Below are 57,671 nucleotides of genomic sequence, written 5' to 3'. Positions count from 1 at the left end.
GACGCGCTCAAAGCAATTACCATCAACGCCGCCTATCAGTATCAGGAAGAAAAAGATAAAGGGTCTCTTAAAAAAGGAAAACTAGCTGATTTGGTTATTTTGGATCAAAATCCATTAACAATTAATCCCCAAAAATTACGGGACATCAAAGTAATTGAAACAATCAAAGAAGGGAATACCGTCTTTAAGCGAAATTGATCAATCTGTCAATCCCATAATAAAACAGCATTGTAAACTCATTTTGATTCGCGATTGTTTGGAAAAACCCACTATCGTACTGTTAGTTGCCACTCTGCTGGACTAGTGACGATGAGTCGAAGTCATCGTTTTCAAGAGGATCAAATGTTGGGATAAAACAGGAGAGTTGTATAGTAATACAACAGCGTCAAGTCTTCATCCTTTAAAGAAATAGCGAATAATAAATCGCCACATGCAAATATTAAATGGTCTTAAACTTTTGCGGCTTGTGGCCTATCTTTACACGATGATCGATTCATGATGTCACTTTTGAACAAACAATAGATCTATTTCATCATGCAACGCAGGGAGGGTTATCTTAGATGGAATCCTGTTTTTACTAAAATCCAGAAATAATTATGAAATCGCTATTGATATTTCTTTTTTCGATAAACCTTGTTTACGGTCAATCTACACCAAATTTGACAGTAGGTTATGGAGATCGCTATGATAGCCTTCCCAAATTAGTAATCAAAGCAGCTACACCAGAAGACTATCATAAAGCATTTAGCTCCAACATTATCAATAAAACTCCTGCTGTTGAACGGAAAAGCTTTGTGATTCCTACAGGCAAAGGCAAGCTAAAGTTCAGGAAATATAGTTTTTCAGCCGGTTATGGTGATGGATTTAAGGGTTGGGCGTATAAAGGCTATCTTCCCAAACTGAAAATGCATATTCTCGTAAGCAATCATGTTGCTGAATCATTAGGTTTTAGCGATTTAGTTTTACTCGATAGCATCAACGGTAGTCAACATACAATTGCTTCAGTCGGCGACGGTGCAGTTGAAATACCAATTCCATCTCCAAACGGAGATTTTCTTGCTTATTATTATAATGAGGTCTATGCTGCGAATAGTTGCTTTATAGGGGTACTTGCTGTCCGCAAAGAAAAGGCTCCTTTCCGGATCAAACTTTCCGAATACAACAGTTTTGAAACGGACAATTGGGCGGTGGAAAACATCAGATGGATCGATAGCATGACGATTATCATAAAAGCTTATACGCTTAAAAAAGTTGCCAATGAAAATATGAAGCAGTTTGCGTACTACACTGCCCGGTTAAGCAAAGAAAATACAAACTAAGGTATAGAGATGAACATACAACAAAATATCATCATGCTAACTGTTGCTGCAATTTGCTCTTGTAACAATCCTAGCGTACCCCTACAAAAACGGGATGTTAAGCAATCAGAACATCCTATTGACGGAGAAGTAGTGATATCCAGGCAGCAGATAGATACGGTCCCCGCCTCGCATACCACGAATGAGGTTAAGACAACAACATCCATAAAGTTCAATGAATTTGTCGTTTCGATTCAAGGTATGGCCATTTTTGATCCAGAAAGGATGGATCGACTACAACGTGATACCGTAGAAATCGAAGCAGAAGTCGGGGAAAGCATCGAGGGAACTTATATTTCTATTTTAAGTGATCAGGTCCGTGACTTGAAGGTGGAACAACGCTATGAAACCAGCGTAACTATTATGAATGAAGGTCCCCATTGTGATCTTACCGAATGGAAACATTTTAACTCAGACTGGAAGCCTTTAAAACAAAATGGGAATGGCCTTTTTCTAAGTGAAGAATATACTGATCAGGATCATCGGACCTTTCCCAGCGTATCTATGGACGAGTTGAAACAAAAAGCAAAAGAGCAGTGTGGTGAAGAATGGTTTAAACTTTTGGCTAAAGTAAAATCGCCATCTGAATATCCATCAGCAGTCGGTATAAGCCGTTATTTCTTACGGATCGCATGTCGTCTTAAAGATAACGGTAAAAAAGTTACCAAATTAATCATTATCAAAACTCCAATGGGATGTTAACAGCTTAATTGCTGAATCACAACACCAGGATTTTCCAAGTTATAAATCTATACAAAGAGATTACGAAAAAAGTAATGCTTTCAAAAGATTCAGTATTTTAACACCGGTTTTATTATTTTTGCTATGGTTGGACCAATGAAATACCACTTCAAGAACACAACAATGAAATTAAGCCTATTGACTAAAGCAATTTTTACTATAGTATTCTTATTTTTAACAAAGAATAATATTTTCGCCCAAACCAAATACCAAAAGGATTTTTATGAGTTTTGGTCTGATATCAATAAACATTATGCTTATTTAGAAAGGCAAAATATCGACTGGAATAAAGTCAAAGAAATTTATTCTTCACAAGTAGAAAAAGTTACAAATGACAACGAGTTTATTCAGTTGCTTGAAAATACGTTGAATGAGCTGTACAATGGACATTCGTCGTTAAGCACAAATCTTAATACATCAAACAGGATAATTCCATCATGGTCCGACCTACGTGTCGAAAAAAATGGAAACAAATATTTAATAAAAGACTTAAGAAAAGGTTTTGGTGCAGATTTAGCTGGGTTAAAAATTGGTATGCAAGTAACTCTTTTCAACGGAAAAGCAATCGATGAACAGTTAAAAAGTTTCTTACCTCGATTTACAGATCATTACAGTCCAAAGATGTATCAGTATGCTTTAGATATGCTTTTTGCGGGAACTCATGATAAGAAACGCGTGATTACTGTCGTTGAAAACGGCGAACGTAAAACATTTGAACCGGTAAGCTATGGCAATCGGAATGAATTGTTGTATTATAAAATTATAAATGGAAACACAGCCTATATCAAAATCAATAATTCACTGGGAAATAATAACTTGATCGCTGAATTTGATAAGACGCTTGACAGTTTGATTTCTAATAAAAACCTTATTTTGGATTTGACTGAAACTCCTAGCGGTGGAAATTCAACGGTTGCGAGGGCCATTATGGGGCGGTTTGTCAATAAAGTTCTACCTTATCAAATTCACGAATTTGATGAGAAGGATTATGACACAAAACGACATTGGGTAGAGTATGTAAGTCCACGTAAGGAAATCTTCAAGGGTAATGTGTATATCCTCGTGGGGCACTGGACAGGAAGTATGGGCGAAGGGATAGCTATAGGTTTTGACGCGCTTGATAGAGCGACAGTTATTGGCACACCTATGGCCGGGCTATTAGGCGCAATTTCAAACTTCCGTCTCACAGAAACAAAAATTGGATTCCAATTCCCAACGGAAAGATTGTATCATATCAACGGAATGCCAAGAGAGGATTTTATTCCCAAGATTTTGTGTGAAAATATCGAAGAAACATTAAAAAAAGCGAAGGAGATAGCTTTTCAGGTTAGATAGGAGATGATGACTCAGTTTGCCTGAAAACTCATGGAGCAATGTTAAGATCAATGTGAACAACTAAAGAGTATATGTTTAGTAAAATTAATAAAACCTTTATCCTTCTTGTGCTTGTACTTGTTTCCAACTACAGCAAAGCACAAACCGGATATAAGAATTTAAATATACCTGCATCAGTTGAAGGATCTAACTTTTTTAATACGGATAAAAGGAATTGTATAACGCTTCCATTTGGGTATTCAAATATTTCAAAACAACTACCTGTCGATTCCGTATTGTCGGCTATGCAAGATCACCGTGGTTTAGGAAATCGCTATGCATTAAAATTTGATCAATCAATCAAAAACAATCTCGTAACGATACCCGAAGCATATGATGTTTCTTTTCCATTTGAGCAAGATATCGGCAAAGAATATAATCAGATTAAACTTGCCTCCAATTTCCTCCGTTATGGGGATTATTCGCTTCATTTTCTGGCCATTTATAACGCTGTCCGCTATAGTGAACCATTCATAGAAAAAATATATTTAATTTCAGTAAAGAATGGGAAGCCGGTTGATATAAGAAGAATTTATCTTCATCATGAGGGAGAAATGGGATTCACAGACTATACACTATTCTATATCGATAAAAATTTTATAATCTCATTGCGGGATTATGAATTTAATGAGAATCCCTTTAGGCAAAAACCTGTTTATCAATTTCAGCTCTTAAGCAACGGAACATTTGTCAGATACTATGATCAGAATGGATTATATAAAACAGATGAAGAACAGGGCTCAATTAAAAATCACCATAAAGAAGGAAAATGGATCGAATTTAAAACAAATCGGTTTGTGGACTTACAAGAATATCCATCATTTACAGATTCGTATACGTACTTGGAAGCAAGGTATAAAGGAGGGCTTCCTGATGGCAAATGGAAGTATTATAAATTATTGCAGGAATATAATGAAGAAACGGGGGAACCAATAATCAACACAAGAAAAAGAGGACCGTTGATTTATACTGAACTATACAAAAATGGATTATTGGAAAAACGAGAGTTCCATATTCTTGATAAGTAGCCCCTCCGTTATAAGTGATAAATATGTAACTTGTAGAAAAGGTGAAAAAGGCTCCGAAGTTCCTTCTAATTAGAACTTAAAATATGAAAATAATACTACAGTTGCTATGCGATTTGTAGTTTGCCAGCAGTGGATATAGCCCGAAAAAGGCGGAATAATAGACGCAGAATATTAATTATGGAAATAATCATCAGACAAGCAAAAGAAAGCGAAATCAATGTGTTAATTGAGTTTGAACAAGGGATCGTTGAAGCGGAACGACCTTTTGATAACACATTAAAGCCAGGCGAAATTCATTATTATGATCTCCTCGAATTGATTAAGTCTAGGGAGGCTGAAGTCCTTGTCGCAGTTGTTGACGATCAACTTGTCGGATCAGGATATGCGAAATTATTGGATGCAAAACCTTATCAAAAGTATGAAAAGTATGCTTATCTTGGTTTTATGTACGTTAGGCCAGAATATCGAGGTCAGGGTATCAACAAGATGATTTTACACCGATTGATCGATTGGGCAAAAGAAAGAAATATCTCGGAAGTAAGACTTCAGGTTTATGAAGAAAATACCAGTGCAATAAAAGCCTATGCAAAGGCAGGATTTAAACCAAATCTTCTGGAAATGCGTATGGAAATCGATGACAGATAATAGTGAAAATCCAATGAGATAATATCTATAACAAGTAAAAAAGACTTCTTTTAAAACTTTAAAAGAAGTCTTTTTTTTATTGGTAAGGCATTACACACTCATTTTAAACCGATTTATTCGTTGTTATGCTCAATTTCGGCAATGATTTCTTTGGCAGATTTAATCACCTGATCATTCAGCTGAATAATCATATTTGCTTGAGATGCTGCATTGATAAGAATCCCTTTTACTTTTGGCGATGCGTTAATTGCTTTGTACATTAAATCAGGATTGATATTTGCATTGGGAACGGATACCAGCTCATCTGCGAGATTAAAAACCAATGAGTTATAGTAGGTTTGCCAATCGTCTTTTGATGGTACTACGGTTTGATAATATTCCAAAATTCCTGTTTTTAATTTTCGATCCTTAATGAGACCGATTTTTCCACTAGATCGAAATCCTTCATAATTTCCAGTATTTCTGATCTTAAAGATCGGATTAAGGTTCATCTTAATACGGTCATTTGGGTTGACTTTCACCAAGCTATCAATTTTTTGTTGGTTTAATTCCCCGTAAAATTTACATCCTTCCGCTGTGTTCGTTAGGTAGGAATTTTGCTTTTCTAAGTCGTGGACATCTTTTTCGAGATCGACTTTTAGGTCCTCCAAAAATTCTTTTACTTCTTGTTGTTCATGCCTATGCTCACTCCAACCGTGAAGCCATATCGAAAGTGATACTGCAAAAACGATAATGAAGATCTCAATGGATATTTCTTTCAATTTTTCGGTGAGACTATGCTTTGGCTCCTTTGCGGTTTTATAAATTTTCTTCGTGTGCTTAATGATCTCGTCTTGCATTTTACAGCTTTAAGTTAATATAAAGGTGATTTGTTAAATATTGGTGCTAATACGCAAAGATGCAAAAGTTTGGTAAAACACACAAATTAATAACTTATCTATTACCTCTTTTATGGCAGAAAACACCTGTCAAATTGTTTTATCGGGTATATACCATGGATTATACTAAATAGTGACTGGTTTAGAACAGAAAAATTCCGTATATTTAGGTTCGTAAATTAACTGAAAATAGACTTTATATTATGAGAATTCGGGCAGGATTGCTAGTAGTGGCTCTTACGCTTCCTTTCCTCGTTTGTGGGCAAAATCGCTATCAAATTAATGGCACAATACCCCCACTGCAGGATGGTGCTAAAGTATTTTTGATCTACGAAATAGAAGGTAAGTCTGTCGTGGATTCCACTTTTTCCAGAGGAGGAAATTTTTCATTTTCGGGAACCGTATACTATCCTGTTTCATCATCGTTATATCTCAATAAAAATCCATATGTAAATAGACCAGCTCGCAACGAGCAAATGGATTTTTTTCGTTTTTACCTTGAGCCTGTGACTATGGAAATGCGAGCAAGCGACTCCTTGAAGAACATTGTAATTAGCGGGTCTCAAATTAATCTCGACCAAGATGCTTTAAAAAAAATGCGAAGCGTTGTAGATGATAAATTTACAGCACTTAATAAAGAATTTTATGCACTTTCAGCTAATCAACAGAGCGATCCTAAAGTACGGGAAGCTTTTATTGATCGGGAAAAGGGATTAATGGATGACCTGTATAGCGTTCATTTAGCATTTGCTCGCCAACATCCATCGTCTTACCTTAGTTTAATCAGTTTATCCTTTGTTGCTGGACAGGAGAAATTTATAGAAGAGGTTAAAGGGATATACAGCGGTTTAGCGGAGGAGCTCAGAAGCTACCCTTTGGCCAAAGAGATACCCATGCAATTAGAATCGTCGATCAGGACGAAAGTTGGACAGATTGCCCCCGATCTTGAACTACAAACGCAAATGGGTACGACTGTAAAACTGGCTGAATTCCGAGGAAAGTATCTATTAGTAGACTTTTGGGCTAGTTGGTGTGGACCATGCCGTGAGGAAAATCCAAATCTTGTAGCGCTTTACAATAAATACAAAGATTCGGGATTCGAGATCTTAGGAGTATCCCTGGACAAGGCGGCTCAACGCGAACAATGGATGAAAGCAATTGCAGATGATAAGCTCAGTTGGCCACAAGTATCTGATTTAAAAGGTTGGGATAGCCAAGCAGCAAAACGTTATGGCATAAATTCCATACCAGCAAGCTTCTTATTGGATCCCACAGGAAAAATTATATACCGAGACCTCAGGGGAAAAGATTTAGAAGAAAAGTTAAAGGCGATCTTTTCCGATAAAGACGATCATAAATAGTGCGTTTAGTAGTGTGTCCGATAAGCCGTATTAAGACTGGAGTATTCTTGTTAGGCCCGGAACGTAAATGCAAAATGTACTAAGAAGAAAGCTGGTAATAAATAGGCTGATCAAATCACTGATTCATCTAATCTATAAATAAATTCCTCGATTTCGATTTGGCGTGCATTAGCAAAACCTCGGTCTGTACCAACCTTAACAAAACCACAATTTTCCAGTACTTTTTGAGAACCGATATTATCGAAAGCGACACGCCCATAAATCGGACGGCTTGTTTCAAATGAAAGAAGTTCTTTAAGCGCCTTTGTTGCAATTCCACGTCCCCAGAATTTCCGGTCAATCCAATAAGTGATCTCAGCATCACCATCAATAACAAACTTCGCAATACTTCCTACAATTGTCCCATCAACCAGAATCGTTTGATTGTTTATACTTGGCTCATTGAGAAATTTAGCATATTTCTCAAGGTAAGCTTCTTTGTCTGAAGAAGTACTTGAGGTAAATGCGGCGAGATAATTTGCTTCTTCATCAAGCTGAAACTGATAATGTGTTTCTAAATCCGTGCATACTGTCGGCCTAAGTGTAAGTTGAAAGTTGAGGGCATCCATGCTTTTTTATGTTCGGTTTATTCTCAAATATAGTAATAAATACACTATTGTCTTCTCTTAAGATTCAATCCATCTGATAAAAATTTTAGAGAGAATATTTGTTTCAATGATTTTTCTCAAAATAATAAAATATTGATTAATTTCAGGTAAGACCAATTAGACTATTTCAAATGGATACGATTAAACTATACCTGATTTTATTGTCTTCTTTTATAGGAATTGTACAAGTTTTCAGCCAAGAGAAAAGCGTACAGATTCCTCTAACAGAATCGAGATATTTCAATGAAAACAAAGGAAATACTGTTGATATTCTTTCTTCTACCGATGTTTGGTCGAAAGATGGAGCAACGGATTCAATTCTATGGCCTATAGATATTACGATCCTTGATGAAAAGTCAAAATCTCATAACATTAGAAAAAAATTGTACGTTGTTACGCGCAAAATTCATAGTGATAGCGTTAGTGTCGAGATTTCCAGAAGACGTAATCCATTTATTAACAAAGATGTACAATTGAGGTTCCATGCGGATTCTCTCAAAAAATGGAGACTAAAAACTGTTCCATCAAATATCTTAGAAAAGGTGAAATTTGCTTTTAATTTTATAGATGAAAAAACTGGAAGTCACTATAGCCTGCCTTGGGAAGCCTATTTTATCCCTTTCTCGGTAGGAATGACCTACAATGATGCCCGTTTAAATGAAATGCCATTAGCTGTAAAAATTGGATTTAATAGAATGGGAAAATTCGGCGAAGATATTATATATGTATCAAAAAGGATGACATTCAATAAACCTGAATTTAGAATTTATCGGGATGGAAAAAATCCACATGAAGATAAGTTTGTTAATAACATTAGATACAAGGAGAAATATAATATTCGTGACACTGTTGCCATTAATGCTAAGATTATGCGTATCGATAGTCTTGACGAAAGCTTTTCGGTGATTTATTTAACTCCTGTTGGAAACTATATATCTGATCAATACATATCACCAAGCCTTAAGAAGGAATTGAGTCAGTATTTTAAGCCATCCTCAAAATATTTGGTATTAGATTTTTGGGGGACATGGTGTGTTCCATGCATATCAGCTATGCCTAAGACAAAATTAATCGTTGAAGAACTAAAGTCTACAGCTTCATTTGTTGGAGTTTGTTTCGATATGCAAGATAAATTTGATTTGGCGAAGACAATATTAAATGAAAAAGGAGTGAACTGGCCTCAGCTATACGTGGATATGAATCAAAAAACAAATTCTATCGTCTTCGAATTGGGCGTTTCTATCTTTCCAACCTATATTGTCATTGACCGAGATGGCAAGATCATCTTTAGAGATTCATCCGAGGGTCTTGCCCGCATAAAAGATATTGTACTAAAATAATGATTACAATAGGCCAAAGTTATTATAATCGTTGTGGTAGTAATAATATCTATCGCTTAAAAAGATCAACCATTTAGAACTGCAGTAAGTATGAATATGAAAGTTTTCATCAAAGCCAACTTAAAGTCCAGCTGAGGAAAAGCCGAACAAAGGTAGAAGTTGGTCAGGTCAAGAGCCTTTAAATTTAGACTTCTCCTTTTATCGAAATTTAAGTCGGTATGATGTTCCTTCACTGAGCCCATACGGGGAGAGATCTAGCCTCCTCGATTCCTAAAACATTATCTTGGTATTTAAACACAGTTTCAGGTACTATGTGGTTTTCGCTTATATCGATCCCCTTAACGGAGGAAAAGAGATTTAGATGCCTTTTCACAAGCGGCATGGTATGAATATATGAACGGGTTATTTTGTCAGGGTCGGAGTCGCAACTACTATTTTTCTTAGCCTTAGACCTCGCTTGGCATATGTACATATTATCGGTGTAAAAAAAGATCATTTCAATCTTATTTTCAGGATACAAGGCTTTAATGTCTTGTAGCATTTGAAGATGCGCCTTATTAACGATATTGACCTCAACAGCAAAATCTTCGTCATGACTCAGCAGCCCCAACAGCTGTTCCTCAAATCTCCGATATCCATCTTTTAAACCTAGTTCAGCATAGCTTTGAACAAAGAGATTTGGGTCAAGTATCTTAATCCCTTCTGGGATGAAATACTGACCACAAGTACTTTTCCCAATGTAAGGGGGACCGGTTATCACATATATTGTCGCCATGATCAAATACTTTGAATCGTGCCATCGCGATGCTCTTCAACCATTTGCCCATCCTTGTTATAAACCAATGGCTGTTCGCGAGAAAATAAATAGGAACGAATGCTCTTTTGCAATTCTTGCCTCCATTGTATCTTTTCATCCGCAGACATAGTGAGCGGATCTTTTTTCATCTTTCCAGTTTTGACAAGTTCTTCTTCTTGAATTATCCTTTTCATTTAAAACTTAATTAACATTAGCTTGTACGATTAATTAAATATAAACATATATTAATATATTATAAAAAAATATTAATATAAAAAACGCCAATAATTTGATGAATTGACTTTTGATTGGCAACAAGATCCATTAATAAAAATTGACTGATGTTGTTAATTCTCTTGATCAAGAAAGCCTACGAAAGAATTATACAGTTCATAGGTAAAGTTATGTGCCTACTTGAATATCTTAAGGTAAAATTTAGACAACTAACAAAATGTAGAGCGATAGTGTAAAACTTTCGAACTCATTAATCTAGCTCAGAATCTCGTATTCATAACGACTCTCCAGTCACCGGATTTGGCTCTTATTATACGTGGGATTTGGAAGAAGACAGTCCCATTAAACATGAACTTCTTTGCTTTTATCTAAGTGCTGTTTTTGGTGCCGGTATAATACTTAAAACAGAAAAACCGTTTTTAACAGTGTTAAAAACGGTTCGTTTTGCGGAAAGGGAGGGATTCGAACCCTCGATACAGTCATCCCGTATACAGTCTTTCCAGGACTGCTCATTCGACCACTCTGACACCTTTCCGTGTTTCAGTGCACAAATGTAGTAATTTTTTAATTTATTGCAACCTTATTCGAATTATTTACCATCCAATTTATTATATTCTATTGAGCCTAAGCCTATTGTTTTTATTTTTTAATGAATAAAACTTATTCCTTATTTTTCGGAATGACAAATAATTATTTCGACATAAAAGGGGAGGTCCTTGACATAGCGCTAAAACGCACCAGGGAACGTATTACAATGATAGAATCTGCTTTGGAAACCGCACGGGATTCAAGTAATGACGATACAAAAAGTAGTGCTGGAGACAAATATGAGACGTCACGTGAAATGATCCAACAGGACATTAATCGCTACCAGAAACAACTCGTGGAAGCCAATAAAGATCTGCAGCAACTGATCAGTATAGAATCATTATCAAATGATGTAATTGATGTCGTCAGATTAGGAACACTTGTTCAAACCAATGTTGGACTATATTTGATCGCCACAAGTATCGGAGCTGTAAAAATAGGGACCAATAATATCTTCGTTATCTCGCCTGCATCTCCAATTGGACAACTACTTATCGGGAAAAAAATAGGTGATAGTTTTGTTTTTAATAACGTTAATCAAAAAGTTATTGCAATTTACTAGGTGATGAAAATACCGAAAAATTAAACAATATGCCGACGCATCTGTTCTTATTTAGTACAGAAACAAAGAATGACATGAAATTCAATAGTTTAATTTTAATCTTCTTGCTTGGTGCTGCACTATTTATTCACTCTTGTAGATCGCCCGAGTCGGACGAAAAACTAAGATCAAAAATCGAGACAGCGTTGGAAACTACTGCGGGCATCGGAGTCGATGTCGAAGAGGGTAATGTAACCTTGAATGGACAAATAGGTTCAGACTCTCTCAAGCAGGACATAGAAAACAAAACAAAGCTAGCCGGAGGAGAGGATATCAAATCCATTCACAACAATATTGTCGTAAATCTTCCTGAACCAGAAGATGCCCGTGAAAAATATCACGAAATTTTGGGCGGCGCGATAGATTCTACCTTAACACGAGATGTTAACCTTGTTCTGGAAGATTTTCCGACCATTACAGCACAGGTTAAAGAAGGGATTATAATTGCAACGGGTAATCTTGAAAAATCAAAAATAGATACACTCAAGAAACGATTGGAACATATCAAGCCCAAAGGTATTGATATAAAAGGGGTCACAAGCCGATAGCCTAAGAAAAAAAGAAGCTACCGTCAATTGGCAGGCAGCTTCTTTCATTTCTTCATATGTTTATTTAATACCTAAGTTAAGCATTTTCTATTAAATCTCGTATAGCAACAGAAGCTATCGCCCCACCAAAAGCCGCAGGTAAATAGGACATGGTGCCATAAGCGGACTTTTTAAAATTACTCCCATCGGTATACAATAATGAATCCTTGTTTGGAAGTTCGGTTGAAAATGCCACTTTCACTCCATCACGTATACCATGTTTGCGCAATTTCTTACGGATATGTTGGGCCAACTTACAATTATAAGATTTACCGATATCAGCAATTTTTATTTTTGTTGGATCCACTTTGCCACCGGCACCCATTGAACTCACAAATGGTATATTGGCTTCTAACGCCCTCCGAATGAAAAATAGTTTCGGTGTAATACTATCAATGGCTTCCACACAATAATCTGGCGCCAATTCTAATAAAGCGGGTATCTTTTCTGGAATGATAAAATCTTGTATTACGGTTAAATCCAACTCAGGATTAATGGCCAACAATCTTTCCCGCATAATTTCAGCTTTTGCTTCACCATGATTAGTTGCCAAGGCAGGCAATTGTCTATTACGGTTAGACGGATCCACTGTGTCTCCATCGATAATGGTCATTTTCCCAACTCCCGCTCGGCATATAAATTCTGCAGCAAAGGATCCAACACCACCTAATCCCAAAACCATCACATGTGAATTTGCCAATTTTTCAACCGCTGATCGACCTATCAATGCTTCGGTACGTGACAGCCAACTTAAATCTTTCATCTATCTAAATTTGTTTTTTTATATTTTCATGAAACCTTATAGCTATCCGACAACGTGAATAAACAGACTATGATGGCCTCACTTATTAAATACTTTCTTATAATTCTGGTATAAAGCCCGCTTTAGCTCCTCCAACTCGATCGATCTGATCCGAGCTACGTATTGATAAAGCGTAGTAATTTCTACGGTCGTATCTGTATCCGTTTCTAGAAACAATTGACTGAGTGAAATATTTTCCAAAAGCTCGTCTTGGCTTCCATTTAAACAATGTCCACCTATTGAAAGATAGTACCCCTGATCAATTAATTGCCGAGCTAGTGTCCAATTTTTCCGATAGCCATGGAAAACAACAGCTTCGTTAAAATTCACTTTTTTTAAACAACCGACAATCTCCTGAAAAGCTCGAACACAATGAATAATCAACGGTTTTCGATAAACTTGAGCCAGTTGAACCTGTCGATCAAAGACCTGCTGCTGCTGGATGAGGGGAATGGCAATATCTTTATCCAAACCGCATTCGCCTATCGCCAAAACTTGATCCTGCTTTAATCCTCCTTTCATTAAGGCTAAAGCAAGTTCAGAATTCCCGTCTATATACCATGGATGTAACCCTATGGAGCAATCTGTTTCAGTGATTTCTTCGGCATGATTCAATGCGATATTCTTCACCGAGAGAATCGCGCGCTCTTTGATCGGATAATTCCGATGAGTATGTAGATCGATATAAGGAACTTGTGGTACCAATGGGACAAAGGTCGAAAAAATACTTGAAGCAAAAAATATTCTCTACAAAATTAGTATAGTTTTATTCTTCCAATCTTGCATCTAGGGCTTCAAGGATGGCTGAAGCTTTCAAAAGGCATTCTTGATACTCCTGATCTGCAGCTGCCTGATTGGTGACCGCCCCTCCAGTATGAAAGGAAAGGTACCGTTTTTGTTTATTATACAGCAGTGAGCGGATGACAACATTAAAATCGAACTCATCATGTACAGTGTCAAAGTATCCGATAGACCCTGCATAGATACCTCTCTTTCGAGCTTCAAGCTGATCGCAAATTTGCATAGCTGCAATTTTGGGAGCACCTGTCATCGAACCTGCAGGAAAGGTATTTCTAAATACATCCACATTGGCGACTTTTGGGTCTTGCATGCAGGTAATGGTAGAAATCATTTGATGCACTTGTTCGAAGGATTGAATCTCAAAAAGGCGAGTAGCCTCAACTGTTCCAGGAAGAGCACTTCGTGTCAAGTCATTACGCACCAAATCAACGATCATCACATTTTCCGCAATCTCCTTTTTTGACCTCAACATATCAGCTATAATCTGTCGGTCCTCTTCCGGGCTTGTTCCTCTTCTAGCTGTCCCTTTAATCGGTTGAGAAATCAGCTTTCCCTGCCTTTTCGCTAAAAATCGCTCCGGAGAAGCACACATGATAAAATGATGTCCTACTCTGAAGAATGAACTAAATGGGGTAGGTGATAGGCTATTTAATTGATGATAAACTTCGAGCGGCGAGATGTCGGCGTTCTCCGCATAAAATTCCTGACAAAGGTTAACTTCATAAATGTCTCCACGTTGAATATGCGCTTGCACATCTTCAAATGCTTTAACGTATTCACTTTTTGTCCAACGCGATTGTACTTGCACTACGATTGGAGCTGCTAAAGGAATCTTCGTATCGGAAATAGCTTGATAGATTTTAACTGGATCTTCAGCCTCTATATGCACTTGATTTGCCGTCCATCGGAGCGTAATCGCTGGCACGAAGAAATAAGTTTCCGGAAATTCGAGCTGATCCTTTCCCGTTGTCTGTAATTCCTCTATCTCATTCTTGAGGTCGTAGGATAGAAATCCAGGGATAAACTGAGATTGATGTAAATTCAAAAATGTATCGAGCTGATCAAATACATTTTCATTTGCACGGAAGGAGAATAATGCCTTGACAGCCAAAACTTGCTCATATCTTCCCCATTGATCGGACATCCCATTACTATTAAAGAAAGAAATTTCATCAAATTGCCCCGACCAATGCAGGGCTTTTTGATGAAATTTATCTTTAGAATCGAGAAGATCAAAACTTTCGATCCGCATAGTTTATTTTGATAAAGCTAATGTTTGTTTACGATCAGGACCTACCGATAGGATTGTGATAGGTACTTCAAGAGCTTTCTCTAAATAAGAAATGTAATTTTTTAATGCTTCAGGTATCTCCTGTTCAGACGTTATACCAGTCAAATCTTGTTTCCACCCATCAATTTCTTCCAAGATAGGTTCGGCTTGATGTGTGATGATTTCATAAGGCATATAATCAATCACTTCACCATTATATTTATAATGTGTACATGCATAGATTTTGTCGAAGGTATCCAAAACGTCGGCCTTCATCATAATCAAGTCTGTTACGCCATTAAGCATAATAGCATATTTCAAGGCAGGAATATCAATCCAACCTGTACGGCGAGCACGACCAGTAGTTGCTCCAAATTCATGACCTAATTGACGTAATTTTTCGCCAGTTTCATCGTGAAGTTCAGTAGGGAAGGGACCACCACCTACACGAGTCGCATAAGCTTTAAAGATACCATATACCTTGCCGATCTTATTTGGCGCAATACCTAGGCCTGTACAAGCTCCGGCTGTTGTGGTATTCGATGAAGTTACAAATGGATAAGAACCAAAATCAACATCCAACAGCGTACCTTGCGCACCCTCAGCCAACACACGTTTGCCTTCTTTCAGATATTGATTCACCAAATGCTCTGAATCCACATGTGGGATAGATTTAATGAATTCGATAGCATCTAAAAATGCCTTCTCTTTTTCACTGAAATCAGGTATCTCACCATAGTGCGAAAGAATGCTTAGGTGTTTTTCTTTCAACTTTTGGTAACGCTCTTGAAAATCCGGAAGTGTCGTATCACCTACACGTAAACCATTTCTACCGGTTTTATCCATGTAAGTTGGACCGATACCTTTCAAAGTGGATCCAATTTTTCCTGCACCCATTTTTGATTCTGAGGCAGCATCCAATAATTGGTGTGTAGGCAGGATAAGGTGTGCTTTTCGCGCTAAAACTAAATTGCCTTTACCCACCGGATCAAAACCAGCTGTCTTCAGGTTGTCTAACTCTCTTTTTAAGATAATCGGATCGATAACGACACCATTACCAATAAGATTTAGTGTACCTTCATTGAAGATACCAGATGGAATTGTGTTGAGTACGAATTTCTTGTTATCGAATTCCAACGTGTGTCCGGCGTTAGGGCCGCCTTGGAAACGAGCGATTAAATCGTATTTTGGACAAAATACGTCTACGATTTTACCTTTACCCTCGTCACCCCATTGTAAGCCCAAAAGCACATCAACTTGCATAGCTTTTAAAGTATAGTAATTAAAATGTTATTAATAAAAATAGACTCTATTTAAAAATAAAATGTTCAGGAATTTTCCCCTGAACATTCCTGAACAAATGTACTATTATATTTAAGAAAATATAAGATTAATTTGAAATAGCTTCGTGAGCGACGGTCTCTTCTTTTTTGTTCTTAAGTTGACAGTCTTGACATACACCATACAAATTGAGTGAGTGGTGCTTAATATCAAATTTTAAAAGATCTCCCATGAGACTCTGAATTTGGTTGATACGTGGATCACAGAATTCAACAACCTTATTACATTCAATACAGATCACGTGATCGTGTTGTTTGAACCCATATGACTTCTCAAATTGTGCCATGTTCCTTCCAAACTGGTGTTTTGTAACCAAGTCACAAGAGACCAAAAGTTCTAGAGTATTATAAACTGTAGCACGACTGACACGATATTTCTTGTTCTTCATATGGATATACAAAGACTCTACATCAAAGTGATCAGTACGTGAATAAATCTCTTCCAAAATCGCATAGCGCTCTGGTGTTTTTCTTAGATTTTTATTTTCTAAGTAGGCTTCAAAGATTTTTTTTACAGTTGCAAAATTTTCAGCTTGATTCATAGTAAAAATATTCTTGTACAAATTTACCAATTAAGATTGATATTTCCTCTATTAAAAATAGTGCTTAATAGTAGTCGCCTTAGCGTAATTTTCAATCCAACGGTTGGCTACTAATTTTCCGATTCATATCGATTGACACCTGTTATCCCCCTAACTTGCTTTAAATTTCTCATCAAACTTTCAAGCTGAGCAGTATCATTTACATACACCATAATATTACCATCAAAAATACCTTCGTTACTTGAAATTGATAAGGATCGAATATTAACAGCAAATTCTTGAGAAATAACAGTTGTAAGTTTATTTACTAATCCTACATCATCTATGCCAACGATATGTAAACCTGTCAAAAATGCAGAATCCTTTGTAGAAGCCCAGCGTGCTTTTAAAATTCTATAGCCATAATTTGCCATCAGCTTGGAGGCATTTGGACAGCTCGTACGGTGAATTTTTATACCATCATTAACTGTCAAAAAACCGAAGACATCATCACCAGGAATAGGATTACAACAGGGTGCTAAAGTATAATCAACCTTCTGCATATCATCACCGATCAAGATCGTGTCGAATTCCTTCTTATTTATCTTTTCAACTAGCCCACCTATATGGGTATTAAATTGATTTCCTGATGAAGAACTTACATTAATTTCAACCGCTTTCTCATGCGCAACATATTCTCTCAGTTGCCTGATATCAACAATGCCCTTGGCAACATTATAGAAAAGGTCCTGCGAACTGGGATATTTTAAAAAGTTGGCAATTTTGTTAATATTATCCGTATTGTAAGTAACTTTTAGCGATTTCAACTTACGTTCCAAAATTTCTTTCCCATCTTCCGCTACTCTTCTCTTTTCTTCTTTTAGGGAAGATCTGATTTTGGATTTGGCTTTCGCAGTCACAACAAAATTCAACCAATCCTCTTTAGGTGACTGCTTGCTTGATGTAATAATCTCTACCTGATCCCCATTTTGCAAAATATGGCTTAAAGGAACAAGTTTGTGATTTACTTTGGCGCCAATACAACTTGCACCGATATCAGAGTGAATCTCAAAGGCAAAATCTAAAGCAGTGGCATTGTTGGGGAGTTGAATCAGTGTTCCTTTGGGGGTGAATATAAAAATCTCATCGGAGAAGAGATTCATCTTAAAATCATCCACAAAATCCATCGCATTCTGATCTGGACTGCTTAAGACGTCACGTACTTTTTTGATCCATTGATCCAAGCCAGAATCTGAATTTGATTCTTTGTACTTCCAATGTGCTGCAAATCCTTTTTCGGCAATTTCATTCATCCGTTTGGTTCGAATCTGAACTTCTACCCATTGCCCTTTAGGCCCCATCACCGTAGTGTGTAAGGACTCATAACCATTTCCTTTCGGAGAGGAGATCCAATCCCGAAGACGGTCGGGGTTAGGACGGTACAAATCCGTGACAATAGAATAAACTTTCCAACATTCTGTCTTTTCTTTCTCATCCACAGCATCTATTACAATACGTATAGCAAACAAATCATAAACCTCCTCAAAAGGAATCGATTTTTTTCGCATCTTATTCCAAATAGAATGGATTGATTTAGGTCGCCCAAATACGGACGCCTTAATACCCTGTTCCTCCAATATCTCTTTGATTGGACCAATAAAATCGCCTATAAATTTTTCACGCTCAGCTTTTTTCTCATTCAGTTTTCTAGCGATAAATTTATAGGTATCCGGATCAGTAAATTTCATCGAGAGATCTTCCAATTCGGATTTTATCGCATACAGCCCAAGACGATGTGCCAATGGCGCATAAAGGTAGCTTGTCTCCGACGCAATTTTCAGCTGCTTATCCCTGGCCATAAATTCCATGGTGCGCATATTGTGGAGCCTATCTGCCAATTTAATGAGAATTACACGAACATCGTCTGCCAATGTGAGCAACATTTTTCTAAAGTTCTCCGCTTGCATAGAGCTGTTTGGATCGAAAATTCCTGAAATTTTGGTAAGCCCATCGATAATTCGGCGAACTTTCTTACCAAACATTTCTTCAATTTCATCCAGAGTAACATTGGTATCTTCAACTACATCATGGAGCAACGCGCATACAATAGATGTCGTCCCTAAGCCAATCTCTTCAGCAGCAATTTGGGCAACAGCAATTGGGTGATAGATGTAAGGCTCCCCTGATTTACGTCGCATCTCTTTATGACTATCCAACGCCAAATCAAATGCCTTGCGGATCTCTTGCTTGTCCCCGCGTTGTAAAGTTGGTTTACAGGCGCGTAACAATGCACGGTAACGTTTCCTTATCTCTTTGTTTTCTGCTTCAATATCAATCACATAATCTTTCATAAACGTTGCAGGTAAATGATGTTTTTTGAGTAAATTTGTGTAATTTAGTTATTGTATTCTTGAATACTAATTTTCAAGCTAACTATTTTGTAATAAATCTACCAAAATATTATAGCATTGACAAATTAAAAAGCGTTATATAATTGCCCAAATGAAGACAATATTATTTTGTTTGCTATTCCTCACAGCGACTCTGTCCGGATGGGCGCAGTCTCAATCACTCACTCTTCCTTTGTATGGAGAGGGGGCACAGGAGACCGTAAACAGTTATATGACAACAACCTTGGCAAACGGAGAGGTATTACCCTGGTTTCCGATTCCACAGGTCACTGTTGTGGCCAAAAGGACCTGGTCAAGTGAAGAAGCACGAAGAGAATATCTCCGCTTTAGAAGAAATGTCCTCAAGGTTCTTCCTTATGCTATCTATGCGCAAAAAAGATATGATCAACTTGACAGAGACCTAGCGCTGACTTCGGACAAGAAGGAACATAAAGCATTGGTTGAAAAATGTGAAAGTGACGTAAAACAGATGTTTGACCGAGAAATCAAAAATATGACTATTTCACAAGGCAAAATACTCATTAAATTGATCGATCGTTATACGGGACATACCGGCTATGAAATGGTAAAGGAAATGAAGGGTGGGATTTCCGCTTTTTTTTATCAGGGAGTCGCGAAAATATTCGGTCACAACCTAAAGTCAACTTATGACCCAAAAGAAGACTTTGCCATTGAAAATATCATTAGGGAATTTGAGAAATCGAGACCCCAACCTGTCATGTGACCAATCAAACTAAAACCAGATGAAAACAGTATACGACTTTGACGCACTTCAGTTTAATGGTAAAAAAAAATCTCTCGCTGATTTTGAAGGTAAAGTTTTACTCATCGTCAATACTGCTAGTCAATGCCTCTTTACCAGACAATTTAAATCCCTCGAAAAACTCTACCAAAGATATAAAGACCAAGGTTTCGAAATCCTGGCATTTCCGGCAAATAATTTTCGTAACCAGGAACCATTAACCGGTGGTACACTAGAGACATTCTGCCGGATCAATCAACAGGTGAGTTTCCCTATTTTTAAGCGTAGCCATGTTATCGGCGAATACACAACACCCTTATACAGTTTTCTTTCAAGCAAAGATCAGAATGGACATATTAACAGTAAACCTTCCTGGAATTTTCACAAATACCTGATAAACAAAAAAGGAGAGGTCATTGATTTCTATTATCCGACTACTTCGCCATTATCAAGTAAAATTTGCCGCAATATCGAGCGTCTTTTACAAGAGTAACCCATAAACTGCTTACCTTTGCCGCGGCTTTCACAACGTCAATCTAATCGTATATCGACTCAGGAACAATAGTATATTGAAGCTGTCTATAGCATCTCAGTAAAATTGTTCGTTGATTAAATGGAATGATTTGTCATTGAAGAGCCAAATAAAAAGAGAGATATCATATGTTAAAATTAGATCTACTTATCATTGCTGTACATCCTGATGATGCTGAATTAGGCGCAGGTGGAGTAATGGCAAAATATGTTGCTGAAGGAAAAAAGGTTGGAATTGTTGATTTGACTCAAGGCGAGCTTGGCACACGCGGCACAGCAGAAACCAGGGCTCAGGAAGCAAAAGATGCTGCCGAAATCCTAGGACTGGCAGCTAGAGAGAACCTGGGCTTAAGAGATGGTTTTTTTGAAAATGCCGAAAGAGAGAAAATGGCAGTAATAAGAGCTATCCGCAAATATCAACCCGAAATTATTATTACAAATGCCATCACAGACCGCCACCCGGACCATGGAAGAGCGGGGCAGATGGTCAGTGAAGCTTGCTTTCTTGCTGGCTTGAGAAGAGTGGAAACTTTTGATCAGGACAATGTTCCTCAGGAGGCCCACCGCCCCCGATTGGTACTGCAATTTGTACAGGATTATTATATAAAACCAGATGTTGTTATCGATATAACAGATTATTACCATGTTAAAGAAAAATCCGTTTTAGCCTATAAAACTCAATTTTACACAGGAGAAAACGTAAATCCTGATGAACCACAAACCTACATTTCCAATCCGGATTTCATGGAATCAACTGCTGCCAGAGCCCGAGAATTTGGACGATATATCCAAGCGAAATATGCTGAAGGATTTACTTCCAAGAAGATACTTGGCGTTGATGATTTATTCCACCTGAAGTAGGAAATAGAGTCTATCTGATACCATGATAAAATAAATGCGGGAGTATTCCTATTTTAAACCTGAATGCTCCCGCATAATTTCTTAAACGAAGTTACGGACTGATTTGATGGAAACAATATCGGTCATATGCTGATTTTGCTAATGTTTATCCCAACAAAGCAATCGTCTTCACAATTATAGGGAAGATATCCCACAGTAGAAATTAAGCCTTTGGCTTATTCTTTTTATCAGCCAATCCTTATTGCTTTCTCATAAACTTCATCCAGCGTAGATACTTCTTAACCTTCTAGGAAATAAATCCCTTTACATACTGTTTTGTGATTTCATTCTGCGGATTCAATAAAACCTGTTCCGTCGGTCCAAACTCAAGAATTTCTCCGCCATAGACAAACAGAATATAGTCAGACACCCGTCTTGCCTGCCGTAAAATATGCGTTACCAATACGATGGTATAATCTTTCTTCAATTCAATTAGTAATTCCTCAATTTTAGCAGTTGAAAGCGGATCTAACGCTGATGTCGATTCATCTCCAAGTATAATCTCAGGTTCTACAGCCAAACCTCTTGCAAGACAAAGCCTTTGCTGCTGACCGATGGACAATCCGCTAGCCGAATGTCCGAGACGGTCCTTGACTTCGTCCCATAACGCCACATTTCGCAATTGCGTTTCCACAATTCTGTCCAACTCCTTTTTGCTTCGAGTACCATGTATGCGAGGACCGTAAGCCACATTATCATAGATCGACATTGGTAAAGGATAAGGTTTTTGGGATAAAAGTCCCATTTTCTTACGGATATGTGTTACTTCAGCATTTCTACCATAAATATCCTCACCATTAACAAGTACAGATCCCGTTATTTCAACCCCCTTGGTATCATCTACTAATCTATTGAGTGTCTTTAAAAGCGTCGTCTTTCCGCAACCTGAAGGACCAATAATCGAAGTTACACTATTGTTAGGAAGGGCGAGATTAATATTTTTAAGTATATGTCGGCCGTCAATATAGACATTAAGATCCTTGATTTCAATGTGGGGATTGCTCAAAGGACTTATTATCGACGATTTTTTTGTTTCGATTGAAGGATATGAGTGCATACTACAATAATTAAAATAATGATTGTTAAAACTAAAGCTGAAGCATAAGCGCGCCCCTGAACTTCAGGAATAGGACTACTTAGCTGAAAAAAAATGGACAATGGCAACGTTGCCGCTGGTTCATCAATATATTTTGGAAGATTGTCACTAAAACCTGTTGTCAATAAAACGCCCGCAACATCACCAATAGCACGCCCAAAAGCAAGCAAAATCGCGGTAAGAAGCCCTGATCGGATGCTTCTTAGCATGACCTTAGCCAATTCCCAGCGTGTGGTCCCAAGGGAAAGAGTGACATTCTTTAAATCGTCAGGAATTGTTTTTATCAATTCATCAACCGTGCGAACCACAATTGGAATGGTTAACAGTGTCACTGTAATAATTCCCCCCAATAACGATGCTCGAATACCTAAATAAACCATAATACCAAAACCAACCGCTCCATAAACAATAGAAGGAACACCATACAAGACATCAAACAACAATTTAGCAAGCTGTGTCACTTTTGATTTCGCCCCCAAATAAACGTTGAGGTACAACGAAATCGGAATACCTATAATTGCGGACAAGGCTGTCGCTACACCTGCTAGATAGAGGGAGCCCAAGATTGCGTTCAAAATCCCACCTTCCTTTCCAATATAAAATCCACCTTTTGGCAACTGGCTAACCATCTCCCAACTGAGATAAGGAAGCCCTTTATACAAGATGGTTCCTACGATAAAAAACAAGGAAGCAGTCACGGTTATCCCAGAGAGATGCATAAAACCTTTCGCTACTTTTTCACTCAATAACCGTCTTTTCGTATTATCCATGCTGAGCTCCTTCCAGTCGTCTCAATATAAGACGAGATATTAAATTAAAAACAAATATGATCACAAACAGCAACAACGCAGAGAACATTAACGCAGATTCATAAAGTGGAATTGACATCATTTCCCCGAAATTATTGGCTATTAATGCTGGAATTGGGTATCCGGCATCAAATACCGAAGTAGGGACTTTTGCAACGTTGCCACAGACCATCAACACCGCAATTGTTTCACCAAATGCCCTCGATGTTGACAAAACAATTGCAGCAACAATGCCAGGTCTAGCCTTCTTCAGAATAACATGCTTAATGGTATCCCATTTTGTTGCACCTAAAGATAGCGAAGCCGCTTTTAGCTCATAAGGTATCGTTTGCAGCACCTCCACCATAATGGAAATCATAATGGGAAAGATCATCACTGCCAATACAATTCCACCGGCAAGCACTGAATAACCCGATGTAACAACCCCAAAGATGGGAGCGATATACAGCTGAATTAAAGGTACAATAAACAATACCCCCCAAACACCATAGAGAACCGGCGGTATCGCTGCTAAAATATTGACCAACGGAAACATCATATTTTTTAAAGCATCCGAAGCATATTCAGTCAAATAAACCGCAGTCAGTATACAAAGCGGAATCGCAATAACAAGAGAAATCAAGGTAACAGCAAGCGTACCTGCAATAAAAGGCAAAAAGCCAAACGATCCTTTCATTGGTGACCAAACCTTGTCGGTCAACAGTTGAAAGATATTACTGTATTCAAATAACGGAATCGATTTTATAGTTAAACCAATCGCAATAATCACAACAACTGAAAGTGAAATCAGTAGCAGGAGAAAGGTGGATCGCTTGACCAGAGAATCTTTAATGAGACGAGTATTTAGCATGCTATAACTTATTAAGTTCTTCTTTTATCAATGTTTCATTTAGTGGGACATAACCATTCTCAAGGAGTTGCGATTGCGCCTGTTTTTGAAGCACAAAAGAAATAAATTCTTTCAAGAGAAGGGATTCGGTCTTATTGCGCGTTACAAAAGTTAGCTCTCTTGAGGGTGGAGCTGGGTATTTTCCTGTAGCGACGGCCTCTGTCAAATTAGATAGAGTGCCATAAAACTGCTCATCATCCTCAATGTGCCCATTTTTATTGAGATCCAAAGGAACAACCGCAATACGATCAAACACGTTATTGGTTTTCAGATTATAGACGTAGTTAATGTTATTGAATCCAATCCCGTGAGTATCATCTTTAATGGCCTGAGCAATCCCAGGGTCACCAAAAATGCCAATACCTTGCAGATCCTCCTGCTTATGACCAAAAAATTTAGCCCATGTTTCAGCTGCTCCGGCAGCATCCGAACGTACATAAACGTTGATAGGATCCGCCGTAAACTGAGGATCAATTTCTTTCCAGGTCTTAAACTTTCTATTTACAAAAATATTCAGCAATTCTTCGCGGCTCAGACCACGCTTCAAAATAGCGGAATAATTAGGGTTACCGGGATTAATCGTACAGATAACAGCGTCTTTAGCAACAATAACTGGAACAGCCCCTTTTTTTATTTCCTGCTCGTGTAGGTCTCTCGACACCATTCCAATATCAACCATACCTGTCAGAACATCGGCGATTCCTTTTCCAGCACCTCCCGCTGAAATATTGAAACGAACATTAGGGTGTATTTTTTTAAAATCTTCACTCCAAACTACAGCTAAAGGATAAAGGGCAAAGGCACCGGACAAAGAAATATTACCTTCAAAACCATGTTCCTTACTATAACCATTTTTGACTTTTGGCGCACAGGAAGTCATTTTAAATACGACTACATAGCTTAAAATCAAGATTATAAAAAACTTTCTCATCATTACACCTAAAAGTCTACAGGTTTTATATATTAAATTTTATAGGGCAAATATATATTAATTTGGTAGATATTATAGAATATTAAAAAAATATTTTTACATTTGACATCGAGAAAAGAATACTAAATCAATAGATTTTATTTGTTATATGCAAAGCTTCCGCACAGAATTAGAAAATCCTATCGTGGAGAAGGAAATTATCGAACTTGAAAAAAAGATTCGATTGTTCCACGAGGGCAAAATTGCCGACGAAAAATTTAGATCGTTGCGTTTGGCTAGGGGGGTATATGGACAAAGACAACCTGGAGTTCAAATGGTTCGTATAAAGCTTCCGTTTGGAAAGGTTACGTTTAAGCAATTGAACAAAATTGCAGCAATATCAGACGAATACGCAAGCCGTAATCTACACCTGACCACACGTCAAGATATACAGATTCATTACGTTAGTCTTGACCGTACACCAGAACTTTGGTCCAAATTGGCTGAAGACGATATTACATTACGCGAAGCTTGTGGAAATACAGTCCGTAATGTCACCGCTTCTCCAAGTTCGGGAATCGATCCAAAGGAACCATTTGATGTTTCGCCATATGCTCAGGCGACCTTTGAATATTTTTTGCGCAATCCAGTATGTGCGGAAATGGGACGAAAATTCAAAATGTCATTTTCTGCCAGTGATGAAGACACTGCGTTTTCCTATATTCATGACCTTGGTTTTATTCCAAAACTAAAAATTGTTGATGGTGTGGAAGTTCGTGGTTTTAAAGTGTTATTGGGTGGGGGATTGGGATCTCAGCCTTTTTTAGCATCAGTAACAAGCGAGTTTTTACCAGAAGATGAATTGATCCCTTATATCGAAGCGACACTTCGTGTCTTTGATCGTTATGGTGAAAGAAATAACCGAAATAAAGCTCGATTCAAATACCTTATTCAGAAATTAGGGTTAGAGGAAGTGCTAAGTTTAATTGAAGCCGAGAAAATCGCCACGAAGGTGAAAAGCTATCCGATCGACCGAACCAAAATCGAACAGCCAATGCCACCGGACGACAATCAGCTATCAACGATTAACCTAGATAGTGATCTAAACTATCAAGTTTGGAAGGGCACCAATACATTCGAACAAAAACAAAAAGGATATTACGGTGTCTATGTGCGGGTATCCACCGGTGATATAGGTACAGATAAAGCACGCGCGTTGGTTGCAGGTCTGAAGGATTTGGTCGCGGACGATATCCGTATCACACAAAACCAAAGCCTACTGCTAAAATACGCAACAGAAAAGTCACTGCCACATATTTATCAACTACTTAAATCGTTGGATCTAGCGCAGGTAGGTTTTGATAGTACTGCTGATGTAACAACTTGCCCTGGTACGGATACCTGTAATCTAGGCATTTCAAACAGTACTGAAATGGCGCGGGTTATCGAATCTTATATCGCCGAATTTCATCAGGATTTTGTCTTTAATCGGGATTTAAAAATCAAAATTTCGGGTTGTATGAATTCTTGTGGCCAACATGGTCTGGCACATATCGGCTTTCATGGTAGCTCGGTTAAAGCGGAGGGCAAAGTGGTCCCTGCAGCCCAAGTTATGCTTGGTGGCGGGACAATTGGTAATGGTGAAGGACGTGTTGCAGAGCGTATTATTAAAGTGCCGACAAAAAGAGTCTTGCATGTTGTAGAATGGGTGCTGAATGATTATAAAAAAAATGCGGAAGCAAATGAAAACTTCCATGCTTACTACGACAGACAAAGTAAAAATTACTTTTATAATCTTTTAAAGCCTCTATCGGATTTGACCAATCTTGCTGAGGACGAATTTGTCGACTGGGGACATGAAGGAACTTTCCAAACGGCAATCGGAGTTGGCGAGTGTGCAGGCGTGGTGATTGACTTGGTTGCTACGTTGATCTATGAGGCGGAAGAGAAATTACAATGGGCAAATGAAACATTTCGGGAATCCAAATTCTCGGATGCGATTTATCATGCTTATAATGCCTTTGTACAAGCAGCAAAAGCCCTACTATTGGATAAAGGGATTAGCGCCAGCACGCAAAATATTGTAATCAACGAATTCCAAACACATTTCGTGGAAACAGGTGAATATAATTTTGAACAAACGTTTCCAGAATTAGTTCTACAGATTAGTAAAAATGAACCAACGGAGCATTTTGCAATCAACTACCTTCAGGAAGCAACGAAGTTTATCAATGAAGTCTATCAACGGAAAAATTTAAAACCAGTATTGGTATAGGAGGGAATAGGTATGTCAATAAAAGCAAAAGTAACATTGGTAGGAGCAGGCCCTGGTGATCCGGATCTGATCAGCCTAAAAGGCATCAAAGCAATAGAAAAAGCAGATGTCATTTTATACGACGCCTTGGTGAATGATGAACTACTGGATTATGCACAGGCTGAATGCATCAAAATATATGTTGGAAAACGAGCCGAACAACTCTCTACTTCACAGGATGAAATCAATCGCCTTTTGGTGGATTATGCCTTAAACTATGGCCATGTTGTACGTCTAAAAGGTGGTGATCCCTTTGTTTTTGGCCGTGGTGGCGAAGAAATTGACTACGTACAGCAATATGGTATTGAAACTACCGTTGTGCCAGGTATTTCCTCCGCAATTGGACTTACCGGACTACAGCAACTTCCATTAACTTACCGGGGAATCAGTGAGAGCTTTTGGGTCATCACAGGCTCCAAATCGGACGGTTCACTTTCAACAGATCTTTATCTGGCGGCAGAATCCAAGGCCACTGTCGTTGTCTTGATGGGATACGGAAAATTGGCAGAGATCGTGGAAATCTACCGCCAAAGAAATCTTCATAATTTACCAATAGCCTTGATTCAAAATGGTTCATTGCCTAATGAAAAAGTTGTACTAGGTACTATCGATAATATTCTTGATGAATCAACAGAGAAAAGGGTCGGTGTCCCAGCGATTATTGTAATCGGCGAGGTCGTTGCCAAGCATCGTTCATTCCAACACATTAAAGAAAAAGCTTTAGCTTTATAGATATGAACCAGCTATTTCCAATATTCGTCAAATTGAATCAAATTGACACCTTACTTGTTGGAGGCGGGAAAGTTGCATTGGAAAAATTTCAAGCTTTAATTTCCAATGATGAGGGATTAAAACTGACCATTGTAACTCGGGAAATCATCCCGGAATTTAAGGAGCTATTACAAAATTACACACAAATTCAGCTCCACATACGTCCGTTTAGACCAGACGACCTTACGGACAAACAACTTGTTATTGCAGCAACCAATAACATGGAGCTCAACGAGCAGCTGCGTAATTTAACAGGGCAAAATAACATACTGTTTAATGCCGCGGACAAACCCGAATTATGCGACTTCTACCTGGGGTCCATCGTAAAGAAAGGCGACTTGAAAATAGCTATTTCCACCAATGGCAAATCACCGACGATTGCCAAAAGGGTGAAGGAACTATTAAATGACTTGTTACCGGAGGAAATTGACGAAACACTATCACTCATGAGTGCTTATCGAGAGCAGCTTCGAGGAGATTTTGAATACAAAGTAAAGCAGTTGAACGAGCATACCAAAAATATATTACGTTATGAACGTTAAGGAAATTAAAGAAATTATTGGCGAAAAAAAAGGAGTGGAGCTCTTACAAACAATAGCCTCACTATTTCCTAATGAGGTAGTTTTTTCAACCTCTTTCGGTATTGAGGATCAAGTAATCACGGAATGGATTGGTAAAAATAATATTAATATCGACATATTCACACTGGATACTGGAAGACTGTTCAAAGAAACCTATTCCCTGTGGAGCCGCACCTTGGAGCGTTATCAGTTGCGTATTAAAACATATACTGCGGATACAACATTGTTGGAAGATTTTATCAGCAGAAAAGGTCCAAACTCCTTTTATGAGTCGGTTGAGAATCGGAAGGAATGTTGTAGGATAAGGAAAATTGAACCTTTACAACGCGCGATTAAAGGGAAAAAAATTTGGGTAACGGGCATCCGATCAGATCAATCCATCAATCGCCACGACATGGACTTTATCGAATACGATGAAACGAACCAAATCATCAAAATCCATCCTTTATTTGACTGGACTTTTGAGAAAGTTAAAAATTATTGTAAAGAGCAATATATCCCGTACAATGTGCTACACGACAAGGGTTTCCCAAGTATCGGTTGTCAACCTTGTACAAGAGCAATACAAGAAGGAGAGGACTTCCGCGCTGGTAGATGGTGGTGGGAAGATCAAAGTAAAAAAGAATGTGGTTTGCACGCCGTTAAATCATAAAATAGCGAAGTAGAAACCCAAATTCATTAAAATCAAATTTTATTATTTCAGAGAATGGACTATTTAGATCATTTAGAAGCGGAAGCAATATATATTTTAAGGGAGGTAGCCGGACAATTTGAAAAACCAGCGCTATTATTCTCTGGTGGTAAGGACTCCATTACACTTGTTCACCTAGCAAAAAAAGCATTTAGACCTGGTAAATTTCCTTTTCCACTAGTTCATATTGACACTGGTCACAATTTTCCCGAGACAATTACGTTCAGGGATTCATTGATTGAAGACATAGGAGAAAAACTTATCGTTGGTTATGTTCAAGACAGCATTGATCAAGGAAAAGTCGTTGAGCAAAAAGGAAAAAATGCAAGTCGGAACGCCTTGCAAACAGTTACCTTACTCGATACAATCGCAAAACATGGTTTTGATGCCTGTATCGGTGGCGCACGTCGGGACGAAGAAAAAGCGCGTGCTAAGGAAAGAATCTTCTCCGTGCGTGATGAATTTGGACAATGGGATCCGAAACGCCAAAGACCTGAGCTGTGGAGCATCTTTAATGGCAAAATAAACAAAGGCGAAAATGTACGGGTGTTTCCTATTTCAAACTGGACCGAGCTCGATGTTTGGAACTATATTAAACGTGAACAGATTGCATTGCCATCGATTTATTTCAGCCATGAACGGGATGTTATTACCCGCAATGGGCAACTGATGGCTGCTGCCTCATTCTTAAATATCGATGCAGATGATATCATAGAACGTAAATCTGTACGTTTCAGAACTGTAGGCGACATGACTTGTACAGCAGCTGTAGATTCAACAGCAACAGAGTTAGATGATATTATCGCCGAAATCAAGGCCTCAACGGTAAGTGAACGTGGCGCTAGAATGGACGATAAGGTATCGGAAGCAGCCATGGAAGAACGTAAAAAACAAGGATACTTTTAATTCAAATCAAATACCTGATATTGACAACAATGAATATATTGAAATTTATAACGGCCGGTTCTGTAGATGATGGTAAAAGTACCTTGATTGGCCGATTACTATATGATACAAACTCCATTTTGGACGACCAATTGGAAGCTATACAGCGTGCCAACCGGAAAAATGACGATGGGACGGTAGACTTGGCCATATTGACTGATGGACTTAAAGCTGAACGTGAACAAGGCATAACAATTGATGTAGCCTATAAATATTTCCAGACTGAACACCGAAAATATATTATAGCCGATGCTCCAGGACATATCCAATACACCAGAAACATGGTAACTGGAGCTTCCAATTCAGATCTCATAATCATTCTGGTTGATGCACGCAAAGGCGTAATAGAGCAAACAAAACGTCATTCTTTCATAGCCAAATTATTGGCCATGAAACAAGTTTTGGTCTGCATAAACAAGATGGATATGGTCGATTATAGCGCTTCTGTTTTCGAACAGATCAAGGCTGATTATTTAACTTTAGCTAACAATCTCGGACTTAAGGATATTGATTTCATACCTGTTTCAGCCTTAAAAGGAGACAATATTGTCCATAAGTCCGAAAGAATGAGCTGGTATGCAGGCGAATCTTTATTGGATTACTTGGAAAATGTAGAAATTCACGAACAGGAAGCAGCCAGTTGGAGGTTTCCCGTCCAATGGGTTGTAAGACCACAAACCGATGATTTACACGACTATAGAGGTTATGCAGGCCGAGTACTAGGAGAGGGGCTGACGGTTGGTGACCAGGTTATTGTTTATCCAGCAGAAACATATAGCACAATTCAAGCGATTGAATTAAACGGGCAACAACTTCAACGGGCTGAAAACGGACAATCTGTCATTGTACACCTCAGTGACGATGTCGACATTAGTCGCGGCGATACCATTGCAAGTGTAGAACAGCCGCCAAAGTTTGAGCGCAATATTCAAGCAAACTTATGTTGGTTCGACAATAAGCCTTTGGATACTGCGCAAGTTTATCTTGTCCAAAGCCACAGTAAATTAACCAAGGTTAAGATTGTAGATGTGTTATACAAATTTGATATCAATACACAGGAAAAAATATATAATGATCCAATCAAACTAAATGATATTGGTCGAATAGCCATTAAGTCCGCTGAGAATCTAGTATTTGATCTACAGCAGGAAAATCCGGCAAATTCTCAAGCGATTGTTATTGATCCACGGACAAATCTAACCGTTGGTGCTTTAATGATTCAGGCAATCGATTAATATTTTTTTAAACGTAAATATTCAACCTAAATATTATTCAAGGAACTCAGGCATTGTTTGGGTTCCTTTTTTTTATGAAGTTGAACTTATACACCACAGAATCTATTTTAAAGAACCAAGCTTAAAGATCAACTGTATAGAGAGGGCACACTCGGATATTTACTATTTAACATAATATAAATTATAATTACCAAATATATAAAGAAAATAGGGGTCATCTACATTTATCAAATAGTCAGAAAAAAAAGCTAAACATTAAATATTCATCAATTGTAATGAGTATTCATAGCTATTTTATCAAAAACGAAAATGATTCTATCTTTTAGATTTAATTTCGAATAAAATACTGTCAAATGGTCATTATGCCTTCATTTCGCTATTGATTAGTCTGTTTGAAATAATTTTAAAAAAATATGAAATTTCATTAAAAAAGACCAATAATTGTAAATAATTAACAAATATTGGTTTTTTATTAAAAATTATATAAATTAGTACCAGCCAAAGGGAAATTTTACTAATTAAAACATGTCAAAAAACTTTAACGAGTTCATTTCAATCGTTGAGAAACGCAATCCAAATGAACCAGAATTCTTACAAGCTGTAAAAGAAGTTACTGAGGATTTATTTCCTTATATTACTGAAAATCATCCTGAATTTTTCGACCAAAAAATTCTCGAAAGACTTACTGAACCTGAACGTATTATATCTTTTCGCGTAACTTGGTTGGATGATAATCACCAAGTACAGGTAAATCGTGGTTATCGTGTTCAAATGAACAGTTCAATCGGTCCATATAAAGGTGGCCTTCGCTTCGCTCCTTCTGTCAACCAAAGTATTTTAAAATTCCTCGCTTTTGAACAAGTATTTAAAAATAGCTTAACAGGACTACCAATTGGTGGTGGTAAAGGAGGTTCTGATTTTGACCCTAAAGGTAAATCAGATAATGAAATTATGCGTTTTTGCCAAAGCTTTATGACAGAACTTTATCGCCATATTGGCGCAGATACAGATGTTCCTGCAGGAGATATCGGCGTTGGTGGACGCGAAATAGGCTTTTTATTCGGTCAATTTAAACGACTTCAAAACAATTTTACAGGCGTTCTAACGGGCAAAGGTGAATTATGGGGTGGATCATATATTCGTCCTGAAGCTACCGGCTATGGGCTCCTATATTTTGTTGACTGCATATTCAGATATCAAGGAAAATCTTTACAAGGTAAAGTAGCTACAGTATCTGGTGCTGGCAACGTAGCCTTTTACGCTGTTGAAAAGGCTGTTCAACTTGGCGCCAAAGTAATTACTGTATCAAATAGCTTGGGCACACTTTACGATCCTGATGGTTTTAATGCTGAAAAAATGGCATTTGGGGCTACTTTGGGAAGAAACCTCGATCAATATCCTGCTCGCTATCCAAACGCCAAATTCTTACCTGGTCAAAAGCCATGGCAATTTAAATGTGATATCGCTCTGCCATGTGCAACACAAAATGAATTAGAAGAATCGGATGCTAAAGCGCTTGTAGCAAATGGTTGTATCTGCGTAGCTGAGGGTGCAAATATGCCTTCTACTGCAGAAGCTATTAAAGTTTTTCTAGATGCAAAAATCAGTTTTGCACCTGGTAAAGCTGCGAATGCTGGTGGTGTTGCTGTCAGCGGCTTGGAAATGTCTCAAAACTCAATCCGTACACAATGGTGTACAGAAGAAGTTGACAATCGCTTAAAAACCATTATGGAAAGCATTCACGAAACTTGCTTGAAATATGGCCAAGACAGTGGATTCGTTAATTATCTGAAAGGTGCCAATATTGGTGGTTTTATAAAAGTCGCTAACGCGATGAAAGCACAAGGTATCGTATAACACGCCTTTTTCTAATCATATCATAATCCTGAGCGCTCAAATGCATTGCATTTGGGCGTTTTTTTATACTTTTATGCTAATTTTAAAAAACACAAAATTTAAATGAGATTAATAGCTGAACTCCCCCATCCCGATTGCAAGATTTCAATCTTTGGTATGAATCAAAAATTCATTATTAAATTTGAACAAGGAAACTTAGAACAATCTTATAAAATTGCAGAAATGGATATAATTGGCGGTGTAAATGGGGTCTTTGATTTACTTGACGAAGAATTTATGAAGAGTGTGATCGATCAATTCGCATTGATGCGCCAATCTTTTAATAGTGCTTATAGTAGATACGAATAAAAAATCCATGCTGAACTATATATATTTTGTGGCATTTTGGGCCTGTCAAATTATTTCATCTATCCTGTTTAAACTTGGCGGGATACATCCAAAGTATAAATGGACAACTTTAATTATAGGAAACATTATTCTTTTATCAGCAAGTTGGTTTCTTGTGCAGTTATTTAAGAACGTCTCTCAACCTATCGTAATAGCCTTATGTTCTGGTGGCACATTTCTGACTGTCCAATTGGCGATGGCGCTATATTTTAAAAGTTCATTGAGCTGGCAGCAGGTACTGGGTATGTTTGTCATCATTTCAGGTATGGTTTTGATTACTTTCGGAGGTAAAGAAACGACTTAAGCTACAATGAGGTTAGTTATAGATGTGTTTATTTGTTATAATAAAACTCATCTATAACTAATGAACCTGCCAATTGTTGGTTAAAACGATCTAAATCGGTCATTTTCCCAGAAATATCATATATTACTTCTAACTTACCACTAATCTTTTCAATAACACGCCTGGTAGCTTTAATCTTAAAATCCAATGCCAATTGTTCAAACTCATGTAAGTGATAAAACTCATTGGAACTAAACTTTACGTGTAGAGAACGGACTAGGTAGTAACGAGCCAAAAGAATTTCGATCCGCTGAAAAAGTGCGAGTATTACCACCATAAAAACAGCAAAGGAAATCGCATAAACCAGTTGCCCCAATCCGGCAAACATGCCAATACCAGCTGTCGCCCAAATAACGGCCGCTGTTGTGAGACCACTAACCGATAGTTTGCCTTTAAAGATCACACCAGCACCAATAAAGCCTATACCAGTCACAATATTTGCAGCAACGCGATCAGTACTATTGCCAATAAACAAACAGGAAACAATAGTAAACATCGCCGAACCGAAACAAATAAGCACTACCGTCCGAAATCCAGCAGATTTATTCCTATACTCACGTTCAAAACCAATTAAACTCCCACACAGAATTGAAGTGAGAGCGTTTAACAATGGCTCACTAGTCAAAAAGTTAATAATATTTTCCATACCGAACTTTACAGAAAGATGAAACATGGAGACTGAGCATACTCAGCTCCATGCAATTAAGGCTATAGATATGCGTAAGTTATACCATCGCCCCCACGATCTTGATGTTCGTCCTCAAAACGGCTTACATGACTATATTTACGAAGGTAATCGCGAATAAATTTGCGCAAAATACCATCACCTTTACCATGAATAATTTTTAAGGACGGATAACCTATCATGACGGCCCGATCCAAAACACGTTCTAATTCATGCAGTGCGTCTTCTGTGCGCATTCCTCTTAAATCAAGTTCTGGCTTGAAATCAGCTACACTGCCAGAAGATAATGATCTTGATAGACTTTTTGCAGACTTCTTCCCTTCCCGCCCTTCGAGTTTAATCACATTCTTTCGCTTTTGAACAGTGCGAAGTTCCCCCATGGCAAGAATAAGGTTGTTCTTTGCAATTTCGACAATCTGCGCTTCAGCACCATTATCTATAATCTGTACCCAATCCCCAATATTTAATATGGTAGATTCAGGCGTTTTTTCTTTGACGATTTGCTTCGCCGGTTTTTGCTCTTTGGGAAGAACAGCTTGAAGTGCCTGATCCAAATTGCTGCGCAACTCACGAGTTTTCTCTTTATCCGCTTTTGCAGATTTGATCTGCGCTACCGTATTTTCGATTAACTTATTCGAACTTTTAATAATCTGTTGCGCTTCCTCTTTCGCCTTTTTCAAAATTACGCGCTTATTTTCTTCCAAATAACTTTGTAATTCCAAATACTCCGATTTAATCGACTCCAGTTCCTTCTCGCGCTTATTAATAGCAACCTTTGTATCAAATACCTCTTTCTTTTCTCGCTCAAGATCGATCAATAATGTATCTACCTTCTTCTGTTGAACACCAATTTTACTTTTAGCAGATTCCAAAATATCCTTACCTAATCCTATTTTCTGCGCGATTTCGAAAGCATAAGAGCTTCCTGGCTTACCAATTTGTAGGATATACATCGGTTTCATCTCGCGATTATCAAATAACATTGAAGCATTTTCCAGACCTGTCGTATTGCTGGCAAAAACTTTGAGATTTGAATAGTGGGTGGTCACAACTCCCCTGATTTGTTTTTTGTTAAGGGATTCCAATACAGCCTCAGCAATAGGTCCGCCAAACAAAGGGTCGGTACCGGTTCCAAACTCATCGATCAGTACCAAAGTACGTCCATTTGCAAATTCCGTAAAATATTTCATTTTGGACAGATGAGCACTGTATGTACTCAAATCACTTTCAATGGATTGATCATCGCCTATATCTGCAAATATCTGCTTAAAAACACCGACTTTACTTGTCGGTTCCGCTGGTATTAATAAGCCCGATTGCACCATGATTTGCAAAAGACCAACCGTTTTCATACATACCGATTTTCCGCCGGCATTAGGACCCGATACAACAATAATACGTTGAATATGATCAATTTGAATGTTTAAAGGAACAACAGTATGATGCTGATTCAGCAATAGAAGCGGATGTCGACCATTGACCAAATTAATTTCAGCCTCCTTCGATAATTCAGGCATTTCTGCCTCAATATCCAAGGCAAAAAGTGCTTTCGCTCGCACAAAATCTACTTTGGTTAATAGGCTGTGATAGGAAAGCAAGAGCGGAATATGTGGCCGGACCTTGTCCGTTAGTTCGACTAAAATACGGATGACCTCACGCCTACGTTCAAACTCCAGGTCCCTAATTTTATTATTTAACTGAAATACTTCTTCAGGCTCTATATAAGCAGTTTGTCCCGTAGCGGACTCATCATGAATCAAACCTTTGAGCTTTCTTTTATTTTCCGCAAGAATAGGAATACAGAGCCTTCCATCCCGTATCGTCAGATTCCCATCCGCTGTCCATCCGCTGTCCTGTGCGCTCTTAAAGATACTATTGATACGTTTTAGGGCCTCCTGTTCCGCCCGTTGAATTTGTTGGGTTATTTCCAACAGTAATCGGGAAGCATTATTTTTAAGCTTTCCACGCTCGTCAATGACCATTTCGATATCGCGAATAATCCCCTTCTCGATCGGTAAATGCTCAAACAATACCTCTAAATTGGGATAGAGACCTTCCCGTTCATTAAAATAACGGATAATAGCGTAAACAGTCTTGAGGGATAGTAATACCCGAAAAAATTCATCCTCGAATAAGAACGCGCCCTCTACTCGAGCTTTCTCGATAATGGATCTAAGCGGAAAGAAATTTTCAACAGGAAATGCGCCATCATTCATCAGAAGATCCTTAAACTCGCTGGTCTGTCTTAGAAATCGGTCGATTTGGTCAAACCGGGTCTGAGGTTGAATTTTTTCAACTAGCTCACGCCCAGACTCGCTTAGGCATTTTTGTTTTATTTTATCTTTTATCTCGGAAAACCCGAGTTTATCAATTGCATTTATTGGATATACCATAGAAATTATATTCTTTGATGGTTAAAGTTCCGTCGGCGGCTTGATGTGCCGCGGCGGCGTGAGAATTGGTCTTTTTTCCAATTCATTTGTTGGTAATTGTGGCTCCACATGGTTTTGTATCACAAGAGTATCCTTGACTGAAGTACCAGGTGTTTTCAGTTGGGAAACCGTATCTTTCTGTGGAGAAGGCGATTCAATTGGTAAATTTGAATTACCGACCGACAATTGGTTCATGAGATAGCCGTTCATGTTTATACCAGTCTTTGTTTGAAAGTTCGTATTAAACAAGGAAGAAGCTTCTCTAAAGTTGAATTTCGTCTTATTTGGCAAATAATGTATAAGTGCTGCAATTCGTTCCTGATAAGACTGTTGTGCACGCATAACGCGATTGGTGCTATCTTGAAAACGCATATTCTGGATTGAATCGCGCGTTCGAATTGAATCTTGCTTTTTCCGTTCTATATCGGCGTAAACCTTATTTTCCTTCGTTAAATTATCCTCCACTTTTTTATAAATCGCAGACATCACTTCAGCATCCTTACCATAATAGTCTAAGTTCTTTCGAAAAGAAACCGAATCCAATCCATATTTATCAAAGGTCACTTGATACAAAGGCAACATTACTTTACGTGCGCTGTCAATGGGCAAAATATTAAGATAGGAGTCTGTCAGTTGAATTTCGGTCAATGCATCCACAAACTTACTTTGAGGGATAATATCTTTCCCCCCAGTTCCGATACAAGAACCAAATAAAAAAATCACTGCAAGTAGATTCAGTATTAATCGTAGCATTTCGTAGTTTTGTACAAATTTACAAAAAGCACCGACATTTGGCGCTTTTTACATCATCAAAACTATATCGGAAATGAGTATTGCTCGTAATTTAGAAGCGTTAAGATTGGAAACCGAGGCTGTTGGGGTACAACTTGTAGCAGTTTCAAAAACAAAATCCAATTCGGACATTATGGAAGCCTATGAGGCAGGACAGCGTATATTTGGTGAAAATCATGTTCAAGAATTAGTTGAAAAAGCAGCACTTTTACCTAAAGATATTCAGTGGCATATGATTGGTCACCTTCAAACTAATAAGGTTAAATATATTGCACCATTCATCAGCTTAATTGCGTCAGTTGATTCATTAAAATTATTAAAAGAGATTAACAAACATGCGCAGAAAGCGCAACGTACAATCGACTGTTTGTTACAAGTATATATTGCAGAAGAAGAAACAAAATTCGGTTTCGACCATGCTGAACTAATCGAACTTCTTCGCGACGACGAGTTTCTCGAATTAAAAAATATTCGGATCTGTGGCTTAATGGGCATCGCATCCAATACAGATAATGAAAAAGTCATTAAAGCCGAATTTTATGAGTTAAAAATGTTATTCGATGGAATTAAGGTAAGTTTCTACCGGAAGGAAGAGTATTTTAATATCCTATCCATGGGGATGTCTTCAGACTATAAGTTAGCGATTGAAGAAGGTTCGACAATGGTACGGATTGGAAGCACAATATTTGGCAAAAGAGTAATCAAACACTTCAAAAACAATGATTAAAACAACGATACGAGAGGCAATTGAAAGTGATTGCACCCAAATACTCGAGCTAATTAAAGAATTGGCTATTTTTGAAAAAGCACCGGACGAGGTCACCGTGTCGCTTGAAGAATTTAAAGATGCAGGATTTGGAAAGAATCCCGTTTGGGGTGCATTTGTTGCCGAAGTGGATGGCGAAATTGTCGGAATTTCATTATATTATGTCCGATATTCAACCTGGAAAGGTAGAAGACTCTATTTGGAAGATTTGATTGTTACCGAAAGAATGCGAGGTTTAGGGATAGGCAAGCTGCTTTTTGATAAAACTTTAGCTTACGGCAAACAGTGTGGATTTCATGGCATGGTGTGGCAGGTCCTCGATTGGAATGAGCCAGCTATAAAGTTTTATGAAAAATATAAAGCAAACTTCGATGCCGAATGGATTAATGTGTCAATCACGTATTAAATAACGAGAATCATCAATTCAATGCGATTTTACTTTTTTTTAATAGTATTATTTATTAGCTGCGTTCTGTCCGCTTGCAGTGACCACAAAAAGGCCGCTATAGCGAAACAGCCCACAGACACACTTTCCTATAGTCAAAAAATCATCGATGAGCATAGCAATTATTTTCTAAAAGAAGATGATCGCTTGGACACAACTTATTTTCGCGCAAAATACCCGATTTTCCAAGAAAATAAAATCAATACCCTCATATCAAGTATCGTTCATCTTGAAGGCGACACAAGCATGGCAGATGCAGCACATCGCTTTATAAATTCATACAACGAATATGTGGAAGACAATAATGGCAAATCTACATCAACCTGGAGTCGGGATCTACAGATTGATGTGATCGTCAATACGCCTGTTTTCTTGGGTATAAGAACCAAACAAGAGGAATATACTGGTGGAGCGCATGGGGACCATTTCACGCTGTACTCCAATTTTGATCGTCAATCTAACAGTGCAATTACAATCAATGATATCATTCAGGAAGAGAACAAAAATAAATTCGTTCAAATCGCCGAGCAATACTTCCGTAAGCAAGAAGGATTAAATGCTGATGATTCCCTAAATGGAAAGTACTTTTTTGAAGACGGTAAATTTTCTTTGGCCGATAACTTCACTTTTGAAAAAAACGACATCCTGTTTTACTACAACGTATACGAAATCAAATCTTATGCTGAAGGAAATACTGAATTACGTATTCCCTATACAACATTTAAACATCTGATTTCAGAAAAAGGATTACACTATATTAATAGTATCAACTAGCAATCAACTAAACTAATAAATAAATGCAGGTTTTTAAATTTGGGGGTGCATCAGTAAAAGATGCTGAAAGTGTCAGAAATTCGGCGCGGATTATTTCTAAATACAAAGGCGACGCCTTGTTAGTCGTCATATCCGCCATGGGAAAGACAACAAACCTTCTAGAGAAATTGACCAAAGAATATTTTAACAACACGGGGAACCAATTTCAGACACTTGAAGAGGCGAAAGCATTTCACTTTCAAATCCTTCAAGAATTATTCCCTGAAGCTGAACATCCTATATTTGATGAGATTTCCAACTGCTTTGTGGAGATCGAGTGGATTTTAGAGGAAGAACCTCAAGATTCATATGATTATCTTTTCGATCAAATTGTTTCGATGGGTGAACTTATCTCCACCAAGATTGTTGCAGCCTACGTTGCATTCATTGGTGAAAAGGTAAAATGGCTAGATGCACGAGATTATATATTTACGGACAACACCTATCGCGAAGCTGTCGTAGACTGGAACAAAACGGAAGAAAAAATCCGTGCCGAACTGCCAGCCATCCTAGACGAGTATATTGTAATTACGCAGGGATTTTTAGGTTCTACCTCAGAAAATTTCACAACCACTTTAGGCCGTGAAGGTTCCGATTACTCTGCGGCAATTTTTGCTTCTTGTCTAAATGCCGAAAATGTAACTATATGGAAAGACGTTCCAGGTGTACTTAATGCGGATCCGAAGTGGTTTGAGAAAACCGAGTTGATTCCTGAGCTATCTTATACCGATGCTATAGAGCTTACCTATTATGGGGCTACGGTTATTCACCCGAAAACAATCAAGCCGCTTCAGAATAAAAAGATCGCATTAAATGTGCGATCCTTTGTGGACCCAGACTCACCTGGAACAATGATAAAGAGTACAAACCAAACTTTACCTGTGCCCTCCTTCATCTTTAAGGTGAACCAGATTTTTATTTCCATCTCCCCGAGGGATTTCTCATTTATCGTTGAAGACAATCTGAGAGACATCTTCAACCTATTTCATGAACATCGTATTAAAATTAATATGATGCATAATACGGCGATCAACTTTACGGTTTCCGTCGATGATACTGGAAAAAATCTAGTCGACTTAATTAACGAACTGGAGCAAAAATTCAAAGTCAGGTATGAATCTGGGCTAGAACTCATTACAATCCGTTATTATAATCAAGAAACCATTGATCGCGTTTTGGTTGATAAAGAAGTTATTAGCGAACTAAAGGATACCTATACTTGCCAACTTCTCGTTAAGAAAATATAAATGAACACATTAATCCTTCAAGAGGAGGCTCAACAGTTTTTAGAACGAAACAAACTGGAGTCTCCGACTAAAATCGCTTTAAAAAAATCTCCTTTTGAAGGAATATCATCTTCCGAGCTCGCGGCACAACTCGATGGTAGACAACGGGCGAGCGGCAAAATTCCACTATGGGCCGAAACAGCAGGGATTTACTTCCCCACCAAACTCAATCTCGAACAATGTTCTTCCGAGAAAACCGGATTATTTAAAAGTTCACTCATCGAAAACAACAGCCATTTAATTGATGCTACCAGTGGCTTCGGTGTTGATAGCTTTTACTTCTCTAAACGGGCAAAGCAAGTAACATCCTGCGAACTCAATCCCGAACTCGCTGCAATCACCCAACATAATGCAAAGATATTGAAAGCAGAAAATCTTCAGATCATTGCGGCAAATGGAGTTGAATATATACTAAACGATCCAAAGAGAAGATTTGATTATATCTATTTGGATCCTTCAAGAAGAGTTCAAAACAAAAAAGTGTTTCTACTTGATGAATGTGAACCTAATTTGGTTGCCTTGCAAGATGAATTTTTCAAACATACCAACAAAATAATAAGTAAGCTAGCTCCACTATTGGATATTTCTGCAGCAATACACATGCTGCAACATGTTAAGGACGTTTATGTCGTCTCTTTGCAAAATGACTGCAAAGAACTTATCTTCGTGCAGGAGAAAGGATACGAAGCTGAACCTTGCATCCACGCGGTCAGGTTATATCAAGAACAACAGCAGATTATATCTTTCACTTACGAAAATGAACGTGCAATTTCAAATGACTACAGTAGGCCGCTATCCTATTTATACGAACCGGATGTAGCTCTCTCCAAAGCCGGAGCATTTAAGACTATTGCCGAAGTATTCAACGTAAAAAAACTCCATAAAAATACCCATCTCTACACCTCCGATCAAAAGATCGAAAATTTTCCCGGTAAAACATTCATCATCAAACAGGTGGAATCATTTACAGATTTTAAGAAAAATAAAAGAGCATTGAATTCCGATATCATCGCCAAAAATTTTCCCTTGAAGACCGAAGAGATCAAAAAGAAATTTAAGATCAAAGACGCTAGTGATTCGTTCACATTTTTCACGACAACCGTGAATGATCAATTTAGTGTCATACATACACAACGCATTTTAGAATAGACATTTTCATTACAATTGTCGAATAACTTCTCCGTAATTTTAATGCATGGATAAAATAGCGTTATCAGCATTGGACTTGGCTCCGATCAAAAAAGGAGAAAATACAGCAAGCGCGTTGGCTCGCACCGTAAAAATAGCCCAACATGTAGAAAAATTAGATTTTGAAAGGATATGGGTTGCCGAACATCATAATATGGAATATATTGCCAGTTCAGCAACCTCACTCCTCATACAACATATCGCATCAAACACCAGTTCTATACGCGTGGGTTCTGGTGGGATCATGTTACCAAATCACGCTCCTTTAGTCATTGCAGAGCAATTTGGAACATTAGAAACCTTGTTTCCCGGGCGTATTGACCTCGGTTTGGGACGTGCACCGGGCACTGATCAATTGACCGCAATGGCTTTGCGCAGAAACAACTTGAATACAGCCTTTCAGTTTCCACAAGAGGTAAAAGACTTACAGCGCTACTTCAGTGGAGACAACTACGACGCAAAAGTACGTGCATTTCCAGGAGAAGGATTGGACATCCCACTCTATATCCTCGGGTCAAGTACCGATAGTGCCTATTTAGCTGCTAGCTTAGGTCTTCCATATGCTTTTGCAACGCATTTTGCTCCGGCACAGTTTGCCTCAGCAAGCATGATCTATCATCAAAATTTTGTTCCTTCTAATACCTTAGAAAAACCATATTTCATCTCTTGTGTCAATGTTATCGCTGCCGATAGTACGGAAGAAGCCAATTTCTTAGCAACAAGCTTCTATAATCTATTCGCTGGTATTGTGACAAATACCAGAAGACCACTTTCAGAACCTACTCAAGAGGTAATCTACAAAGGCATTCCCGCGATAGAGCAAGCTGTGCAAAGTATGGCTTCCTGTGCATTTATTGGCGATGGCCCTAAAATCCTTCCGGAAATAGAAAAATTCGTAAACGATCACAAAGTGGACGAGATCATGGCGACTTCCTATATCTTTGATGATGAAAAGTGTCTCCATTCATTATCATTGTTGAAAGAAATTCTTACGTAAGAATCCAAACTACTTTATATACGGTGAATTTTATATATTTAAGCAAAATTCACCGCATATGAATGTTTTTTTTTCCTTCAGCCTGATATTGGGTTTGCTCTCCCTGCAGGCATGTTCAAACCAGACAACAAAACAACAGCAAGATCGACCTGATGCAAAAATAGTATCAGACAGTTTAGCGGTATCGACTGTGGATGACACAACATCTTCTATTTACCAAAAAGCAGACCCTGCTAAAGGTCAGATTTTCCTTGTTCGTAGTTACCGTATCTGGGAGAAGGAAGATCCAACGGCTGTCTTAAATAAAGAATGGTATGATCTTTACGAAGAAAGTGGACAATATTACTTGGCAAAGGCGGATTATGTGATTAAAGATGGTTTTGACGAGTGTGCTCAGGTACCGTCTAAGAGTGTCGAATCACGCAGAAATTCATTGTTATTCTTGAAGTTAAGCGGACTTAAGCCTGGTCTCATTGGACATGTCAAAATAAATCAAGCCGAAATCTGGCCAAAAGAATCTGTCCAGTATACTTTTAAAAACCAAAAAGTTACCCTCAAAGCAGTGGGTGATATTAGATCGACTGAAGTGCAAACCGACGAAAACGGTCACGAGAAAGTATTTCATGAGGTTGCCAATTATAAACTCAACTATAGCGCAACCAATGGAGGTAAAGAAAAGACACTTTTCCAGGTAGATCAATATGACCATGTATTTATGAGGACATTATTTGTTGGAGATATTGACCGGGATGGCGCGCTGGATTTTATTTTTTCCAATCCAAGGAATTATGAGGAAGAGGCACTATTACTGCTGCTTTCCAATCATGGCAATCCATTGATTTTTGATGCAGAAGAACAGTTTGATTGTTAATAGAACTGAAATGGGAAAAATAAACTATTACCTACATCGAATGCAGTCCATTCATAGGGCAATGATTTCGGTCTGTATTTTTTTATTGATCTACTTCATCTCTCCCATTAAAACCATCCCCTTGCTCAATTTAATGTTGTGCTGGTTTGGTTTTTGTCTTTCCTACGTTTCTATATCTTGGTATACATTCTACACCACACCTATTTCTACCATTGCGCGCAAAGCACAGCAAGAAGATGGTAGCCGTCTCTTTGTATCCCTTTTTATTATTTTAGTGACCATAGGCTGTTTTATTTCAGTATTAATGATTATCATATCAAGTAAGGATAAACAGCTGAATGATGCTTACATTATCATTATTTGTATGCTGGCTATGTTGGCTTCATGGATATTGGTTCACACCATATACACCTTTCATTATGCGCGATTATACTACGAACATCACGCAAATGGAGCTGGACTGGAGTTTCCAGGAGATGACCATCCAGATTATTTAGATTTTGCTTATTTTTCATTTGTGATGGGCTGTACCTTTCAAGTATCTGATGTGGAAATATCGTCAAAAAAAATAAGAAGAGTAGCATTATTTCATGGCCTCCTCTCCTTTGCTTTAAATACGTTTGTCGTTGCATTGACCATTAACATCATTTCTGGATTGATCAATTGAGATTTTGGCCAAAAAAGCTTATTTTAGCACAAAAATTACACACATGAAGTTGTTTAAGCCTTTAGTCTCGCCCGTTTTATTCGTTATCTTATTTATCTCGTGTAAAAAAAATGAAAATACAGGTGGTGCTGCGGACGCTTCCGGCAGCTTTATCGGTCGTGTTAAATACCAAGGCAATTCCATTGAAGTGGACCGGGATAATCGCCTGATACGGGTGCTTCGTGATGGTACCGATACTTATAAAATTGAGTTTTTCACAGGCATCCCAAATATTACAGGCGTTCGATTTGATAAAACCAATGATAGCACTTGGACTTCTACTGATACAACACTCTTAAAAGACGTGAAGATCGAAGGAAAGTTGCTGAAAATTAATTATCAATCCAATAGCCAATCTTGGGTTGTGGATAATGCAGTACGTAAATAATAATCAATCTAAATTGTCATATTAACTTCATTTTCTGTTTGAAAATTATCTCTTTCTCCCTATATTTAGGTAAGCATAAAGGAAAAGAGAAATGAAAAAAATAAATAAATTAGGTGCAATTGCATCTGTGTTTGCTATTGCCATTGCTTTGAGTGCATTTAGCTTCCAACAGGAAAAACCTAAAGAAGAACCAAAACCGACTAATCTCAAAGTTCTTCCCAAAAATATCTCCCACGATGAATTAATTTCCACTATGAAGGAATTTAATGTCGCATTGGGTGTAAAATGTGGTTTCTGTCATGCACCGTCGAAGGAAGATCCCAAAAAAATGGATTTTGCGAGTGATGATAACCACAAAAAAGAGATTGGACGAGCGATGATTAAGATGACCCAAAAGATAAACAAAAAGTATTTTAATCGAAGCTGGGATAGCTCGCCTGCCAAAGCTATTTCCTGTAAAACCTGTCATGGCGGAAAAGAAGAACCAGAAATGGTCTTAGCAAAAAACTAATCAAACCACATATTCATGTAACACCATAATACGCTGTATTGTGGTGTTTTTTATTTCTATTACATTTTAATGGAAAAAAGTTTTAGAACCAGAAGAATAAGACCATTCATTTTGGAAATGAATAAGGAACCGCGCGAAACTACGCTAAGCTAAGTATAAAAAATAGTCAGTAAATAAAAAAAGCTTCTCGATTGAGAAGCTTTAGTACCCGGAGCCGGAGTCGAACCGGCACGGTTTCCCACTGGTGTTTGAGACCAGCGCGTCTACCAATTCCGCCATCCGGGCATATCCGTTTGGGATGATGCAAAAGTAAGTAAAGTTTTTATTATTCCAAATCACTATACTGATCATTTTTAAAACTCATTGAAAATGAATGAGAAAATTTTAAAAAAACTTTTCATTGCCCTATAGAACGATTGAAAACGACCTTTTTTACGTATTTTTAATCAGAAAACAATCAAATGATCATGGAAAAAGTAAAACTCGGAAACAGTGAAATTGAATTCAAACCTCTTGTTTTCGGTGGAAATGTATTTGGCTGGACCGTCGATGAGAAACAGTCTTTCTCCCTGTTAGATGCTTTTATCGATATGGGATTCAGTCTTATTGATACATCCAACAACTATTCACATTGGGTGCCGGGACACAGTGGGTCAGAATCAGAAACAATCATTGGCAAATGGATCAGCAAAAGAGATATTCGCGATAAAATTCAGATTGCAACAAAAGTCGGCGGACGTCGAATAGACAATAGTAAACCTAATCTTAAAAAAGAGTATATTATTAAATCTGTGGAAGATTCACTCCTGCGATTGAATGTAGACACAATCGATCTTTATCAATCTCATCACGATGATCTGACAACTGGAATCGATGAAACACTGGAGGCTTATCATCACCTGATACAGAATGGGAAAATAAAATGGATTGGTGCTTCCAACCTAAGTCCAGAACGGATTTCAGAATCCCTTCGTATAGCCGAAGACCACAATTTACCGTATTATATCGCTATTCAGCCCGAATATAACCTTTACGACCGGATGAAATACGAAGAGCAGTATGAACAATTGGCCCTCGATAATCATCTTGGCGTCATCAGCTATTATTCACTTGCCAGTGGTTTCCTGTCGGGTAAATACCGCTCTATTGATGACATCAAAGGTGCCAAGCGTTATGACGCATTAAAAGACAAGTTTAACACCCGCGGCCTGCGCATTTTAGATGTTTTGGCTGAGATAGCACATACACAACAAGCTAGCATGTCAGCTATAGCATTAGCCTGGAGTTTACACAGGCCTTCAGTTACAGCGCCTATAGTGAGTGCAACTAGTATCCAGCAGCTCGAAGAACTTAGCAGAGCTGTAGAAATCAAGCTGACACCGGAAGAGTATTGCCTCTTAAACCAAGCAAGCGATTACTAGACCAAAAACACAAAAAAAACAATCTAGTATATTGAAAATAAGAACATTAAAAATATACTAATCAAGTTACCAAATAATATTTGGCTATACGGTATAGGAGAAAGTGAGCTGTTCTAAAATAAAGAAAACAGATGATTTAGATAACGAATATAAACACCTGTTTTTCAACAACTTTTTCCCAGCCCGAGGCAACTTATCTTATTTTTTCATTCAGCAAGGATAAAATGGAAACAGGCACCATCGCACTGATATCTCCTCCATTAAACCACACGTCTCTAACAATGGATGAAGAAATATGTGCCTTTCCAGATCTACTCATTAAAAAATAACTTTCAACATCATTATTGAGCAACAAATTATTTTGAGCAACAGCATTTTCAAATTCAAAATCATTGGTATTTCGGAGCCCACGCAATATAAAACGTGCTTTAACTTGCTTACAGAAATCTACTGTAAGACCTTTATATTTATGCACCTCAACCCTACTCACATCGTTAAAAACACGGCTAATTGAATCTACCCGTTCGTCGTGATCTAACATTCCTTTTTTATTGGCGTTATAGCCCACTGCAATAATAATTTTATCAAATAGCGGCATTGCTCTCTCAACAAGATCTTGATGAGCTAATGTAAAGGGGTCAAAAGAGCCCGGAAAAACAGCAATTTTCATATTAGATAGTCTTAGCGTAAAAAGAAAATGATGAATACCCGTATTTTCTAGTTTCTATAAAATTTGGATGATCTTCCATTTGTCTTGTTGACGGATGCTCAACAACAAGGAGCCCATGTTCATGCAGCAATTCCTGTTCAAAAATTAATTTTGGCAATTGTGGCAATTTAGGAATATCATAAGGTGGGTCTGCAAAAATAAAATCATAGGTATTCTTACAGCTGGCAATAAACTTAAATACATCGGCTTTCCTTGCTTTAATTTGCTCCAGTTTCATCTTCCCGGCTGTTTCATTGATATATTGCACACATTTGAAATGAAGATCTATTGCATCTACTGACTCCACATCTCGCGATGCGAGCTCAAAACTAATATTTCCTGTTCCTGCAAAAAGATCCAGACACTTTAAACTATCAAAATCCAGTCGGTTCTGTAAAATATTAAACAGCGCTTCCTTAGCGATATCCGTGGTTGGCCTCACAGGTAAATTGGTTGGTGGGTTCAGCCTTAAACCACCTAAACGACCTCCGATTATTCGCATAGTATAGAATCAAACAATACATTATATGGGGTCAAATTTGACTCGATCTCGCTATCCGCCAATACGACTTTTGTCTTCAAATCCAATATTTCGATATCACCCGCATAAGTAGAGATACGTTTATAATAGGATTCATTTGGAATTTCTCCTGAAAGGAGCACTTTATTGATGGAGTCCCCTAGATTGAATTGTGTTAAAATATTAAGGACATAGTAGCTGATATCATCAAGATTATGAATTTCAAAACTATTATAAAGCTGAAAAACCCCGTTTTTAAACAGATAAAAATCAACTGTATTTTCAGCTACAAAATGAAGCCCCAGCACACTCCCTCTAATAGATACACGCTCCTGGGCACGATCAAGCACAACCGCAAATTCGGGAAGTATAACAGCATCAGGAAACAACCGCTTCCACCTATTTAATAAAAGCCCATCAAACTGGTATACAGCAACTAAATTAAGATTATCTAAAGAATAGCTAAATGTATTTTCAAGATCAGTTGTACCTAAAAACTGTAGGTAATCGCTGATATTTTCGCTCAGAAAAAATTCTTTTGGAATAAACGTAAAAGTTTGATGTGGTATCACAACGCGGACAAATCGAAACGGAAGGCTCATAATCCGTGTGGCATCCAAAATTGGCTCCTCAGACGGATACTCGATCAAAATCGGTGCGATCGACTTTTTATCAACCACCGCCAAGACATCCTTCTGAAAGCCAGCCTTGACCAAAAGATTGTACTCCGGTAAATAATGAATATTAAATTGTTTTGAAATATAATTCATTCGCTGAATTGTAAAAATTAAAACTTCTTAGAGCAAAAATAGCTTTTTCTAGAGGATAAGACAAACCTTTTAAATAACTTTGAGGGTGTTCATCAAAAATCTGTTAATACAGCAATTCCCATGGCAAGCCACCGAACAGCAGTTGGAGGCTTTCGAATTATTGCAAGAATTTCTTCTCGCTTTTGACAAGCAATCCTGCTTTGTACTTAAAGGATACGCTGGTACGGGAAAAACAACATTAATTTCGGCGCTGGTTAAAGTGCTGCCTGCATTACGGAAAAAGGCTGTTCTGCTGGCGCCAACAGGCAGGGCGGCAAAAGTGATCACCTATTATTCTGGTCGCAAAGCACTGACAATACACAAAAAAATATACCGAAAAAAATCTGCTGTATCATTTCAGCTGGATTTCACCTTGGCGGAGAACCTGCACGAAGACACTTTATTTATCATCGATGAAGCTTCAATGATATCCAACGCACCTGTGAATGCATTTTCGGCAAGCCTGTTGGACGACTTGATCCGTTATGTACAATCGGGGAAGAACTGTACCCTATTATTTGTTGGAGATACGGCTCAATTACCTCCTGTAGGACTCCTGGATAGTCCTGCCTTAAACCCAAGCTATCTCGAAAGTGAATTTCATCTTTGCGTTTATCCTTTTGAGCTAACCACGGTTGTCCGCCAATCCAAAGACTCCGGTATATTGTACAATGCAACCAAAATACGCGAAGAGATAACCTCGGCAGAAGAAGATCAAGACGACTTCCCTTTTCCAAAATTCATAACAAAAGGATTTAAAGATCTTTACAGAATGACAGGTGAACGGTTAATCGAAGGTATAAACTATGCATATGACAAATATGGACTCGAAAATACCATGATTATCTGCCGTTCAAATCGATCTGCAAATTTATACAACCAAAATATAAGGAACCGAATTTTGTTCCGGGACGAGGAACTGACGGGCGGAGATTATATTATGGTTGTAAAAAACAACTACTTCTGGTTACAGGAAAACAACATGGGCGATGGATTTATTGCAAATGGCGATATGGCCAAAGTACGAAAAGTAAGTAACATCCACGATCAGCATGGATTTCGATTTGCAGATGTCACGCTTGAATTTGTAGACATTGACGAAATAGAACCCATCACCTGCCGCGTTATCTTAGATAGCCTCTATACAGACGGCCCCAATCTGCCCTATGAAAGCCAAAAAGCTCTCTACGAAGAGATTGCCTTGGATTATGCCGATATCATGGATAAGAAGGACAGGCTCGAAGCAATCAAAAAAGACCCTTATTATAATGCGCTTCAGATTAAATTTGCATTTGCAATTACCTGCCATAAAGCACAAGGCGGTCAATGGCCAATCGTGTTTGTTGACCAGGGCTATATAAACGATGATATGTTGGATCTTGAATTTTTAAGATGGTTATACACTGGGGTTACCCGAGCAACAAAGGAACTTTTTCTGGTCAATTTCAATGAAAACTTCTATCCATCATAGGATTATTACACGAATCATTCGCAAAAGAACCTAATAATAGATATTTTTACGTTCAGAACCATTATTATACAATTATCTATATTATTAATGCATAAGTACTACTTAATCCTAGCGGCGAGCTTATTGCCCTATGTTAGCACTGCACAACAGGCGAAGGAAGCCCCTATAAAGTCAAATTATCAGCTGGCTGCAAAATTCTCCCCTGAAAAATTAAAGAAAATGATTTTTTCGACCAGCATCAAACCAAATTGGATCAATTTTTCCGATCGCTTTTGGTATGATTACGCAAGTCCGCAGGGAAGAAACTGGTACATTGTAAACCCTGCGCTGAAAAAGAAAGAACTTCTTTTCAATAACGACAACCTCGCCGCACAAATTACTAAAATCGTTAAAAATCCTGTAGATGCACAACATTTGGAATTACAGGGCCTTCGATTTACCAAAGATGAGAAAAAATTGAGGTTTCAGATTCAGAGCACCAAAGATACGGTGAAATCCAAAGATGAAATACAAAAGCTCAAGAATAAGTCCGATACCACCAAAAAGAAACTATTTTATCTGGAATATGACTTAGCAGCACAGTCTGTGGTAGAAATCAGCGACTCGACAAAGGTAAAACCGCCATTGGGTTGGGCGACATTCTCGCCTGACACCAATACAGTCTATTTTGCGAAAGATTACAACTTGTATTGGATGGACAAATCCAACTATCTTAAAGCGGTAAAGGATGAAAAAGACAGCACCATTGTTGAGCACCAGATAACAAAAGACGGGGTGCAATATTATGCTTGGGGCGGTGATGAATATAGCACAACTACGGGTGAGGAAAAAGATAAAGACAACGATACTAAACGCAAGCGGGTATGGATCAGCTGGTCTCCGGATGGACGTTATTTTACCTTGACCAGAAAGGACAACCGTTCTCTAAAGCCCTTATGGGTAATCAATAATGTTGGCTCATCCCGGCCGACACTTGAAACTTATAAATACCAAATGCCAGGCGAAGTCGATTCGACAGAAACTGAACTATATATCTTCGACGCGGCAGCAAAAACTCCACGCCGCATCAATATAGCTGCGTTTAAAAATCAGACCGTCTCTACCTGGACAAAAACCCCGGATAAAAATTCTTATAAAGAGGATTATTTTACCAACTATTGGCTGGGCAATAACGAAGAGTTTTACATTTCACGCTCAAGCCGCGACCTGAAACGAATTGATCTCCTAAAGGTCAATATAAATGGTACGGTAAACAATATTATCCAGGAGCGTTCCAATGTATATCTGGATGTTCAAAAACCATTCCTGATCGAAAACAAGAAGCAATTAGTTCATTGGTCGGAAAGAGATGGCTGGGGCCACTACTACCTCTACGACACAAATGGAAAATTGATTAATCAAATTACAAAAGGAGCTTTTCATACGGAGGAAATTACCGGCTTTGACCCTGCTTCCGGAACATTATACTTTACAGCATCGGGACGTGAGAAAAACGAAGACCCCTATTATCTACACCAGTACAGTATAAATACAAATGGCTCCGGAATTAAATTATTGAATCCAGGAAACTTTGACCACCAAGTGGAAGTGAGCGAATCTTCCCGATATTTTGTCAATAATTCCTCCAGAGTAAACACGACTCCTGAATCCGTCTTATACAATAGCAATGGACAGAAAATAATGACACTGGAAAAAGCTGACCTATCCTTGCTATTTGCTGCAGGTTACAAATTTCCAGAACCTTTTAAAGTGAAAGCTGGGGATGGCACCACGGATCTCTATGGGGTCATGTACAAACCATTTGACTTTGACAGTACCAGAACTTATCCAATTGTGGAATATGTATACCCTGGGCCTCAAACCGAAGCTGTCAATAAATCCTTTGGAAGAAGCATGGACAGAATCGACAGGCTAGCGCAGTTTGGCTTTATCGTCATCACAGTTGGTAACCGTGGTGGACATCCTTCACGTTCGCAATGGTATCATACCTATGGATATGGCAATCTGCGCGATTATGGTTTGGAAGATAAAAAAGTAGCGGCGGAACAGCTCGCAGATCGTTATAAATACATCGACATTAACCGCGTTGGTATAACTGGTCACTCCGGCGGTGGTTTTATGTCTACAGCGGCGATGCTTGTTTACCCTGACTTCTTTAAAGTTGCGGTGTCTGGCGCCGGAAACCATGAAAATCAGATTTACAACCGCTGGTGGAGTGAGCGTCATCATGGGGTGACAGAAAAAGTATCGGCTAAAGGCGATACAACATTCTCCTACCAAATCAATAAAAATACAGAGCTCGCAAAAAACCTAAAAGGCAGACTACTTATCGCTACAGGAGACATTGACAACAATGTGCACCCGGCAAATTCAATTCGCATGGTAGACGCATTGATCAAGGCTAACAAAAGATTTGATTTCCTGCTATTACCTGGACAAAGACATGGCTTTGGCGATATGACGGAGTATTTCTTCTGGAAAATGGGCGATTACTTTAGCCAATATCTGTTGGGTGATTCCAAGATGAACGAAGTTGACATGACTGAAATGAATCGAGAAAAACCACAAAAATAACGGTTACATGACCTACAATGAAAAATTAGCATTTTTATCCGTTACCTTGAGATCTTTCGAGGTAACGGATTTTTCTTTGGAGATGCTCCAAGGAATAACCCTGGCTGATCTGCTGAACATCTCCTTAGAGAAGGATAAAAAGGTTGCCTTTCGCGCCGCATGGGTATTTGAAACCATCGTTTTAAAGAATACAGCGTTGCTAAAATCTGTTCTCCCGCAATTCTTGAACAATTTAAAAAAACAAAAAAACTGGAGTTGTCTTAGAAGCTATACTAAAATTCTATTATTTTTAACGTCTAAAAAAAATAAAGAATATACACTTCAAAATGAGATAGAAGAAGAAATTATCGAGCATTCCTTCCAATGGATGATCGAACCTTCATGTCCTGTCGCTGTATTGGTCAATTGCCTGGACATCTTAAATAACCTACGAAAAAAGTACCCTTGGATACATGAGGAGTTACAGGCTCAGATAAACTATTTTCAACGAACAAAACCTAGTCCAGCCCTAATGAGCCGGACCAATAAAATTATTCAGCAGAAAAGTTAAAGTATCGTTTCTATTCGCGATTAAAACAATGTATTTCCTTTCGAGTGATTGACACGGCCCAAATGCTTATAAGCAGCCTCGGTACATTCGCGCCCCCGCGAGGTCCGCATAATGTATCCTTCTTGAATCAGAAAGGGTTCGTAGACTTCCTCAATCGTACCTTCATCCTCCCCAACTGCTGTGGCTACAGTTTTTAAACCGACAGGTCCACCTTTAAATTTGTCTATAATAGTCGTTAAGATTTTGTTGTCCATCTCGTCTAAACCATTTTCATCCACATTAAGCGCGTGCAAAGCATATTTCGCTATTTCTTTATCGATGCTTCCGTTACCCTTTATCTGTGCAAAATCCCGTGTACGGCGCAGTAAAGCATTGGCTATCCGGGGTGTACCTCTGCTCCTTCGTGCAATCTCATAGGCACCTTCATCAGAAATCGGTGTGTTTAAGATATGTGCCGAACGCAACACGATAGTTGTCAGGAGTTTCGCATCATAATATTGTAGGCGCGAATTAATTCCAAAGCGTGCACGCAAGGGGGCTGTCAAAAGTCCTGAGCGTGTTGTTGCCCCGATTAGGGTAAACGGATTAAGGGAGATCTGCACGGACCGTGCATTCGGTCCTGTTTCCAGCATAATGTCGATTTTAAAATCTTCCATTGCCGAATAGAGATATTCTTCTACTAAAGGGCTTAAACGGTGGATCTCATCGATAAACAAGACATCCCCTTCTTCGAGATTTGTCAATAATCCTGCAAGATCACCCGGTTTATCCAATACAGGTCCCGAAGTAATTTTAATGCCAACACCCATCTCATTAGCAATGATATGGGATAAGGTCGTCTTTCCTAAGCCTGGGGGGCCATGTAGCAAAACGTGATCCAGCGCCTCGCCTCTCAGCCTGGCTGCCTTCACAAAAATATTGAGGTTCTCTAATATTTTAGCCTGACCTGTAAAATCTTCAAAAGCCTGAGGCCGCAATGCCCGTTCAATATCACGATCTGTGTTGCTCAGACGCTCTGGATTTGGATCTAAATTCTCGTTCATTGTAGCGATCTTTTAATTTCTCTTGTACCGCTTTCCGATACTTCCTAATTTCAATTGGATAACTCCAAAAAAAGCTTCCTTAAAGATACTTGTGCTCATCTTTGATGTGCCTTCGGTCCGATCTGTGAATATAATGGGTACTTCGACTACATCAAAGCCATATTTTATGGCGGTGAATTTCATTTCAATCTGGAAAGCATACCCTACAAACTTAATCTTTTCGAGTGGGATTGTCCTCAGGACTTCCCTCGTGAAACAAACAAATCCTGCGGTAGCATCCTGGATATTTATTCCCGTTATAAAACGAACATATACTGAAGCAAAATAGGACATCAACACACGGCTCATCGGCCAATTGACAACATTCACGCCCTTGATATAACGCGAACCTATGCTCATGTCTGCACCATCCGCACAAGCCTGCCGTAAACGAAGTAAATCCTCTGGATTGTGGCTGAAATCTGCATCCATTTCGAAAATATAGCGGTAATGTTCGCGGGATAGCGCCCATTTAAATCCATGGATATACGCTGTTCCTAAACCCAGCTTCCCGATTCGCTCTTCGATAAACAAACGGCCAGAAAATTCATTAACCTGTAAATTCTTGATGATTGTAGCCGTCCCATCGGGCGAACCATCGTCTACAATTAGAATATCAAATGCGTGTGATAAGGAAAAAACTTTGCGAATGATTTTTTCAATATTTTCCTTTTCATTATATGTTGGAATGATAACTAAACTATCCGTCACTTTTTTATATTTAAGACCAGTAAAGGTAATCATTTACGTTAAATTCTAGTACAGGAATTCGATGAAATCTACAGGATAATCAACAATACTCGCGAGAAAAAGCAGTAAACCCTTCAAGCTCAAACCAACACACCAGTATCATAAATACACAGCATCAATAGATTGCACACTATAAAAAAGAGAAGCCCGTTACTTTGGGAGTAACGAGCTTTCATTAACCAATTATAAACTTAAATTATGAGACTGCAAATATGATGAAAATTGCTTTCAATTACAAATTTAATTGCGTTTTTATGCAACATTTTCAATACAATCTCTATTTTATTTTGCTAAATCGTTTATAAAACATGCACACTACCGCAGTCTAACGATCAACCTCCCCCAAAACGATATCAATCGATCCTAGGATCGCAATTAAATCAGCAATCAGCACCCCTTTTCCAAGTTCTGAAATCACGGAAAGGTTATTAAAGCTTGGGCCCCTTGACTTGACCCGCAACGGGATATCTGATTTATCTTTTGTGACAAAATAAAACCCTAATTCTCCTTTCGGATTTTCAGCACGGACATAGTAGTCCTGAGCTTTCAGATTCACTTTCTTCGGGACCAAAGCGCGCGGATCAAATTCGGCCGTACGTTTAAAGTCTTTCTGTAGTCGTTCAAGGCATTGCTCGATAATGCGAACCGATTCCTTGACCTCGTCCACCCTAACTTTATAACGATCCCAGCAATCACCGATTACCCCCATTTCACCTTTTCCCACAGGTATCTCGAAATCAATTTCCGGGTAGACAGAATAACCATCTATGCGTCTCAAATCCCATTTTATTCCCGAAGCACGCAGCATAGGTCCCGACACACCATAATTTATAGCAACATCAGCAGGAAGTACACCTATTTTAGCCGTACGGGAAATAAATATTTGGTTCTGTGTCAATATCTCATCCAGTTCGACCAATTTAGGTTTGAAATACGTGATAAATTCTGTACAGCGCTCTTCAAAGCCAACGGGCAAATCATAAAATAACCCGCCTACCCAGATATAGTTGTACAGCATCCTGGAACCTGAGGTCCATTCCAACATATTCATGATATGTTCACGATCCCGAAAACACCACAAAAATGGCGTTGTGGCACCGATATCAATACCATATGTACCAATAGCAATCAGGTGGGATGCTATTCGGTTGAGTTCACAGACCAAAACCCGAATGTACTCTATTCTTTTAGGTATTTTACTGTCAAGGCCAAGCATACGTTCAACTCCCATAACGAAAGCATGGCTATTGTTCATCGAAGCCAAATAGTCCAAGCGATCAGTAAAAGGAATTGTTTTTGCATAATTCAACGATTCAGCATGCTTATCGAAACAACGATGCAGATAACCCAAATGTGGAACAACCTCTTTCACGATCTCTCCGTCTGTAATCAGTTGTAACCGAAGCACACCATGTGTCGAAGGGTGCTGAGGTCCCATATTCAACACCATTTCCTGACTTGAGATCTCTGTAAGGTGTTTTTCATAGCGCAGTAATGCCTCTTTATATTTTGGATTCGCCATTTCTATCAATTAATATGAATGCCATGATATTTCTCCGCTTCCTCATAATCCTTCCGTAA

60 protein-coding genes and 2 tRNA genes (2 of these 62 cut by a window edge) are annotated in these 57,671 nt (G+C 38.3%); 36 read left to right on the top strand and 26 right to left on the bottom strand.

Annotated elements, in window-relative coordinates:
• The 6 genes from B3600_RS01905 to B3600_RS01880 form a co-directional block, all read left to right on the top strand.
• Positions 1 to 198 carry the 3' portion of an amidohydrolase gene (locus B3600_RS01905; protein WP_286751900.1) on the top strand. It extends 1,530 nt beyond the left edge of the window, so only the last 198 of its 1,728 coding nucleotides appear in the window; its start codon lies off the left edge, out of view; it ends in the stop codon at positions 196 to 198.
• A 398-nt stretch (positions 199 to 596) separates the two neighbouring features.
• Positions 597 to 1,319 carry a hypothetical protein gene (locus tag B3600_RS01900; RefSeq protein WP_286751899.1) on the top strand — a complete coding sequence of 241 codons (723 nt, stop codon included), beginning with the start codon at positions 597 to 599 and terminating at the stop codon, positions 1,317 to 1,319.
• A gap of 9 nt (positions 1,320 to 1,328) precedes the next feature.
• Positions 1,329 to 2,060 (top strand): hypothetical protein, encoded by a 732-nt coding sequence (locus tag B3600_RS01895; RefSeq protein ID WP_286751898.1) that lies wholly within the window; start codon positions 1,329 to 1,331, stop codon positions 2,058 to 2,060.
• Between the two features lie 162 nt (positions 2,061 to 2,222).
• Positions 2,223 to 3,434: a S41 family peptidase gene (locus tag B3600_RS01890; protein WP_286751897.1), complete on the top strand. Its 1,212-nt coding sequence runs from the start codon at positions 2,223 to 2,225 to the stop codon at positions 3,432 to 3,434.
• A gap of 71 nt (positions 3,435 to 3,505) precedes the next feature.
• Positions 3,506 to 4,501 carry a hypothetical protein gene (locus B3600_RS01885; protein WP_286751896.1) on the top strand — a complete coding sequence of 332 codons (996 nt, stop codon included), beginning with the start codon at positions 3,506 to 3,508 and terminating at the stop codon, positions 4,499 to 4,501.
• A gap of 177 nt (positions 4,502 to 4,678) precedes the next feature.
• Complete coding sequence (locus tag B3600_RS01880; protein WP_286751895.1) at positions 4,679 to 5,146, top strand: GNAT family N-acetyltransferase; 468 nt, start codon at positions 4,679 to 4,681, stop codon at positions 5,144 to 5,146.
• Positions 5,147 to 5,259: 113 nt separating this feature from the next.
• On the opposite strand, the gene B3600_RS01875 is transcribed toward B3600_RS01880, so the two are convergent.
• Positions 5,260 to 5,985, bottom strand: a complete 726-nt coding sequence (locus B3600_RS01875) for a DUF6090 family protein (RefSeq protein WP_286751894.1) — start codon at positions 5,983 to 5,985, stop codon at positions 5,260 to 5,262.
• Positions 5,986 to 6,227: 242 nt separating this feature from the next.
• On the opposite strand from B3600_RS01875, the gene B3600_RS01870 reads away from it, so the two are divergent.
• A complete protein-coding gene (locus B3600_RS01870) occupies positions 6,228 to 7,385 on the top strand; it encodes a TlpA disulfide reductase family protein (RefSeq protein ID WP_286751893.1) in 1,158 nt (385 codons plus the stop codon).
• 110 nt (positions 7,386 to 7,495) lie between these two features.
• Here B3600_RS01870 and B3600_RS01865 read toward each other — a convergent pair whose 3' ends face one another.
• Complete coding sequence (locus tag B3600_RS01865; protein ID WP_286751892.1) at positions 7,496 to 7,993, bottom strand: GNAT family N-acetyltransferase; 498 nt, start codon at positions 7,991 to 7,993, stop codon at positions 7,496 to 7,498.
• 170 nt (positions 7,994 to 8,163) lie between these two features.
• Here B3600_RS01865 and B3600_RS01860 point away from each other — a divergent pair, with 170 nt between their 5' ends.
• A complete protein-coding gene (locus tag B3600_RS01860) occupies positions 8,164 to 9,372 on the top strand; it encodes a TlpA family protein disulfide reductase (RefSeq protein ID WP_286751891.1) in 1,209 nt (402 codons plus the stop codon).
• 229 nt (positions 9,373 to 9,601) lie between these two features.
• Here the strand turns inward: B3600_RS01860 and B3600_RS01855 are convergent, their stop codons facing one another.
• From B3600_RS01855 to B3600_RS01845, 3 genes are all read right to left on the bottom strand, one after another.
• Positions 9,602 to 10,147, bottom strand: coding sequence for a hypothetical protein (locus tag B3600_RS01855; protein ID WP_286751890.1), 546 nt, complete (start codon positions 10,145 to 10,147; stop codon positions 9,602 to 9,604).
• A 2-nt stretch (positions 10,148 to 10,149) separates the two neighbouring features.
• Positions 10,150 to 10,362, bottom strand: coding sequence for a hypothetical protein (locus B3600_RS01850; RefSeq protein WP_046673369.1), 213 nt, complete (start codon positions 10,360 to 10,362; stop codon positions 10,150 to 10,152).
• A 487-nt stretch (positions 10,363 to 10,849) separates the two neighbouring features.
• Positions 10,850 to 10,937 (bottom strand) — tRNA-Ser (locus B3600_RS01845).
• A 219-nt stretch (positions 10,938 to 11,156) separates the two neighbouring features.
• Between B3600_RS01845 and B3600_RS01840 the strand changes: the two genes are divergently transcribed.
• Together B3600_RS01840 and B3600_RS01835 are read left to right on the top strand one after the other, a co-directional pair.
• The gene (locus B3600_RS01840) at positions 11,157 to 11,552 is read left to right on the top strand and encodes a 3-oxoacyl-ACP synthase (RefSeq protein WP_236586055.1); all 396 of its coding nucleotides are present in this window, start codon (positions 11,157 to 11,159) and stop codon (positions 11,550 to 11,552) included.
• Between the two features lie 74 nt (positions 11,553 to 11,626).
• The gene (locus tag B3600_RS01835) at positions 11,627 to 12,139 is read left to right on the top strand and encodes a BON domain-containing protein (protein WP_286751889.1); all 513 of its coding nucleotides are present in this window, start codon (positions 11,627 to 11,629) and stop codon (positions 12,137 to 12,139) included.
• A 76-nt stretch (positions 12,140 to 12,215) separates the two neighbouring features.
• On the opposite strand, the gene B3600_RS01830 is transcribed toward B3600_RS01835, so the two are convergent.
• From B3600_RS01830 to B3600_RS01805, 6 genes are all read right to left on the bottom strand, one after another.
• Positions 12,216 to 12,941: a tRNA threonylcarbamoyladenosine dehydratase gene (locus B3600_RS01830; protein ID WP_286751888.1), complete on the bottom strand. Its 726-nt coding sequence runs from the start codon at positions 12,939 to 12,941 to the stop codon at positions 12,216 to 12,218.
• Between the two features lie 78 nt (positions 12,942 to 13,019).
• On the bottom strand, positions 13,020 to 13,685 hold the full coding sequence (locus tag B3600_RS01825; protein WP_286751887.1) for a TatD family hydrolase: 666 nt from the start codon (positions 13,683 to 13,685) through the stop codon (positions 13,020 to 13,022).
• Positions 13,686 to 13,746: 61 nt separating this feature from the next.
• Entirely contained in the window at positions 13,747 to 15,033 is a 1,287-nt protein-coding gene (locus tag B3600_RS01820; RefSeq protein ID WP_286751886.1) for an anthranilate synthase component I family protein, read from the bottom strand.
• A gap of 3 nt (positions 15,034 to 15,036) precedes the next feature.
• Positions 15,037 to 16,314: an adenylosuccinate synthase gene (locus B3600_RS01815; protein WP_070564133.1), complete on the bottom strand. Its 1,278-nt coding sequence runs from the start codon at positions 16,312 to 16,314 to the stop codon at positions 15,037 to 15,039.
• A gap of 127 nt (positions 16,315 to 16,441) precedes the next feature.
• Positions 16,442 to 16,933 carry a Fur family transcriptional regulator gene (locus tag B3600_RS01810; RefSeq protein ID WP_046673375.1) on the bottom strand — a complete coding sequence of 164 codons (492 nt, stop codon included), beginning with the start codon at positions 16,931 to 16,933 and terminating at the stop codon, positions 16,442 to 16,444.
• 110 nt (positions 16,934 to 17,043) lie between these two features.
• Positions 17,044 to 19,263, bottom strand: a complete 2,220-nt coding sequence (locus B3600_RS01805) for a RelA/SpoT family protein (protein WP_070564136.1) — start codon at positions 19,261 to 19,263, stop codon at positions 17,044 to 17,046.
• Between the two features lie 151 nt (positions 19,264 to 19,414).
• On the opposite strand from B3600_RS01805, the gene B3600_RS01800 reads away from it, so the two are divergent.
• The 3 genes from B3600_RS01800 to bshB1 all read left to right on the top strand — a co-directional run bounded on the left by B3600_RS01800 (position 19,415) and on the right by bshB1 (position 21,457).
• Complete coding sequence (locus tag B3600_RS01800) at positions 19,415 to 20,047, top strand: DUF4294 domain-containing protein (RefSeq protein ID WP_070564139.1); 633 nt, start codon at positions 19,415 to 19,417, stop codon at positions 20,045 to 20,047.
• Positions 20,048 to 20,066: 19 nt separating this feature from the next.
• Complete coding sequence (locus tag B3600_RS01795) at positions 20,067 to 20,558, top strand: glutathione peroxidase (RefSeq protein WP_070564142.1); 492 nt, start codon at positions 20,067 to 20,069, stop codon at positions 20,556 to 20,558.
• 167 nt (positions 20,559 to 20,725) lie between these two features.
• Positions 20,726 to 21,457, top strand: coding sequence for a bacillithiol biosynthesis deacetylase BshB1 (gene bshB1 / locus B3600_RS01790; protein WP_046673378.1), 732 nt, complete (start codon positions 20,726 to 20,728; stop codon positions 21,455 to 21,457).
• 286 nt (positions 21,458 to 21,743) lie between these two features.
• Here bshB1 and B3600_RS01785 read toward each other — a convergent pair whose 3' ends face one another.
• Genes B3600_RS01785 through B3600_RS01770 form a run of 4 tightly spaced genes read right to left on the bottom strand, consistent with a single transcriptional unit; the run spans position 21,744 to position 25,224 of the window.
• Complete coding sequence (locus B3600_RS01785; protein WP_046673379.1) at positions 21,744 to 22,553, bottom strand: phosphate ABC transporter ATP-binding protein; 810 nt, start codon at positions 22,551 to 22,553, stop codon at positions 21,744 to 21,746.
• Positions 22,511 to 23,362, bottom strand: a complete 852-nt coding sequence (locus B3600_RS01780) for a PstA family ABC transporter permease (RefSeq protein ID WP_046673380.1) — start codon at positions 23,360 to 23,362, stop codon at positions 22,511 to 22,513. The genes B3600_RS01785 and B3600_RS01780 overlap by 43 nt, the downstream gene beginning before the upstream one ends.
• A complete protein-coding gene (gene pstC, locus B3600_RS01775) occupies positions 23,355 to 24,251 on the bottom strand; it encodes a phosphate ABC transporter permease subunit PstC (RefSeq protein ID WP_286751885.1) in 897 nt (298 codons plus the stop codon). The genes B3600_RS01780 and pstC overlap by 8 nt, the downstream gene beginning before the upstream one ends.
• Position 24,252: 1 nt before the next feature.
• Positions 24,253 to 25,224 (bottom strand): PstS family phosphate ABC transporter substrate-binding protein, encoded by a 972-nt coding sequence (locus B3600_RS01770; protein ID WP_286751884.1) that lies wholly within the window; start codon positions 25,222 to 25,224, stop codon positions 24,253 to 24,255.
• A 145-nt stretch (positions 25,225 to 25,369) separates the two neighbouring features.
• Here B3600_RS01770 and B3600_RS01765 point away from each other — a divergent pair, with 145 nt between their 5' ends.
• The 9 genes from B3600_RS01765 (at position 25,370) to B3600_RS01725 (ending at position 34,285) form a co-directional block, all read left to right on the top strand.
• Positions 25,370 to 27,475: a HEPN domain-containing protein gene (locus B3600_RS01765; RefSeq protein ID WP_286751883.1), complete on the top strand. Its 2,106-nt coding sequence runs from the start codon at positions 25,370 to 25,372 to the stop codon at positions 27,473 to 27,475.
• A gap of 12 nt (positions 27,476 to 27,487) precedes the next feature.
• Positions 27,488 to 28,246 (top strand): uroporphyrinogen-III C-methyltransferase, encoded by a 759-nt coding sequence (cobA, locus tag B3600_RS01760; protein WP_286751882.1) that lies wholly within the window; start codon positions 27,488 to 27,490, stop codon positions 28,244 to 28,246.
• A 2-nt stretch (positions 28,247 to 28,248) separates the two neighbouring features.
• Entirely contained in the window at positions 28,249 to 28,827 is a 579-nt protein-coding gene (locus B3600_RS01755; protein WP_286751881.1) for a precorrin-2 dehydrogenase/sirohydrochlorin ferrochelatase family protein, read from the top strand.
• Positions 28,817 to 29,518: a phosphoadenylyl-sulfate reductase gene (locus B3600_RS01750; RefSeq protein ID WP_286751880.1), complete on the top strand. Its 702-nt coding sequence runs from the start codon at positions 28,817 to 28,819 to the stop codon at positions 29,516 to 29,518. The genes B3600_RS01755 and B3600_RS01750 overlap by 11 nt, the downstream gene beginning before the upstream one ends.
• A 54-nt stretch (positions 29,519 to 29,572) precedes the next feature.
• Positions 29,573 to 30,463, top strand: a complete 891-nt coding sequence (gene cysD / locus B3600_RS01745; protein WP_070564167.1) for a sulfate adenylyltransferase subunit CysD — start codon at positions 29,573 to 29,575, stop codon at positions 30,461 to 30,463.
• A 29-nt stretch (positions 30,464 to 30,492) separates the two neighbouring features.
• Positions 30,493 to 31,737, top strand: a complete 1,245-nt coding sequence (locus tag B3600_RS01740) for a sulfate adenylyltransferase subunit 1 (RefSeq protein ID WP_112374138.1) — start codon at positions 30,493 to 30,495, stop codon at positions 31,735 to 31,737.
• Between the two features lie 525 nt (positions 31,738 to 32,262).
• Entirely contained in the window at positions 32,263 to 33,594 is a 1,332-nt protein-coding gene (gdhA, locus tag B3600_RS01735) for an NADP-specific glutamate dehydrogenase (protein WP_070564173.1), read from the top strand.
• 102 nt (positions 33,595 to 33,696) lie between these two features.
• Positions 33,697 to 33,942 carry a hypothetical protein gene (locus B3600_RS01730; protein WP_070564176.1) on the top strand — a complete coding sequence of 82 codons (246 nt, stop codon included), beginning with the start codon at positions 33,697 to 33,699 and terminating at the stop codon, positions 33,940 to 33,942.
• Between the two features lie 7 nt (positions 33,943 to 33,949).
• A complete protein-coding gene (locus tag B3600_RS01725; protein ID WP_231585243.1) occupies positions 33,950 to 34,285 on the top strand; it encodes a hypothetical protein in 336 nt (111 codons plus the stop codon).
• Positions 34,286 to 34,313: 28 nt separating this feature from the next.
• Here B3600_RS01725 and B3600_RS01720 read toward each other — a convergent pair whose 3' ends face one another.
• The 3 genes from B3600_RS01720 to B3600_RS01710 all read right to left on the bottom strand — a co-directional run bounded on the left by B3600_RS01720 (position 34,314) and on the right by B3600_RS01710 (position 38,194).
• The gene (locus B3600_RS01720; RefSeq protein ID WP_286751879.1) at positions 34,314 to 34,970 is read right to left on the bottom strand and encodes an MgtC/SapB family protein; all 657 of its coding nucleotides are present in this window, start codon (positions 34,968 to 34,970) and stop codon (positions 34,314 to 34,316) included.
• A gap of 62 nt (positions 34,971 to 35,032) precedes the next feature.
• The gene (locus tag B3600_RS01715) at positions 35,033 to 37,402 is read right to left on the bottom strand and encodes an endonuclease MutS2 (protein WP_286751878.1); all 2,370 of its coding nucleotides are present in this window, start codon (positions 37,400 to 37,402) and stop codon (positions 35,033 to 35,035) included.
• A gap of 21 nt (positions 37,403 to 37,423) precedes the next feature.
• Positions 37,424 to 38,194, bottom strand: coding sequence for a DUF4296 domain-containing protein (locus B3600_RS01710; protein WP_286751877.1), 771 nt, complete (start codon positions 38,192 to 38,194; stop codon positions 37,424 to 37,426).
• Positions 38,195 to 38,267: 73 nt separating this feature from the next.
• Between B3600_RS01710 and B3600_RS01705 the strand changes: the two genes are divergently transcribed.
• The 10 genes from B3600_RS01705 to B3600_RS01660 all read left to right on the top strand — a co-directional run bounded on the left by B3600_RS01705 (position 38,268) and on the right by B3600_RS01660 (position 46,204).
• Complete coding sequence (locus B3600_RS01705) at positions 38,268 to 38,960, top strand: YggS family pyridoxal phosphate-dependent enzyme (RefSeq protein WP_070564188.1); 693 nt, start codon at positions 38,268 to 38,270, stop codon at positions 38,958 to 38,960.
• Entirely contained in the window at positions 38,953 to 39,405 is a 453-nt protein-coding gene (locus tag B3600_RS01700) for a GNAT family N-acetyltransferase (RefSeq protein ID WP_286751876.1), read from the top strand. The genes B3600_RS01705 and B3600_RS01700 overlap by 8 nt, the downstream gene beginning before the upstream one ends.
• Before the next feature lie 21 nt (positions 39,406 to 39,426).
• Positions 39,427 to 40,218 carry a DUF3298 and DUF4163 domain-containing protein gene (locus tag B3600_RS01695; RefSeq protein WP_286751875.1) on the top strand — a complete coding sequence of 264 codons (792 nt, stop codon included), beginning with the start codon at positions 39,427 to 39,429 and terminating at the stop codon, positions 40,216 to 40,218.
• 23 nt (positions 40,219 to 40,241) lie between these two features.
• Positions 40,242 to 41,504, top strand: a complete 1,263-nt coding sequence (locus tag B3600_RS01690; protein ID WP_070564195.1) for an aspartate kinase — start codon at positions 40,242 to 40,244, stop codon at positions 41,502 to 41,504.
• A complete protein-coding gene (locus B3600_RS01685) occupies positions 41,505 to 42,692 on the top strand; it encodes a THUMP-like domain-containing protein (RefSeq protein ID WP_286751874.1) in 1,188 nt (395 codons plus the stop codon). It begins immediately after the preceding gene.
• Positions 42,693 to 42,738: 46 nt separating this feature from the next.
• Positions 42,739 to 43,728 (top strand): LLM class flavin-dependent oxidoreductase, encoded by a 990-nt coding sequence (locus B3600_RS01680; RefSeq protein ID WP_286751873.1) that lies wholly within the window; start codon positions 42,739 to 42,741, stop codon positions 43,726 to 43,728.
• Positions 43,729 to 43,786: 58 nt separating this feature from the next.
• Positions 43,787 to 44,599 carry a hypothetical protein gene (locus B3600_RS01675; protein WP_286751872.1) on the top strand — a complete coding sequence of 271 codons (813 nt, stop codon included), beginning with the start codon at positions 43,787 to 43,789 and terminating at the stop codon, positions 44,597 to 44,599.
• A 10-nt stretch (positions 44,600 to 44,609) separates the two neighbouring features.
• Positions 44,610 to 45,266: a DUF1345 domain-containing protein gene (locus B3600_RS01670; protein WP_286751871.1), complete on the top strand. Its 657-nt coding sequence runs from the start codon at positions 44,610 to 44,612 to the stop codon at positions 45,264 to 45,266.
• A gap of 43 nt (positions 45,267 to 45,309) precedes the next feature.
• Positions 45,310 to 45,693: a hypothetical protein gene (locus tag B3600_RS01665; protein ID WP_286751870.1), complete on the top strand. Its 384-nt coding sequence runs from the start codon at positions 45,310 to 45,312 to the stop codon at positions 45,691 to 45,693.
• A 91-nt stretch (positions 45,694 to 45,784) separates the two neighbouring features.
• On the top strand, positions 45,785 to 46,204 hold the full coding sequence (locus B3600_RS01660; RefSeq protein WP_070564210.1) for a c-type cytochrome: 420 nt from the start codon (positions 45,785 to 45,787) through the stop codon (positions 46,202 to 46,204).
• A 205-nt stretch (positions 46,205 to 46,409) separates the two neighbouring features.
• On the opposite strand, the gene B3600_RS01655 is transcribed toward B3600_RS01660, so the two are convergent.
• Positions 46,410 to 46,489: transfer RNA gene (locus tag B3600_RS01655), tRNA-Leu, on the bottom strand.
• 182 nt (positions 46,490 to 46,671) lie between these two features.
• Between B3600_RS01655 and B3600_RS01650 the strand changes: the two genes are divergently transcribed.
• Positions 46,672 to 47,625: an aldo/keto reductase gene (locus tag B3600_RS01650; protein WP_286751869.1), complete on the top strand. Its 954-nt coding sequence runs from the start codon at positions 46,672 to 46,674 to the stop codon at positions 47,623 to 47,625.
• A 193-nt stretch (positions 47,626 to 47,818) separates the two neighbouring features.
• On the opposite strand, the gene coaD is transcribed toward B3600_RS01650, so the two are convergent.
• The 3 genes from coaD to B3600_RS01635 are packed head-to-tail and all read right to left on the bottom strand — an operon-like array spanning position 47,819 to position 49,624.
• Complete coding sequence (gene coaD, locus B3600_RS01645) at positions 47,819 to 48,295, bottom strand: pantetheine-phosphate adenylyltransferase (RefSeq protein ID WP_075992599.1); 477 nt, start codon at positions 48,293 to 48,295, stop codon at positions 47,819 to 47,821.
• 1 nt (position 48,296) lies between these two features.
• Positions 48,297 to 48,836, bottom strand: coding sequence for a 16S rRNA (guanine(966)-N(2))-methyltransferase RsmD (rsmD, locus tag B3600_RS01640; protein ID WP_112374789.1), 540 nt, complete (start codon positions 48,834 to 48,836; stop codon positions 48,297 to 48,299).
• Positions 48,827 to 49,624: a DUF3822 family protein gene (locus B3600_RS01635; protein ID WP_070564222.1), complete on the bottom strand. Its 798-nt coding sequence runs from the start codon at positions 49,622 to 49,624 to the stop codon at positions 48,827 to 48,829. The genes rsmD and B3600_RS01635 overlap by 10 nt, the downstream gene beginning before the upstream one ends.
• Before the next feature lie 85 nt (positions 49,625 to 49,709).
• On the opposite strand from B3600_RS01635, the gene B3600_RS01630 reads away from it, so the two are divergent.
• The 3 genes from B3600_RS01630 to B3600_RS01620 all read left to right on the top strand — a co-directional run bounded on the left by B3600_RS01630 (position 49,710) and on the right by B3600_RS01620 (position 54,258).
• Positions 49,710 to 51,134 carry an ATP-dependent DNA helicase gene (locus B3600_RS01630; RefSeq protein WP_070564226.1) on the top strand — a complete coding sequence of 475 codons (1,425 nt, stop codon included), beginning with the start codon at positions 49,710 to 49,712 and terminating at the stop codon, positions 51,132 to 51,134.
• Between the two features lie 87 nt (positions 51,135 to 51,221).
• Complete coding sequence (locus tag B3600_RS01625; protein ID WP_286751868.1) at positions 51,222 to 53,708, top strand: S9 family peptidase; 2,487 nt, start codon at positions 51,222 to 51,224, stop codon at positions 53,706 to 53,708.
• A gap of 7 nt (positions 53,709 to 53,715) precedes the next feature.
• A complete protein-coding gene (locus tag B3600_RS01620) occupies positions 53,716 to 54,258 on the top strand; it encodes a hypothetical protein (protein ID WP_286751867.1) in 543 nt (180 codons plus the stop codon).
• A 20-nt stretch (positions 54,259 to 54,278) separates the two neighbouring features.
• Here B3600_RS01620 and ruvB read toward each other — a convergent pair whose 3' ends face one another.
• From ruvB to B3600_RS01600, 4 genes are all read right to left on the bottom strand, one after another.
• Positions 54,279 to 55,301 carry a Holliday junction branch migration DNA helicase RuvB gene (ruvB, locus tag B3600_RS01615; protein ID WP_046673408.1) on the bottom strand — a complete coding sequence of 341 codons (1,023 nt, stop codon included), beginning with the start codon at positions 55,299 to 55,301 and terminating at the stop codon, positions 54,279 to 54,281.
• Positions 55,302 to 55,313: 12 nt separating this feature from the next.
• Entirely contained in the window at positions 55,314 to 56,051 is a 738-nt protein-coding gene (locus B3600_RS01610) for a polyprenol monophosphomannose synthase (RefSeq protein ID WP_070564553.1), read from the bottom strand.
• 364 nt (positions 56,052 to 56,415) lie between these two features.
• The gene (locus tag B3600_RS01605; protein WP_376749771.1) at positions 56,416 to 57,612 is read right to left on the bottom strand and encodes an NADH-quinone oxidoreductase subunit D; all 1,197 of its coding nucleotides are present in this window, start codon (positions 57,610 to 57,612) and stop codon (positions 56,416 to 56,418) included.
• Positions 57,613 to 57,617: 5 nt separating this feature from the next.
• Positions 57,618 to 57,671: the final stretch of an NADH-quinone oxidoreductase subunit C gene (locus tag B3600_RS01600; RefSeq protein WP_286751866.1), read on the bottom strand. 435 nt of this gene lie beyond the right edge of the window; only the last 54 of its 489 coding nucleotides appear in the window; its start codon lies off the right edge, out of view; its stop codon occupies positions 57,618 to 57,620.

Origin of the sequence: Sphingobacterium sp. UBA2480 (genome assembly GCF_002341965.1) — a bacterium.
In the GTDB taxonomy this organism is placed as follows: domain Bacteria; phylum Bacteroidota; class Bacteroidia; order Sphingobacteriales; family Sphingobacteriaceae; genus Sphingobacterium; species Sphingobacterium multivorum.
Note: the sequence above shows the minus strand (reverse complement) of the source record. Positions and strands in the feature narration are given on the sequence as shown.

Coding starts and splice junctions, on each gene's coding strand:
- B3600_RS01900 (WP_286751899.1), top strand. CDS start 597: ATGAAATCGCTATTGATATTTCTTTTTTCGATAAACCTTGTTTACGGT.
- B3600_RS01895 (WP_286751898.1), top strand. CDS start 1,329: ATGAACATACAACAAAATATCATCATGCTAACTGTTGCTGCAATTTGC.
- B3600_RS01890 (WP_286751897.1), top strand. CDS start 2,223: ATGAAATTAAGCCTATTGACTAAAGCAATTTTTACTATAGTATTCTTA.
- B3600_RS01885 (WP_286751896.1), top strand. CDS start 3,506: ATGTTTAGTAAAATTAATAAAACCTTTATCCTTCTTGTGCTTGTACTT.
- B3600_RS01880 (WP_286751895.1), top strand. CDS start 4,679: ATGGAAATAATCATCAGACAAGCAAAAGAAAGCGAAATCAATGTGTTA.
- B3600_RS01875 (WP_286751894.1), bottom strand. CDS start 5,985: ATGCAAGACGAGATCATTAAGCACACGAAGAAAATTTATAAAACCGCA.
- B3600_RS01870 (WP_286751893.1), top strand. CDS start 6,228: ATGAGAATTCGGGCAGGATTGCTAGTAGTGGCTCTTACGCTTCCTTTC.
- B3600_RS01865 (WP_286751892.1), bottom strand. CDS start 7,993: ATGGATGCCCTCAACTTTCAACTTACACTTAGGCCGACAGTATGCACG.
- B3600_RS01860 (WP_286751891.1), top strand. CDS start 8,164: ATGGATACGATTAAACTATACCTGATTTTATTGTCTTCTTTTATAGGA.
- B3600_RS01855 (WP_286751890.1), bottom strand. CDS start 10,147: ATGGCGACAATATATGTGATAACCGGTCCCCCTTACATTGGGAAAAGT.
- B3600_RS01850 (WP_046673369.1), bottom strand. CDS start 10,362: ATGAAAAGGATAATTCAAGAAGAAGAACTTGTCAAAACTGGAAAGATG.
- B3600_RS01840 (WP_236586055.1), top strand. CDS start 11,157: ATGATAGAATCTGCTTTGGAAACCGCACGGGATTCAAGTAATGACGAT.
- B3600_RS01835 (WP_286751889.1), top strand. CDS start 11,627: ATGAAATTCAATAGTTTAATTTTAATCTTCTTGCTTGGTGCTGCACTA.
- B3600_RS01830 (WP_286751888.1), bottom strand. CDS start 12,941: ATGAAAGATTTAAGTTGGCTGTCACGTACCGAAGCATTGATAGGTCGA.
- B3600_RS01820 (WP_286751886.1), bottom strand. CDS start 15,033: ATGCGGATCGAAAGTTTTGATCTTCTCGATTCTAAAGATAAATTTCAT.
- B3600_RS01815 (WP_070564133.1), bottom strand. CDS start 16,314: ATGCAAGTTGATGTGCTTTTGGGCTTACAATGGGGTGACGAGGGTAAA.
- B3600_RS01810 (WP_046673375.1), bottom strand. CDS start 16,933: ATGAATCAAGCTGAAAATTTTGCAACTGTAAAAAAAATCTTTGAAGCC.
- B3600_RS01805 (WP_070564136.1), bottom strand. CDS start 19,263: ATGAAAGATTATGTGATTGATATTGAAGCAGAAAACAAAGAGATAAGG.
- B3600_RS01800 (WP_070564139.1), top strand. CDS start 19,415: ATGAAGACAATATTATTTTGTTTGCTATTCCTCACAGCGACTCTGTCC.
- B3600_RS01795 (WP_070564142.1), top strand. CDS start 20,067: ATGAAAACAGTATACGACTTTGACGCACTTCAGTTTAATGGTAAAAAA.
- bshB1 (WP_046673378.1), top strand. CDS start 20,726: ATGTTAAAATTAGATCTACTTATCATTGCTGTACATCCTGATGATGCT.
- B3600_RS01785 (WP_046673379.1), bottom strand. CDS start 22,553: ATGCACTCATATCCTTCAATCGAAACAAAAAAATCGTCGATAATAAGT.
- B3600_RS01780 (WP_046673380.1), bottom strand. CDS start 23,362: ATGGATAATACGAAAAGACGGTTATTGAGTGAAAAAGTAGCGAAAGGT.
- pstC (WP_286751885.1), bottom strand. CDS start 24,251: ATGCTAAATACTCGTCTCATTAAAGATTCTCTGGTCAAGCGATCCACC.
- B3600_RS01770 (WP_286751884.1), bottom strand. CDS start 25,224: ATGATGAGAAAGTTTTTTATAATCTTGATTTTAAGCTATGTAGTCGTA.
- B3600_RS01765 (WP_286751883.1), top strand. CDS start 25,370: ATGCAAAGCTTCCGCACAGAATTAGAAAATCCTATCGTGGAGAAGGAA.
- cobA (WP_286751882.1), top strand. CDS start 27,488: ATGTCAATAAAAGCAAAAGTAACATTGGTAGGAGCAGGCCCTGGTGAT.
- B3600_RS01755 (WP_286751881.1), top strand. CDS start 28,249: ATGAACCAGCTATTTCCAATATTCGTCAAATTGAATCAAATTGACACC.
- B3600_RS01750 (WP_286751880.1), top strand. CDS start 28,817: ATGAACGTTAAGGAAATTAAAGAAATTATTGGCGAAAAAAAAGGAGTG.
- cysD (WP_070564167.1), top strand. CDS start 29,573: ATGGACTATTTAGATCATTTAGAAGCGGAAGCAATATATATTTTAAGG.
- B3600_RS01740 (WP_112374138.1), top strand. CDS start 30,493: ATGAATATATTGAAATTTATAACGGCCGGTTCTGTAGATGATGGTAAA.
- gdhA (WP_070564173.1), top strand. CDS start 32,263: ATGTCAAAAAACTTTAACGAGTTCATTTCAATCGTTGAGAAACGCAAT.
- B3600_RS01730 (WP_070564176.1), top strand. CDS start 33,697: ATGAGATTAATAGCTGAACTCCCCCATCCCGATTGCAAGATTTCAATC.
- B3600_RS01725 (WP_231585243.1), top strand. CDS start 33,950: ATGCTGAACTATATATATTTTGTGGCATTTTGGGCCTGTCAAATTATT.
- B3600_RS01720 (WP_286751879.1), bottom strand. CDS start 34,970: ATGGAAAATATTATTAACTTTTTGACTAGTGAGCCATTGTTAAACGCT.
- B3600_RS01715 (WP_286751878.1), bottom strand. CDS start 37,402: ATGGTATATCCAATAAATGCAATTGATAAACTCGGGTTTTCCGAGATA.
- B3600_RS01710 (WP_286751877.1), bottom strand. CDS start 38,194: ATGCTACGATTAATACTGAATCTACTTGCAGTGATTTTTTTATTTGGT.
- B3600_RS01705 (WP_070564188.1), top strand. CDS start 38,268: ATGAGTATTGCTCGTAATTTAGAAGCGTTAAGATTGGAAACCGAGGCT.
- B3600_RS01700 (WP_286751876.1), top strand. CDS start 38,953: ATGATTAAAACAACGATACGAGAGGCAATTGAAAGTGATTGCACCCAA.
- B3600_RS01695 (WP_286751875.1), top strand. CDS start 39,427: ATGCGATTTTACTTTTTTTTAATAGTATTATTTATTAGCTGCGTTCTG.
- B3600_RS01690 (WP_070564195.1), top strand. CDS start 40,242: ATGCAGGTTTTTAAATTTGGGGGTGCATCAGTAAAAGATGCTGAAAGT.
- B3600_RS01685 (WP_286751874.1), top strand. CDS start 41,505: ATGAACACATTAATCCTTCAAGAGGAGGCTCAACAGTTTTTAGAACGA.
- B3600_RS01680 (WP_286751873.1), top strand. CDS start 42,739: ATGGATAAAATAGCGTTATCAGCATTGGACTTGGCTCCGATCAAAAAA.
- B3600_RS01675 (WP_286751872.1), top strand. CDS start 43,787: ATGAATGTTTTTTTTTCCTTCAGCCTGATATTGGGTTTGCTCTCCCTG.
- B3600_RS01670 (WP_286751871.1), top strand. CDS start 44,610: ATGGGAAAAATAAACTATTACCTACATCGAATGCAGTCCATTCATAGG.
- B3600_RS01665 (WP_286751870.1), top strand. CDS start 45,310: ATGAAGTTGTTTAAGCCTTTAGTCTCGCCCGTTTTATTCGTTATCTTA.
- B3600_RS01660 (WP_070564210.1), top strand. CDS start 45,785: ATGAAAAAAATAAATAAATTAGGTGCAATTGCATCTGTGTTTGCTATT.
- B3600_RS01650 (WP_286751869.1), top strand. CDS start 46,672: ATGGAAAAAGTAAAACTCGGAAACAGTGAAATTGAATTCAAACCTCTT.
- coaD (WP_075992599.1), bottom strand. CDS start 48,295: ATGAAAATTGCTGTTTTTCCGGGCTCTTTTGACCCCTTTACATTAGCT.
- rsmD (WP_112374789.1), bottom strand. CDS start 48,836: ATGCGAATAATCGGAGGTCGTTTAGGTGGTTTAAGGCTGAACCCACCA.
- B3600_RS01635 (WP_070564222.1), bottom strand. CDS start 49,624: ATGAATTATATTTCAAAACAATTTAATATTCATTATTTACCGGAGTAC.
- B3600_RS01625 (WP_286751868.1), top strand. CDS start 51,222: ATGCATAAGTACTACTTAATCCTAGCGGCGAGCTTATTGCCCTATGTT.
- B3600_RS01620 (WP_286751867.1), top strand. CDS start 53,716: ATGACCTACAATGAAAAATTAGCATTTTTATCCGTTACCTTGAGATCT.
- ruvB (WP_046673408.1), bottom strand. CDS start 55,301: ATGAACGAGAATTTAGATCCAAATCCAGAGCGTCTGAGCAACACAGAT.
- B3600_RS01605 (WP_376749771.1), bottom strand. CDS start 57,612: ATGGCGAATCCAAAATATAAAGAGGCATTACTGCGCTATGAAAAACAC.